This window comes from Natronorubrum bangense (genome assembly GCF_004799645.1).
GTDB classification, from domain to species: domain Archaea; phylum Halobacteriota; class Halobacteria; order Halobacteriales; family Natrialbaceae; genus Natronorubrum; species Natronorubrum bangense.
This window is the reverse complement of the sequence record NZ_CP031307.1, coordinates 57,672-115,342: the sequence shown is the minus strand read 5'-3', so window position 1 is coordinate 115,342 and position 57,671 is coordinate 57,672. Positions and strand designations below refer to the sequence as shown.

Below are 57,671 nucleotides of genomic sequence, written 5' to 3'. Positions count from 1 at the left end.
GTGGTTCCACGGCTCGCTTGGCGGGCCGAACTGCTCGTCTCGTAGCGTCGCCGACAGGAAGTGCTCAAAGTCGGCCGGGACGGTCACGATGTCGACGGCATCCTCGCTCTCGGGTCCGTGGAAGTACTCTTCGCGGGGTCGAACAGCCTCGAAGACGGGCTCCCCCTCGGGCGTTCGAACCGATCGCAGGGCGTCGATGAGTCGAGTTCGAACTTCCTCGTATGCGTCTGGCGGGACGACGCCGTCCGGCTCGCGGCCCTCGAGGTTCATCCGAACGCCGAGTTCGATCCGCGAGCGGACGTACGCGGTCGAATCGGGGAAGTCGACTTGCGTTGCTCCCGCGTTGACCATCCCCGTTGGGGCGTGCGATTCGACGAACTCGTCGAGCCCGAGTCGCTCGAGGGCGGCCCCGATACGCTGGCTCGTCAGCCCGAACCCGGCAGCGGTCGCCATCGCTCGCTCGGCGACGCCGGCCTCGTGTCGTGTCGTGTCGTCACCCTCCTTGAGATTTCCGTCCCGCACTGTCGCCCAGTTTGGCATTCCCCGACCGCCGCTTGCGGTCGTCACGAAGCCTTCTTCACGGAGGTAGTCGTTGACGCGGAACTCCAGTCCGTCGTATGGCCCCATTCCGTGATCGCTCGCGACGATCACGTTTGCCGGCTCCGTTGTCTCGAGGATCTCGGCCAACTGCTGGTCGACCTCGCGGTAGATCGATCGAATCGCCGCGTCGTCGTCCGGCCGCTCGTGAAAGATCGAATCAGTCGCCTGGAACTCGACGAACCCGAACTCGGGCTCGTACTCATCGGCGAGGTAGCGAAACGCCTCTCCTCGCATGCGCACGCAGTCAGTGTACGCCTGCCCGAGGTCGGCTGCGTCCTCGTTGGGGTAGACACGGTACTCACCGATCGCCTCCCGGACGTCCTCGAGCAGCCCAGCGGGATGACAGTCGGGGTCCTCCGGGGCGGTGTAGCCTGGAATCAGCGCGCCATCGAACTCTCGTGGCGGATGCGTGACGGGGACGTTGACGACCGCGCTCGTGATCTCGTGGCGGTCGAGCAGTTCCCACAGTGTTCGCTCGTGGACGTCGGTCGCGTTGACCACGTCCCAGTCGTAGCCATCGAACGAGAGAAAGCCGTAGACCCCATGTTTGCCGGGGTTCATTCCCGTATATAACGAGGGCCACGCGCTCGCCGTCCACGGTGGGATCTGGGACTCGAGCGGTCCACTCGTTCCCTCTCGGTAAATCGACTCGAGGGTCGGTATCTCGTCAGCTTCGAACAGCGGCTCGAGTACCCGGTCACAGGCTGCGTCGATCCCGACGAGCAGCGTGTGAAGGGAAGATTTGTCGCTCATCACCGACACCTCCACGATACTGACCTTTCGTTATGACCTAGATTACCAGCAGCGTCTACGTTTACCGGACATAGCCTGGTGCCACAGCGGACGGACCGAACGCTGACTCCCTCTCAAAAGCAGCGGCGAAATCATGCCCTACCACGTCTCCTCTTTGGCACAGAGAGACAAAACGGGTGCTCCGCTGGATGAGACGCTTCCGATCTCGAATCTCAGTCACTTGACACTGTCGTACAGCGACGCGATCGTTCGCATCCCCCACGAGCCGTACTCGAGGCTGTAGTACGTCTCTAGGTCGGGGTTGAACTTCGCTTTGTATCGATTGATCCGGCGCGTGTCGGCTCCCACGAGATCGTACGTCTCGAGGCCGTTCTCGAGGCCGTCGTTCATAATTCCCCAGTCGAGCAGATCGTTCGTCGGCACGTCGACGTCGGCGTCGGTCCGCACTCCGCCCATCCACCGACCCGTGGTGCCGTCGTACTCAAGCGCCAGGATGCCGCCGACGAACTCGCCGTCCACACGAAGGGTGTACGGCCGCACGTGGCCGTTCTCGGTTCGATCGGCGAGCTCGAGGACGAACTCGACTGGGACGCCAAAGCTGATGTCCTGGGACTCATACCGGTGTTTCACCTGCTCGTGGATCAGGCGAATCTCTTCGGGGCCGCCGACTGTGACCTCGTAGGCGTCGTCGTCGGTGTTCCGGATGTTGCTTCGGGCGTCGCTGCTGAACGACATCAGGAGATCCTCTTTTCCGACGGTGAGGTCGACGGCGTAGGTGTACTCCGGTGTCACGTCGTAGGCGTTCCACTTGAACGGCCGCGAATCCTCGAACGCCGTCGCCGTTCGAATGTGGCCGTACTTCGGATTCAGTTCCGACTCGATCCACTCGAAACAGCCGTCCATGAACCGCTGGCGGCGACGCTCGCGCTTTCGCTGTTTCAGTTTCCCCATGTTCAGAAACGCCGGCCCGAGATACGGCACGCGGAGGTGTGGGGGTGGGGAGAACACCGTCGTGACGAACTGCTTCGCAATCTCGAAGACGGGAAACAGTCCAACCGGCTCCTGCCCTTTGAACCCGATCAGTGGGTGGATCTTCGCGTCTGCGTGTTCGGCCTGGACTCGTAGCGCCTCGAGTTCGTGACACAGCGTCCCCTGTGGCGACTGTGCGACGTAGCCGTTCCATCGCTCCAGGTCGTCGTCTGTCGCGACGCGGACGTCGATACTCATCTGTTCGACCACCCGGAGATGGCTGCTCGAGTGCTGTCGTGGGTCGCTCGGCGTTTCATACGACCGAAATCGCGGTCCGATCACTTTGTAAGCATCCTGTTTCTGTCGTTCTGGCCACTCGAGTTGGGTTCGATGGGGAAGCGAAATCCTGCCACAGAACAGTGAGCTATCGCTGGCTGCTGTGCCCTCGCATCTCCGCCCTCTACACCGAATCCTGCCGGTTCTGGTCGCTGGCTGGTTTGATCGTTTATCGACTGCCAAACTGGTAGCCGGGCTGAATAGTCGGTTATGCGACTAGTAACAATGACGGGAACGATCGATATCCGTATAACTGACGAATAAATGAAAGACATCCTGAACCGAACGTTTCGGCCGTTTGCAGCCGTTGGGCTAGACATCAAACATCTCTTCGCCCGGATCCCGACCGATCTCGTTGGCGTTGCTGGATTCGTCGCTGTTGCAACCATACTGCTGACAGCTGTCGACGTCACATCTCCGGTCGTGCGAGCCGCAGTCGGCTTTCCGCTGTTGTTTCTCGCACCCGGGTATGCCATGGTCTCGGTTCTGTTTCCCCGCACGTCACCGATTGAAACGACCGAGTCAACGCCACTAATCGGACAGACGTGGGATGTGACCGATGTCGAACGCGTCGCACTCGCGTTCGGCCTGAGTTTCGCACTTCTTCCGCTGCTCGGACTTGTCATCGCTTTTTTCTCGTGGGGGTTTACCACCTCGACCGTGGTCGGCATCGTGAGCAGCTTTGTCTTGGCTGGTGTCGCTGTCGCCAGTATCAGACGATTTCGAGTGCCTGTCCGTGACCGATATCAGTTCCGTCTCGGTCGAACACTCGGTGCCCTCCGGACGGCGATATTCGGAACAGGATCGACTGTCCATACCGCTGTCAACGTGGTCCTCGTCGTCAGTATGCTTCTTGCCCTGACGAGTGTCGGCTACGCGCTCGTCTCCCCACAGCAGGGCGAACAGTACACCGACCTCCAGTTGCTCACCGAAGACGATTCGGGTGAACTAGTTGCTGCTGGCTACCCCTCGGATATCGAGCCTGGCGAATCGATGTCGTTTATAACCGCTATCGAGAACCAGGAAGGTCAGGATAAGGACTACACCGTCGTCATCCAAGAACAGTGGATCAACGATGGCGACGTCTCCGAGCGGACGGAGTTACAACGGACCGAGCACAGTGTCAGTGACGGTGTCACTGAAACAGACGAACAGAACGTTACACCGAACGCTGAAAGCGGAAGCGTTCGAATTGCGGTGTTGCTGTACGACGACGAAGTTCCCGAGACACCAACCACCGACAACGCCTATCGTCACGGCTACTTCTGGACCGAGATCGGCGAAGACCTCGACGACGAGTAAGCTCTGTTAGCGGGACTGCCACCGCTTGTGCGAACTTTTTTACGAGTTTGACCTCCCCACGGGTGTTTGAACTGTCTTTCCGAGAGGTCCACCTCGCCGTCTCGTTTGTCGTCGGCGTGGGTATTACATTCCGATTGTGCCTTCGTTGAGGATCGCTTATTTACGGCGCTGTCGGTTGCACCCTCGAGTCGCATACGTTTCCCATGTCAACTACCCCGCCCTGAGCGCCTTCGGCGCTCTGAGGACGGGGCTTGCGTGGCGTCGTTGAAGCAAAAACTTCGAAACCAACGCTGCAAAAGCTGTGATGCGGGTATTGGCTGTGTTACGTATAGAAACCAGTGAATAACAAGGTCTGTTATCAGAAAACGCTGTAGCAGCTTCGAATGTCAACTCACTCAATCGCGGATGACGAAATAATCACAAGACTGATTCTGTCGATCGGATTCCTCGCGCTAGCTGGGAGCGCACTCGTTGCCCACGCCACTCCAGCAATTGGATACGAGCTGTCGATTTACTCGATGACGCCTTCGGCCGTCTGGGTTGGTCTGCTCGTTGCGCTGGCCATCGCGTTGGCCGTTTCGTTCGTTCCTTTCTCGAGCGCTCATCGAGGAAGTCGTTCGATTGCACTCGCCCTCGGCGGACTTGTAATGGTCGTCTTCACTGGTTTGCCACTCATCCGGAACTACCAGTACTATGGACACCACGACGCGTTGACTCATCTTGGATGGGCGACGGCTATCAGCGACGGATCTATTCTTCCGACAGATCTCGCCTATCCTGGCATTCACACGAGTGGGACGTTTATCAGCGCAGCTATCGGAATTCCGATTTCTCGAGCAATGTTGTTCGTCACGTTACTTGCGACGATTATATTTCTCGTGTTCATCCCACTATGTGTAAGAAATATTATACCAACACCAGAAGCAACCACTATTGCGACTTTTTCAGCATTCCTGTTACTTCCGATAACCACGATTGCTACGCATCATCATCCCCACCCAATGACACAGGCAGTGCTGTTTTCGGCGCTTTTCGTGTACGTACTCACGAAGTACCTCCAATCGGATCAGAGTGAGGCGGTGGTGTCTACTGCCGGGGCAACCCTTGCACTCTTATCGGTTGCAGCGGTCGTGTATCACCCCCAACTCGTCGCGCATCTCTTGCCTGTCGCTATCGCGATCTGTCTCGTACAGTTTTTCGCTCGTCGGTCCACGGCCGAGAGCAGTCGATCCACGGTCGCGAGCACGATTCGATCCCACCGGCCGCTGTACGGACAGACGTTGCTTTTACTTGTCGTGTTTCTGGCCTGGACTGCCAGTGTCGGGTTCTACCTCGATACGGTCGAATACATCGCGACTTCGGCCGCTGACTTTATTTTCGGAACCGGAGAGGCAGGAGCAGCCGTCGCGTCTCAGGGGGCGTCGCTGAGCACGATTGGCGCGAGCATGACCGAAATCTTTCTCAAACTCTTCGGAACGAGTCTGGTGATGATATTACTCGTCGCCGGTCTGATTGTTGCCGTGTTCGGGCTCGGTGTCCGAACGCAGTATGAGGCTGTGCCAGCGATGACGGCGTACTTCACCGCCGGTCTTGCCGCGCTCGGTGCGCTGTTCGTCCTCTACTTTATTGCTTCCGGGTCAGAGATATACTTCCGTGTCTTTGGGCTGATGATGGTCTTTGCCATCGTGCTTGGCTCGGTCGCCATCACGATTGGATTCACGTCGCTCTCGCGCCGTCTCTCCCGCCGCAGCGTCCAACCAATCTTCTCGGTCGGGTTCGCCATTCTGCTGGTGGCTTCGTTACTCGTAATTTTCCCCTCGCCGTACATCTACAACGCGTCGCCACACGTCACCGACTCATCGATGAACGGCTACGAGACAGCGTTCGCAAACCAGAGTGACGACATCGAGTTTGTCGGTCTTCGGGGTACTATTGACCGATTCGACGACGCGATTCACGGGAACGAAGAACGTATGCGGTCACACGAGAGCGCCTCCGAATCGGCGGTCGAAGATGGATTGGTGTCGTCCTACGATTCGGATCGCTATCTGATACTCACGAAGGCAGATTACGAGCGCGAGCAACACGCCTACCACGGCCTGCGGTACACAGAGCAGGATCTGCAGTCGGCAACGACCGAGCAGGGGGTCGACCGCATCCAGTCGAACGGTGATTTCGAGTTGTACTACATCAACGCCGGGGCCGAATGAGGCCACGAACACAAACACCGTTACAGTCGTTGATTTCGTCCACCCGAGCGGTCCACGGGGTTCTGTTCTAGAAAGAAATCAATCGATAACAAAGTCATAACGTGTGATCGTCGGTGTTGATGAATCGGAGACACCCGGTACTGTCCGCACTCTTCGGCGTGGAATGGTTCGAGAACAAACACGTCAACCGCTGTACCCACTAAATCATGAAAACCATTGTTTTTGGGTTCGACGCTCTCGACTTCCGGTATCTAGACTTGTTCGACGGGTCACTCCCGAATATCAGCCGTCTCCGCGACCAGGGGACTGAAGCATCGCTCCGATCTACCCACCCGCCGTGGACCGGAAGTGCTTGGCCCTCGATGTACACCGGAACTGACCCCAGTCACCACGGCGTCTACGGATTCTTCACCTACGATGGCTATCCCGACGAGGGGGCGCACGTCTCGCGCAGCAACGTTCAGCAGCCGGCGCTCTGGAACTACCTCTCTAAAGAAGGGGATCGATCGATCGTCATGAACGTCCCCGTCACCCACCCCGCGGAATCCCTCGAGGGCGTGCTCATTCCGGGGTATCTCGCGACGGAAGATGCAGTGGGGTACCCCGAAGGAGTTCGCGACGACGTATCGGACGCCATCGGCGAGGAGTACACCGTCTATTCGAGCGCCGAGATGAGTACCGACCTCGACGCGAAGTTCGACGGCTACCTCGAGTTGATCGATCAGCGGCGCCGCGCCGCGGTAGCGCTGCTCGAGCGCCACGAGTGGGATCTGGCGATCCTGCAAGTCCAGAAGACCGACGCCGTCTTCCATCACTTTGACGAAGAACGTCGCTTCCGAACGGTGTACGAAGCTGCCGATCGCGTCGTCGGGGATGTCCTCGAGGCCGTCGAAGAACCCGTCAATGTCGTTCTTTGCTCGGACCACGGAATCGGACCGGTGAGCGGCTATCAGATCCACATCAATGATATCCTTCGATCGAACGGTTTCGTCGAGACCATCGACGACGGCGGCCGATCGACGCCGTCCGTTGATAAAGGGGCGCTCGCGGAGACCGACCGAGCGGGAGCGACCGACGAAGATGGGGACGGGGACGAAGGTGACACAGCGCCCAGTGGCCTCGAGAAGCCGCTGTTGTTCGGCAGGCGGTTGGCGTCCAGACTCGGCGTCGAACCGGTCGACGTCTACGCTGCCGCAGAACGGGTTGGACTCGGATCGACGCTCGTCGACCTCGCGCCGGACACGCTCAAAGCAACGGCCGTGCAGGAAAGCGTCGATTGGCGTCGATCCAAAGCGTACTGCGCCAAAGGATCACGGATGGGAATCCGCGTCAATCTCGCCGGGCGTGAACCAAACGGTGTCGTCTCGTCGTCGGATTACGAAGCCGTCCGGGACGAACTCATCTCGCTACTGTCGTCGCTCGAGACGCCCGACGGAGAGCCGGCGTTCGAGTTCGTCTGCCGGCGCGAAGCGCTCTACGACGGCCCGTACCTCGAGCGCGCACCCGACGTATGCTTCCTTCCGACCGAAATGAACCACACGGTTTCGCATGCGCTATACGGTCGGAAATTCCTCCCGGTCGAGAAGCACGATCACAAGCCGAACGGCGTCTTCGTCGGGGCTGGGCCCGGGTTCTCGGGCGACCAATCGATCTCTCAGTCCCAGCTCTCGCTGACCGATATCGCGCCGATTACCATGGGACTGCTCGGCCACTCGGTGCCGGAGCGCATGACCGGAACCGTTCCGGACGGACTGCTCGCCGAGCAGCACGACCGAGCCAACTATGGCACCGTCTCATACGACACTGACCACTCCGAACCGCGGGCGAACGATGAAAAGGTGACCGAGAGGCTTGAGGATCTGGGCTATCTCTGATGGTCGATCGAGAGACCGAACTGTCGGCGATCCTTTCGAGTGCGGCTATCGTGTTGGTCGGCGGGATCGTCTCGTCGGTGGCACAGTTAGGCGAGCGGATCGTCATCGGTCGACTGCTTTCGCCGGATGCCTACGGAGAGGTGAGTATTGGTCTCGCGCTATTGACCATCACAGTCACTATCGCGCTCGCCGGCTGTTCCCAGGGTGTATCGCGATTCATTCCGCGGTACGACAACGCCGAAGATCAACGGGGTGTGTGGGTGAGCGGACTGATACTCACCGCCATCTTCTCGCTCGTGATCAGCGCCGTGATGTTCGTCTCCGCCGACGTGATCGCCGCGAACCTGTTCGAAACCGACGAGGCAGTGACGCTCATCCGACTGCTTGCACTCGCGCTGCCGTTCGTCGCCGGATTTCGGATCGCCGTTGCCACGATTCGCGGGTTCGAAAACACGGTGTACCCAATGGCTATCCAGAATTTCTTCTATCCCTTATTCCGGATCGCCTTGATCACCGTGTTGTTGCTCGCCGGCATGGCGATCGCCGTCGTGGGGATCGCCTACCTGCTCGCGGCGATCCTCGCGTTTCTCCTCGCGAACGTGCTGTTACGACGAGTCATGCGACTCCGAGGCGAGTACCAAACCCACACGAAAGAACTGCTCGTGTTCTCCGCCCCGCTGATCGTCTCGACGGTCGTCGGCGTCATGCTGACGACGACGGACACCCTGATGCTTGGCTTCTTCCGCAGCTCCTACGAAGTTGGAATGTACGACGCCGCGTATCCGATCGCCAGCGGACTGACCGTTGTCCTCGGTGCGTTCGGCTTCCTGTATCTGCCCATCGTCTCGAGACTCGACGCCGACGGCGAGCGCGGAGCCATCGACGACATCTACGCGACGACGACGAAATGGGTGTACGTCATCACGTTCCCGGCATTTCTCCTGCTCGTCGTCTTTCCGCACGACGTCATCACGTTTGTCTTCGGCGAATCGTACGCTGAGGCGGCGGCAGTGTTGCCAATCCTCGCCGTCGGCTTTTTTTTGAGCGCCGCCGCCGGACGGGATCGGGAGACGCTGTCCGCGATTGGCGTGACCACCTGGATCGCAATCGGGAATGTGATCGGAATCACGATGAACATCACTATCAATCTGCTCTTGATTCCGCAGTTCGGGTTCATGGGCGCAGGTGTCGCGTCCGTTATGTCACTGATCACACAGCACGGCATTATCTGTGGCGTCCTTGCAATCCGATACGGTATTACGCCGATTTCGCCAGAAGCGCTTCGTTGTTATCTCGCCCTCCCAGCCGTGCTGTTACCGCTCGTGTACTTCCTTTCGCCGTGGATAGCGATCTCGATCGTCACCGTCGTTCCATTTCTCGTCGCGGTCGGTCTCGGTTCGGTGGTCGTCCTCGGTCTCGCCGGCGGCCTCGAGCCAGATGATCTGGCCGTCATCACGCTCTTCGAGGACAAACTCGGCGTCTCGATACCGCTCGTTCGGCGGTGGATACCGGACGAGCGCGGCGAGCCAGCGAGTTCGTTTTCGGCCGACTGATCACCGTTTCAGTTTCTGAACGGCGGGTCGTCAACACGGCTAATCGAACGCAGATGTCGCTGTTTGTCGCCGAGCGCCTCGTCCGAGGCTGTCTCGGCATCATCCTGTGCCTAAAGGGGCGAGGGAGTCGCCTTGAGTGTCCATAACTATTGCTCCCCTGCCGTCAACAGCACACTCATGAGTGTGTTCCCTGTTACAGACGGTTCACCGACTCGAGTGTGCCTCTTCGAACAGTGTGGTCGACTTCCCAAGTTGGAACGTGGAACTGTCCCGTCGCTGACTGTCACGCCGAACCGTTCCCTACACGGCTGTTCCTGGTGAGATTTCAATGACGCGCACACAGACACGTCCGTCTCCGCTCGGCGAACTTGATACCGACGCGATCGAAAATGTCTACCTCTTTATCGCGGACTCGGTGCGATACGACTGCGTTCCGGACCGGGTCGTCGACCGCGGTCGGCTGTTCAAGACGGCTGCAGCAGCCCTCTGTACGCCCCAGTCCGTCCCGAGCATTGTGACCGGTCGTCACGCGCCGCGACACGGCGTGACCTGGTTCAACGATTCGCTCAACGAGTCTCTACCCACCCTCTTCGATCTCGACGCGACGACCGGATACAACGAAGTCGTCTGGGAAGGCCGGGCGGTTAACGACATCCTCAACGAACCCGGCCGAATCGATCTCGAGTCCGTCGAGGAGCCGTTCGTCGCCCTCGAGCACGACAACGGCGGCCACTCCCCGTACGTCGACTCCAAAAACCAGTCGACCGCCGAGATGTTCTCGAATATATCGGATGAGCGAGAGCTGCGGCGCCGCTATCGAGAAACCGTCGCAGCGAGCACTGATCGGTTCGAGGAGCGCTTGGACGTGCTCGAAGACCAGGACTTGCTCGAGAGCACGCTCGTGATCTATCTCGCAGACCACGGTGAATTGCTCGGCGAACACGGTGGATTCGTCGGCCATGGGCTTCCGGCTGCGCCCGAGGTCGCCTACGTGCCGACGGTGTTCATCCACGAGTCTCTCGCCAGTGAAACGGCCGAGACGTTCATCCACCACACCGACCTGTTTCCGACCATCGACCACCTCGTCGACGACGGACGGACGTCGGCCTCGGCCGACGGCGACTCGCTCCTCGAGGTCGTCGACGCCGACCGCCCCGCCTATACACAGGGTGTCATGCGACCACAGGAAAAGTACCGCGGAACGATACTCGACCCGAACTACGATGCGCCGAGTATCTGGACGAAACACGGCGGCTTCGTCTTCAACGACACGAGTAAACTCGTTCTCCCACTCACGGCGACGTTCGACGCACTCTTCTCCGGATACACGGGCGCGTTCAACGACTCCAACTTTCGGCCAGCCGTTCTGGCGAGAGCGTTACGACACTATCTTTCCGGAGAACAGACCTACGGGACCCCTTCGGTCTCGAGGACGGACGCCCGAGCGATGGCCGATCAGCTCTCGAGCATCACAGTCGAAACGGAAAGCCGATCGCTCGACGAAGAGACTAAAGAACACCTCGAGCAACTCGGCTACCGGTAGTTAAACCGCCGCTCGAGTCGATCGAGACGGATCGTCGCTGTTTCTCTCGGCAAGTGCTACGCTTCGGACTCGTCAGTGTACGGTGTTCTGGCGCAGGTTCGTTCGCCATTATCATCTCCTGGTTTCGCTACGTGCCGGCAATCTGTTCGTGATTCAAACCGATCACACTGTTGCTACCGGTCCCACGACGGGTGAAACGATCGCCTACCTGCAGACGTCGTCGTCTCGAGATTGAGACGAACAGGCGATAGTCGGCCGTACGGGCCTCTTCTGACTGTTCTATCGGATTTCTTGATAGTGGTTTGTAACTTGTAGAACGGTCGCTGGAGAAATACTTTCAGCAAAGCCGGTATAAAGATCGTACTGGTTAATGGAATGTTAGACGGAACAGAGAGTCCGACGAGTGTACTGTATGACGAAAGAAATTCAGGATGCAACCAATAATTCGCTGTTAAATCGTCGCAGCTATCTCAAAGGGGCTGGGGCTGCAGCTGCACTGATTGGGCTCGGCGGAGCGGCCGCCGCAAGCGACGAGGACGATTACGACGTCATCGAGGTTTCGTCCGGAGAGACCTGGACGTACAACATGGACAACGGCGAAACGCTCGAGAATCTCCTGATAGATATTACGGCATCGGGTGCGAGCTGGGAGATTCGGATGCACGGCGACGACATGACGCTTCGGAACATCGGGATCCGGGGCAACGTCGACTCGCCCCAGAAAATGAATCACATCTCCGTCGGCGGATCGTCGGGCTCGAGTAACTGCGTCATCGAGAATATCTACTACGAAGGCTATACGCTCAGCGGCTTCAACAACGCTGTCGGGACGGGTGGGACGGCGACGCCGATCTTCGTCTCTCCGAACCACAGTGGCGATCTGCTCGTTCGGAACGTGAATCTCCAGTCGTGTCCCGACAATCTCATCTACGCGAGTGCGCCCGGGAACGGTTCCGAACACCCGGCGCCCGGCGGCGGCGGTACCGTCCGCGTCGAGGATTCGTATCTATTCCGAACGGGTGCCGGCTGTGTCCGTGTTGGGACCGAAGGATCGTATGCTGAGAACTGTATCCTCGACGGCGATCACAGTAACACGGCTGCGCCGAACTCGCGTCCGTTCTGGGGCTACTACGAGCACACTGAGATTCGCAACTGTGATGTGATGAACGGCTCGCCCGGTGCGGTCGTCGCAGGAGCGAGCGCGTGGGACAAGGGGCGCCGTGCTGAAGTGACAGTCGAGGACTCGTACTTCGAGGATACGGGCACGCACGCGAGCGGGGCTCAAATTCACGGCTCGTCCGCCGATCGAGAGCCCCGAACCGAGCCCAGCGAAATTGAGGGGGTGCCGCTGTCGGCAGAGGAAGCCGCATCCGGTTCATCGGGTTCGTCGCCATCGCAGTCGCCGTCCCCGAGCTCGCCGGAGAACGGCGACGACGACGAGGACGACAGCAGTATCGAGGACGTCTGGGAGGACAACGAGTCCAATCACGTCGAACTCCGCGGCGGCACACCCGATCAGATCGCGGAATACGAGATTTTGGGATCCGGCGACGCCGAAGCCGGCGAGAACGCGGATACAAATCCCGACGATCCGTATCGGGATGTCGTGACGACCGACGGCGACGACTTCCTGGTCGAGGGTTTCCTCGGCGGACACGTCGACGACTTCTACATTACCGGTTCTATCACCGATGTCGAAACGACGGCCGACCTGACTGCGACGGTCAACGGCCACGAGTTCGACGTGCAGGAACTGGAAGGGGTCGGCTCCTGGGACGGCGACGACGATGCCGAAACGTCGGACCTTCCCCATGCGATTGTCATCGACGGCGCGGAGGCCGCTGGCACGACCGACTACTCGCTCTCGGTCAGCGAGGAGATTGTCCAGTCCGAATACAGCGGGGCGACGATCGATGACGGCGACAAGGTCGAGGGGACCACTGCCAGTGGCACCGTCGACGACGGCATCGACGCTTACCGGTTCTGCGGCGAGATCACCGACTTCTGGCTCGCTGGCGAAGCCGACGTAACCCTCGAGTACGACGCTGATAACTGATTCCGTCGACCAACACCGTTCATTTCGAAAAGCGTGTGAGGAGAACTGGCGGTTGGCTCGGTGTTCGCCACGGCTCATCGCCGAAAGCAAGGAGTAAGCCGACCATGCCGACAGTCGTGTCGTTACCCGATCAGATGACTCGAAGTCTCCTACAGGGTACGAGTAACGGCTTCGTGACATGTCACTGGCTGACTGTCCAGTAAACCGTAAACTCTCAACTTTCAAGAGTGACCTGCCCACCCAACACCGGGTGGGTGGATGTCACGAGAGTTGCCCGACCGAATCTCTCGCCAGCGCTGCGTCGACCATCGCCTCGAGATCGTCGACGTCGACGATGAGGTCGCTCTCGTTCGTCTCACAGCCGATGTAGCCGTACCAGCCGTCGACCTGCTTTGTGAGCATGTAGTAGATCCCGTTGACGCGGTTGATCGGCATCAGTTCGACAACCGAGACATTGTCTGCGTAGATGAGATCCGTCAACCCGGCTCCGTGTGGCGTCACGATACAGTCGGCCTGGGCGAACAGGGCGATGGTCTCCTTGACCGCCATCGATGAGAGTTCGTACCGTTCGAAGCCAGCGTGCTCGAGTCGCTTGAACGCGTCTCGTTCGTTTCGAACGCGGCGGCTGGTCGCGTCGTTTCGGCTGATATAGACACGGTCAGAGAAGCGGCTGGTGTCGACGGCACGAAGCGCTTGCTCGCGAAGTGACTCCCGGAGCCACTGATGTGAGAATGGGGACGGACTGGGTGGGTTGATTTCGCGTCGCATCGCGGGAACGACAAGCCGATCGACCTGACAGTACGTGGCGTCCCACCGAATCAGATCGTCGCTGTCGTAGCCGAGTAACTCGAGCGTCTCTAGCTGATAACTGTTGAGATCGGGACCGACGATCAGCTTCGGTGTTCGACCCGTTTCGGCGGTGTACTGCTCGACGCCTTCGAGTCGCGTCAGCGTTTCTGCGACCCAGTGGAAGTAGCCGCCGTCCCAGCTATTGTGGAGTAGGACTGCTTCGTCGATATCTTCTCGCCGGCCGTTCCCGGTCGCGATCCGTTTTGGCGACTCCCGGACTGAGTTGATGACATTAAGCGTCTGTACGTTCGGACTCACGGAAGCGTCGGCGACGTACCCAGACTCAGTCACCGCAAGCGGTGGCGAGCCGACGAGATGGGCATCGTGGACGACGCCGACAAACGGTTTGGAGACCGTATACCGTCCTCGCCACCGATCCATGCCCGGAATCTTGCCGGCGTAGCCGTCAGGCTCAGAAACGGTGACCGATTCCGGGTGCCCGTATTCAATGAGTGTATCGTTTTCGACGAACTGATCGTACAGTTCGGCTCTTGTCACCCGGTTTCGGTCTAGCGTCGTGAGCGCGACCGCGCATGCGAACCCTCGACTCTCGACGGTTTTTGTGAGCGTCTCGAGACTCATTATCACTGCCTCCACGTATTGGTATTTGAGTATGTGTGTGTTTACTGATCTTTTTTGTCGAGCTGACAGAATAACAAATCAAGAGCGAGGCCCCTTCTCGAACCGCATTGTCCGCCGATTGTCGGATAGGTGATAGCTGTTCCGTGGAAGAAATCGCATAACAATACGTGGCGGGAAGGAGGTGTCGGACACTGGAGCAATTGATGTCTGCCACGAATCAATACACCAAGACGGACCGCGCGTTCGTGCTTGGAATCGACGGCGTTCCCTGGGATCGCATCCACCGGTGGATCGAAGCAGGAGAGTTACCGAATTTCAAGACACTCGCCGACGAGGGGGTCGGCACGCCGCTACGGAGCACGACACCGCCGACCACGCCCACTGCCTGGCCGTCGATTGCCACTGGCGTTTGGCCTGACAAACACGGTATCTACGGGTTTCAGAAACTGAACAAGGACTACACCCAGCAGATGAACACGAGCGCCGATCGCACGCAGCCGGCACTGTGGGACCTGCTTTCGCCGTCGCTCGTAGGAAACGTCCCGATGACATTTCCCGCAAGCAGCATCGACGGTACGATGGTTTCGGGAATGATCTCCCCGAAAGTCAATCGCCGGGCGACGCATCCACCCGAGTTTGCGTCGGAAATCGATGCTCACATTCCCAACTACGAAATCGGGCTGAACTGGCAGCAGTACTCTGGCGAGGAAACGCGGTTCAGGAACGACCTTACGTCGCTCGTCGACGCTCGCCGGGCGCTGATGAGCCGACTGATGGAGACCGATGACTGGCGACTGTTTTTCTTCGTCTACACTGCACCTGACCGACTCCAGCATCTCATCTGGGACGATGACGTCATGCTTGAACATTACAGACAACTTGACGACATTCTCGGTGAGGTCATCGAGTACACAGATCAGAAGGGGGCGAACTTGTTTGTCGTCTCTGACCACGGGTTTGGACCGATCTCGAAGTTTGTTAATCTCAGTGCAGTTCTGGAAAATGAGGGGTATCTATCGCAGACGGAACGGACGGCAACGCGGGGATCACTCGACAAACTTGGAATTACGAAATCGACAATTCTGGGGACAATACGGAAGCTCGGGATCGACGATGGGCACGTCGTCGACACCCTTCCAAAACCGCTCGTTGATCGCTTTGCGACGCAGGTTCCCGGCGATCACGGTCTGTACGACGTCGATTTCTCGGAGACGGTCGCGTTCGCACACGGACCAAGTCACGTCTACATCAACGACACAGAGCGGTTCGAAGAGGGTATCGTGTCGCCAGCTGAGGTCCCATCGATCAAACGGGAGCTGATGTCGATTTTCTCGGCACTCACCGACCCAGAGACGGGAGAGACAGTACTGACAGTCTCTGACGGCGACGAACTCTTTCCGACAGACACCCACTCCCCTGATATCGTCGCCGTCGGACAGGACGGCTATGAGGAGAAGACGAAGCTTGCCAACGACGTTTTCGAACCCGCTGGCGCGAAAGCAGCCAGTCACCGGAGCGAGGGGGTCTTTTTTGCTCGTGGACCGAGCGTCAAGTCCCGTGAACTCAACTCGATCCCGGACCTGTCTGTCGTGGACGTCGCTCCGACGATACTCCACAGTGTCGGCGAACCTATCCCGGAAACCGTCGACGGCGAGGTCAGCACTGCGTGTCTCGCCGCCAACAACGCGCCAACTATGCGTGCGGTTAGCCAGTCAGTGGTCGACGACGCGGACGCCGAGCAGACCGAGGATTTCGACGACGTTGAGGATCGACTTCGCGGACTCGGCTACATGGAGTAGCCGGCTCGAGGCATTCGAACTGCGCCACGGTACCGTTCGTAAGCGAACGACACGATCGGGTCACAACACCGACCAGCGACGCTTGTTTTTGGCTTGCGGTCGCGGCGTGGACGGAGCGGTATCGATGTCCGGTTTTGATATGCTATATACCATCTGTCAGCTATCGTGTTGAGCATGTTCGAGCGCTACTGTCGCGGTGTTGCTGTGAACGAGCTGGGACCTGAACGCACTGACTCGCCGTCGGTACGTCGTCATCGGAAAAGCAGCAGTAGATGGTCCGTGAGCCGACGGATCTTGGACGACCGAAGCTACCCGTCTCTTACACCGACGACGGCTTTGATGCTGGTTCTTACTTCAGTGACCCTGATACTTTCTGATACACTGACTTCGCGAGTGTCATCTCGAGCCCCGACGACTCGACGACATAGTACGGCCGCAACTCGCCGTTGAACTTCCCTTTGTACTCACAGAGGCGCTCGGTGTTCGCCCCGACGAGATCGTAGCCAGTCACCGACTCGAGGTCGGGATCGGTGACGATGTCCTCCAAAATAGCGCGATGAAGCAGGTTGTTGACGCTGACGTGTTCGTAGGAGGCGGTGACGCCGCCTTGCCAGTAGTAGGCCAGGTCGGGCGAGAACAGCGTGATGATTCCGCTTTTGTACGTCCCATCGGGGGTTCGGGCCGCGTACACGCGCCACCGATCGTCGTCCAGACTCGAGAGCAGGTCACGGAGGAACAGCCGCGACATTGGGGCGGTGTCGTCGTATTCTTCGTACTGATCGACGACGTCGTCGTAGATTCGGAGCGCGGTGTCGATGCCTTCGGTGTCGATCGTCAGATCGAGTTCGTCGTACCGGCGCATCTCGTTTCGAAGGCTCTTGCTGAACCCACTCATCGCGTCCTCGAGGTCGGTGCAGTCCTCGAGGTCGACGACGTAGGTAAACTCGGGCTCTATCGAGAACTCGTTCCAGCCGTACGGCCGGGGGTCGGGATACTCGAGCGGGCAGGTCATCCGAAAGAGCGTCGACCGCTTGTCGACCTCGAGGTCATCGGCGACCGCGTTGGCTAACTCGCTGTTGATTCGTTCCCACTTGCGCTGTTTCGGACTGTTGGGATTGATGATCGGGCCCAGTCGCGGGACGCCGAACGAGAGCGGTGGTGAAAATACCGTTCGGCCGACCGGTCTCTCGTCGACGAACACCGGCAACAGGCCGACGATCTGTTGGCCCTTGGCCGTCCCGTAAAGTCGCAGTTCGGCGTCGACGTGGGCGTCGAGGACAGCGAGTGCGTCCGGGTCGTGAAACAGTTCGTACCCCGACCGCGGTAACGCCTCGCCCCACTCCTCGAGCGTCAGTCGTTCAGTCTCCATGTGGGTCATCGTGCGGTGACTATTCGTTTTGTTATCGCGTTGTTACCGCGCGTAACGGCGGCTGTAACCGCATCCCGATGGCGACCGAATCACTCGCGACCGGCCGTCGGCGCTGCTGGGGCCGGTCACGCCTCGAGTGTCGTCAGAATGCGACGCCAGTCCTCGCCTGCTCGAGCCAGCGAGAACGAGCACCGAACGTCGGTCGCGTTCGCCGCGAGCGCGTCGCGCTCGTCGGGAGCGTCCAGACACCGAGCCATCGCGGCCGCGAACATCGTCGGCTCCCGATCGGTGACGACGAGGCCGTTGTGGCCGTCGACGACGACGTCCGGGATCGACCCGACCGGCGGCACCACGGGTGCGAGTCCGGTCGCCATCGCCTCGAGCATCACCAGCGGCAACGCGTCGCGACTCGAGGTGAGAACGAACGCCGTAGCGCGGTGGTAGTAAGCGAGTGGATCATCAACCCAGCCGACGAGATCGATTCGATCGCCAACTCCCAAGCGATTGATCTCCTCGACGACGTCGTCTTGGAGCGCTCCGTCGCCGACCATCGCTGCCCGGAACTCCCGGCCGGTTGCGTCGAGTTCGGCGACTGCGCGGACGAACCGTACCGGGTCTTTTTCTTCGCTGAAGCGGCCGACCCAGACGAACTCGTAGTCAGGCTCGACGTCATCCGTGGGCGGTCGGTAGGTCTCGATGTCGATCGCGTTGGTCAAGATTTCGATTCGGGTGGGTGCGACACCACAGCCGACGAGGCGCTCGGTGTGATCAGTTCCGGGAACAGAGACCGCGTCGAACCGCCTGAACGCCCACCGGGGGCCAGCACCGTACCACTGCTGTGCGTGATGGTCGAGGTCGATGCCGATGATTCCGAGGTGGGCCGGATAGCCGTAGAGCGCTTTCAGGATCAGCGCGTAGATCCCGTAGGGAACGAGTGAGATCGACGCGACCGCGTCGTACTCGTTGCGATACCCCTCGTAGAGGGCGAGGAAAAACAGGAGGACGACTCGAACGATCCGTGGGCCGACGTCCGGTACCGGAACGGCGGTTGCGCCGTCGATATCGGTGTCAGGATCGAGACAGACGAGCGTCGTTTCGCCGGCGACGTCCGCGAGTGGCCCGTAGTGGCGCTCGTTTTTGTGCGCCAGGCCCGTGATGATGAGGACGCGCATCTCCTCGGGACTGGAGCCGACCGTGGTGTGTGTCCCCTGGTGCTGGTCCCGATCGGCAGTCGCTCGAGTGCGACGCCCTTCGTCGTCAGCCGGCGCTGGCTCGAGGGTATCCGCCTCGTCCGTTGCTGTCGACTCAGTTGCGGGCTGGCTCATGAGTGCAGCGACGCCCGTTTGCGTTCAGTTTCCACGCTCGACTGTGCCCGTTCCTCAGCCGCCAGCAGGAACTCGGACAGCGCATACGACATCCACCCTTGACACCACCGCATCAACGTCACTCGCTTCGTGTGGTGGCGATACTTGCGGTAGTAGAACTGCCCTTCGTTGACCTGCAGATTCGCAAGCACCCACCGGAGAATTCGCTCGGCGAACTCGAGGTCGCCTTCGTTCACAAAGACGAGCATTCCCTGCGTGCTGGCGTGGATATCGCGCGGATAGGCGTTTTCCTCGTCGAAGTTTGGCGCGCCGTCGAGTTCGAACAGGTCGGTTCGGTAGAACTCGAGTGCGTCCTCGAGCGTCTCCGCGTATCGGTCGGCGTCGACGACGTCACGGTACCGCTGGAACGCCTCGATGACGAACCCATTGTGGTGGCTGTCCATCGAGAGGTGTGACGCCGACGCCGGGAGTCGGTACGGCCACCCACCGATGTCGGTCTGGTTGGCTGCGATATGATCGAGGATCTTCGTTGCCCGCTCGCGGAGGTCCTCATCGCCGAAGTGCTCATAGAGGTCGACGAGCATCCCCGCCCCCAGCGCGGCCGCGTTGACGGTGTAGGAGTCCTCTGGATGGTTCATGTGGTAGTTGATCTTTGCGCCCTCATCGACCTCTCGATAGTTCAGATCCTCGACCAGGAACGACGTCGCCGTCCTGGCGATGTCGGCGTACTCGTCACCGAGCCCGCGCTCTGTGGCTCGTAAGAGCGCCTTGACCGCGTACGCAGTCGAGACGATATCCGGATCGCTTGGAACCCCTTTCGTATGGAAGTGCTGAATTTCGTGTCGGTGGCCACCACAGAAGCCGCTGTACCCCGTTATCTGTTCCTCGAGGAGCCACTCGGCAAGTCGGTCGGCTTCAGCGATCGGATCGAACGCGAGCTGGTCTTGCTCGCTCCGGCGACATGCGAGTTCGTAATAGTTGAGATTCGCCATCGCAAACAACGCTGCCCCCTTGTAGTTTCGCCGGTGTTCGACGCGGAGGAGTGGCCTGATGTCGACCGGCGTGCGTTTGACGACTTCCTGAACGACCAGGTTGAGAACTCTGTTCTCGACCGGCAGCGCCTGCAGGAGTTGACTGCTCATTCCGTCTCCGTAATCTGGCCCAGCGTAGTCCCGACGACGGGCGTATGCAAGGGTCGAATCGAGAACCGAGACGTAGTAGTCGTCGTCTCGAGGATACCAGGACGACGCGGCCTGTTCGTCTGGCTTGGAAGAAGTTTGCGACTGCATTGATGGCACTCTCAGAACATATTCACATTATTATACACCCGCTACCGATGTCTCGCTCGAGACAGGGATCGACTGTCCATGATCCGGTTATCCATTACATTCTGTACGAGCTAGATAACAAACCCACCTGCTGGAAAAGGAGTCACTCATGCGAGGGTGCTATTCAGCATGAACTACCTGTTTTTTACAAACACGCCTGCACACGTCCACCTGTACAAACACGCCATCCAGCGGCTGCGCGACCGTGGCCACGAGGTGCTCGTTCTCGCCCGGGATTACACCTGCACGACCGACTTGCTCGAGTGGTACGAGCTTCCGTACGTGGTCTATGGCGCCTGTGGGACGTCGAAAGGCTCGCTCCTGAGTCGGCTACCAGCCCACTACACCCGTGCGATCACGCACGCTCGACGGTTCGATCCGGATCTCGTGTTTGGAATGGGGGGCTATGCAGCCCACACTGGTGCAGTGACGCGAACGCCGACGGTGTTGCTGATCGACTCTGAGCCAGCGTCGTTCGACCACACGATCTCGACACCGTTTGCTCGGTCCATTCTCACACCGAATACGTTCCGGAAAGACCTGGGTGCGAATCACTACGTGTTCTCCGGATTCAAAGAGTGTGCGTACCTTCATCCGGAGACCTACGAGCCCGACCCATCGATTCGGAATCGACTCGACCTCGAGACTGACGAGCCCTACGTCATCCTTCGGCTCAATGCCTTTGGCTCACAACACGACGTCGGAAAACGAGGTATCACGGACGACGACTACCGTCGTCTCGTCGACCGCCTCGGTGATGACGTGACGGTTCTCGTCTCCGACGAAAGCGGTGACGCCGACCTCGAGGGGCTTTCGGCCCGATCGTTCGACCTCCACCCCGCGTTGATGCACGATGCGCTCGCCGAGGCCGAACTGCTCGTTGCCGACACGCAGACGATGGTGACCGAAGCGGCACTGCTCGGAACGCCGGCGATCCGATCGAACTCGTTCGTCGGCGCCGACGATATGGGCAACTTCGTCGAACTCGAGAATCAGGGGCTGATCTACAACGTCGCGTCGGCAGATGCGATCATCGAACGGGCGATGCCACTGCTCGAAGCCACTGATACCGACGAGAAGTGGCAGCGACGGCGCAACGCGCTCCTTGCTGATAAGGTCAATCTCACCGACGTCATCGTTGACGTCGCGACCAACGAAGGCCACGTCGATGACCTCGGGGCGCTCCAACAGTTCGAACAGACACCGGAGCCCGAACCCGCGAAATCCGTTGGTATCGGCGGCGACTGAGACGGGCTGCTGTCTCGATGGGGTGGTGCACCCGAAGAGTGGGTCGCGGGTGCACCAAAACTGTCGTAACAACTGAACCGATTGACACACCTATCGCGCTATCCGCGTTTCTCACTCAGTTCGTTCGCTCACGGGTCGTTCCTCCCCGTTCGCTTTCCGCGTTTCTCACTCAGTTCGTTCGTTCCGAACCGCGCTCCTGTCCGGCGATCAGGTGTGCAGTGATTTTCAGTGGCTACGATACCCGACAGTAGTCCGCGTGAGTGAACACCGACGACTGTGGTCAGCCTGACGCGGGTCTGCGCCGAGTTCGGTGACTGGTTTTTGCCTTGCCTCGATGTCGACGCGAGCGAGATATTCGAGGCGTTCATCTCGTCTCCATCCCGAATACGGCGACAAACTGCTGACAGGGCGTCCTCGCAGTGTCTCCCGATTGCGTCTCAGAGCGACGCTGAGTCGGTCGCCCCGTCTCTCGAGCGAGCGTTCCAGACCGACTTCACAATGAACGAAAAACTGCGTCTCCAGACACGACGCTGCTATAGTACCAACTGAACCGATTTACATACTGATCGCACAGCTGTCGTGCGATCAGATGTGCATTGACTTTCAGTGGCTACTATGGCTTACCGATCGCGGCCCCGAACTGCCCACAGGGCAGCAAGCAGCGCGATCACCGCAGCGGCGATTCCGGCTTCGAAGCCGGGGATCGCCGACTCAGACGCCGGTTGTTGGGTGACAGTTACCCCCTCGAGCGAAGACACCTCAGCAGTGAACTGATATGTCGACCCCGATTCACCAGTTACTGCGGTCTCGGATTCGACCCAGTCTCCATCGTCTGCCTCGTAGAGTGTGATGTCTTCGGGACTGAGTCCCTGCTGCTCGAGGTACTCTGCTTCAACGCTGAACGTGATCGTCGCCGAAGCGTCCTGTGTGGACTCGCCAGTCATCGTCAGATATGATAGCGATTCGACATCATCGGGTGCGTCTGGCAAGCCGTCGGGCTGTCGGTCTTCGAACGTAATCGACCCACTGTCCTCGACGCCGGCCAGTTCGACCGTTTCGAACGTGACGTTAGCATCGGTTCCAGCTGTCGGCTGCAGCGCGATTCGGTCATCGGCCGACGCACCCTGGATGTTCGCGGTCGTTCCGTCGTCAGTTCGGTCGTACGAGACCGATGGTGTGTCACACGTCCCGGTCCGGATCGTTACTGGCTCCTCGAGCGATGGAAGCTCTGTGCGGTCGGGATCGTCAGCATTGCCGGAGAGCACTTCCCAGTCTTCGATCACACCGTCGCCGTGGAACTCGGGATCGTACAGGTCCTCGTTATCGTAGTGCTCTGCCTCCTCGTTGAACGCTGGCTGAATCGTCACCGCGAACTCGTCGTTGAGGCCGCCCTGAATTGCACCGCCATCGGTTCTGGCCTCGCTCCAGATCCAGGACGCGGAGGCCCAGCCGTCGCCGCTATCCCATGTTGCCATGTTCGTTTCACCGTCGTAGAGGTCGTCCTGGACGACCCATTCTGCCTCGGATGGCAGGCCAGCAATATCGAACGTAACGGCGCCGCCCTCGGTATCGCCATCGACCTGATCGTGGACCATGACGAGGCTCAGTCCGTCGGTCCCTTCGTGCAAGAAGAGGAGACTCGTATCGTCTTCCTGGAGGTGTTCGGTCCCGTAGGAGCTGTACATTCGATCCACGTCCTCTGGATGTGTTTCGTGGTTTCGGTAGTCGTAGAACGACTCGACCGTGCCGTTGGTCGACAGCGGTTCAATTGGGTAACAGGATTCGCCCTGCTCGACGACGTAGCTGTCAGTTGGTGTGCTCGCCGTCGCAGCTGTATTTGCGCCAGAAAGCTGCACGAAACCGCCGACACCGCTGAGGACGAGGAGTAACGCGACGGCGACAGCAGCCAGTGAGTTCGTGTTCATTGTTGCCCTCCAACACTTTCCGTGTGAACTGTCTCCGGTGTTCTGTCGATCGAGCGTTCTGTCGTCTGCGCGTGTAGTCCTTGCTCAGCTTCACACTCGAGTTCTTTACAGAACGCACCAGGTGAGCCGACCCATGCACCGAGCTCCTGGGCTCGGTGGACCAGCCAGCGATAGAGTTTGCGGTGGCCGGGGAACTCCTGTTCGTTGAAATAGCGTGGATGCCAGAGAACGGTCATGACGGCGTCGTTTTCCGCGGCTTCCGTCAGCAACTGTTCACAGGTCCGGCGGGCTTCCTCGAAACTCGTTCCTGGATCCGGAAGCGCCTGGTCCATGATCGTCAGTGGGAAGACGAGAAATTCGTCGTCGAACGGTCGGAGTGGGCGGTAGCTGCCGTGGAAGCCACACTCTGTTGTCGAGCCGAGACTCGTGTCGTAGTCGAGACCGATCTCGCGATGGTGGCGCCACGTGTCGGGGACGGTGAGCCGAAGGTGGTGCTGTCGACCACCGGTGACGGGCCTGCCGAGCACGTTCTCGAGGGCATGTTTCTCCTCGCGCAGCCGGTCTGGATCGTCTGGCGAGTGATAGGAGCCGTGGAGCCCGACCTCCCAGCCGCCGGCATCGAGTGCTTTGATGACGCTGGCGATCTCATTGGCAGTGATATCGTATCGACCGAGGTGTTGTACCCAGTTCGACGGCGACAGCCAGTCGCTGGCTGGGCGGTCGGTTAGTAAGTGCTGTTCGTTCAGAAAGTAAAACGCGGAGCGGACGCCCAGTTCTGCCTCGAGTTGCATGATCTCGCCGAACTGCCAGTACGGGTTCGACGAGGAGAGCGCCGTCCGGAGGTGGTACTCGGGTCGTTCCTGGGTTGCGTAGTACAGCGACCGGAGTCCCTTGTACGGCCGATCAACGTCGTGAGTCAGACACAGCCCGAACTCGGCGTCTCCGGGGAGCGCGTCGACGCGTGAGAGCTGTAGATCCGAACTCTCGTCCTCGGATGGCGGCATCACGTTTCGCCCACGGCCGTCGATTACTGGGCTCGAGTCGGGGTGCCAACTCGAGCGGTCCGCCTCGCTGCTCATTCGCTCACCCACCGGTCGGTCCCGGTCGTATCGAATGCGACGCCGCCGACAGCGGGGTCGTTCGACACCACGTCTCGTTGCCGCGACCCCGCGGCCGGTTCCGACGGATTCCGTCGGGCAGCTCTTGAGAGCCGATCGATCCGAATCGTGTCACTCATTACATCTTCAGTATCACTGGAACGAATACGATAGTAAACGACGACATTATGGATTTATTGGATGTCCATAACTGCGGACTGGTGGCTGTTTCAGCTCATCGAACAGTGTGCCTCGAGTCCGTCTCGAACGCTACTCTCGTCGCTCAGAGCGCCGTTCAGACTGATCACGACTCGGGAGCGCCCCGATGATGAGCCGTTTGCCGGCCAGCACACAGTCCCGAAGCACGGGGGCACCGTCTGCAAGCCAGACGAGGGCTGCGACCATCGCGAGACCGAGTTGGAGCCACATATACGTCGATAGCTCGCCCGCCAGCAGGTCCTGCTGGTACCGGCTAAACAGCCGCGTGAACTCGTTGAGAAATCCGTGACTGTGGTCGTTTGTTCCGACCGTTTCGACTGGCCAGAGCATCAACTCGATGTTTATTTGTCCGCCCCGGAGATAGCCATCGAGCACGTCCGATGGGAGGTGAAGCAGGTAGCCGAGACCGAACGCAACCCCTGTTGGTGTCCGACCGACCGACCGAGCCAGAAGCCCGACCACGATCGCAAGCGGGACCGCAAAGAAGATCGAATGCCCGAGCGCATACCCCGTCTGGAACACGCCGAACTCCCAGGCGAGCGGTTTATCGATGAGATCTGGGAGGACCGAGGCGAAGACGGCTGCAAACGCCGCAAGGGCAGTCGGCGGCTCTCGGTAATAGAGCCGACTGAACAGTGAGTAGGCGAGATAGCCGACGATCGCATGCTCCCATGGCCACATCGGGCGAAGAAAGCTGCGTTGACGGGTTAGTTATAGGCGGAGTAACTGCTGCCTTCCTCGAGAGCGGTCAGTCAGCGCAGTCAACCTGTCGTTCGAGCTGACTCACGATCCGAACCGCTGCGTTTCCACTCCCATAGAGGTCGGGTTTTGCCGGCGGATCGGCGGCGGCACGAACGGCGTCGACGATCTGTTCTCTCTCTGCGCCAACGAGTGTGTTCCATCCTGCGTCGATCGTCTCGATCCACTCCGTCGTTTCGCGGAGGGTCACGCAGGGCGTATCCAGATAGAACGCCTCTTTCTGAACGCCACCGGAGTCCGTTGCGACGCAGGCGGCCCCTTCCACGAGTTTGATGAACTGCCCGTAGTTGACGGGGTCGATAATGCGGGTTGCGGCTGTTGCCCGTTCCCAAAGTCCGTACTCGTTCAGTGCGGCAACCGTCCGCGGATGTGCGGGGAAAATGACTGGAACGCTGAGCTGTTCGAACGCGTCGATGATCGCTGCAAGCCGATCTCGGGTGTCCGTATTCTTGGCGCGGTGGACTGTCGCAAGCACGTACTCGTCGGGAACGGTGAACTCGTCGAACTCGCTCTCACAGAGCTCGTCTCGAATCTGCAAGAGCGTATCGTACATAACGTCTCCCGAGATGAACACACCCTCGGTAATCCCTTCCTGCTCGAGGGTGTCCTTTGCGTGGCTACCTGGCGCAAAGAGGAGGTCCGAGCAGTGGTCAGTAATCCGTCGATTGACTTCTTCGGGCATTGACCAATCGTGTGATCGTAACCCTGCTTCGACGTGGGCAAGCGTCGGTGACGACTTTGCTGCCACGAGCGCGCCCGCGAGCGTTGAGTTGGTATCCCCGTAGACGAGCACGACATCTGGCGACTCGTCGTCGACGATCTGTTCTAACTCGGTCATCATTGCCGCGGTCTGTCGGGCGTGGGTGTCAGAGCCGATTCCGAGATGGAAATCAGGCTCTGGAAGGGCGAGTTCGTCGAAAAACACCTCGGAGAGTTCGGCATCGTAGTGCTGGCCGGTATGGACCATGATCTCTTCGTGGTCGTCTTGGAGTTGCTGTGAGACGGCGGCAGCCTTGACGAACTGTGGTCTGGCACCGACGACCGACAGGACGTCCATCAGCTTGCCACCTCATTCGATCGTTCGGCCTCTGTTTCGGTAGTGAGTTTCTCATCTGTCGACGTCCTGTATGGCTTGTTCTCGCGTTCCTTGTTGGATGCCGCCCTCGGGGTAGAGCGGCGTCTTTGCCGGCTGTGTCCGAGCGAACGGGTGTTGTGACTGTGACTTCGATCCATGCGCTATTTGACCGTCTAAGCCCGCTACAGACACGCTATTAGTAAATAATCGTATAACGGAAACTCCGTCTCCGGATAGAGAGTAGCAGACTGATAATTCTGCAACTGATCAAACTGTTGTCCGCGAATGCTGGAACAACGTCTCCCTTCTACGGGCAGCGTAGTCTCCCTGACTTCTCCGTAGTTGGGCTGGCGATCGCCTCTCTGCTCTCTTGGACTCGGTTCTACGGGGATCTGTCTCTGCAAAGCGCGTCGTGGAAGCAGGACGCTCTACTCTCACGGAGCGAACGGCGCAAGCCGTGAGCGAGTAGGGTAGGGTCGCTCACAGAGCACTGCTATAAAAATCAAGACGCAGGCTACTGTTCATGGAGCGCGGAATATCGGGTCGAGATACCGTTTCGGTCTCGAACCGAGTCGACGCGTCTGTCGAGCCCATGTCCTCGCCGTTGATACGTTATCATCACGCTCAATAGACACAGTCGTGGGGGGTTCGGACCGGTCGGAACGTCTGTGCGTGGGTGACGAGGAGACGGTGGAGCCGATAAGCGCAAGGACACCAACCGCTGCGCTTGCGATGCCAAACAGGGTCTTGTATCGTTTCATTGGCCTCATCTCGTGGGTCGTATGCTCGAAAACGCCGTTTTCGTGCATCCGAGATGGGTGAGCACGTTCGGCGGCTCAGCATACGTATGAAAACCGGACATCATCCGGATGTTTAATTATAGGCACAGTTACATCTGGAGGGGACCGATTACCCGTCGGTCGATGCTGTGCCGTCGACGCGCTCGCTGTGTGTCACTGCACACCGCATCGAACCGACGCCGTGCGATAGGTCTCAGTCGTTTCAGCTGCCAGTATCGCAGACGTACAACTTGTCATCGGTGTCCGCCAAACTGTTTCGCTGAAAAAGAGGGTGCGAAGCGGAGTGAGCGAGTAGGGTGAGGATACAGCGTTCACCAACACCGTACTGCCGCCACAGCGATGTACTTCGACGTAATCGGAGTCGTCATCGACGTCCACAGAACGATCGGACACTGTCGCGCTGTTTCAGACCATTTCAGCTGGCCCTTATTCCATGTAGCCGAGTCCCTTCAGTCGGTCCTCGACGTCGGTGAAGTCGTCGTCGACCTCCTCGTCGTGATCCGTCTGCGACACACCGGTTCGTTTGACCTTGGTTCCTGCAGGCGTGCTGTCTTCGTCGAAAGCGTCGAACAGCACCCGCCCGTCGGCGTTTTTCGGAACCGGTTCGCCGATGCCGTGGAGCAGGGTCGGAGCGATGTCGACGACGCGTGCACCCCGAAGCACTGCGTTGGCGTCGATTGATGGCCCACGGCAGAGCACGATTCCCTCCTTGAGGTGGCTTGCAGCGTACGTCCCAGTTTCGCCGGTTGGCTCGCCGGTGAGTGCGTTGCGTGCCTCGTAGACGCCGTGGCCGTTGACGACCAAATCCGGCGACCCATCGTCAGTGGGAAACAGTTCGTCGCCGTCGAAGACGTCGAGCATCGGCTGGCCGTCGTCGTCGGTAACCGATTCGAACAGGTCTGTCAGTTCGTCTTTGATCGCTGGAATCTGGCTTGGATCGACGACACCACTGTCAAACCGTTCTGTATCGTTGATATAACAACAGCCAGCACCGTGGACGAACGCGACGGTACGATCGTAGTCGACGTCGTACAGCGCATGATCGCCCGGAATCTGTTCGGCGACGCTATCGACGAGCGCTCGAGGGAGCGTCGAGACGATCATCTCTTCGGAGATCCCAATTCGATCGAGTGCGTCCGTGATCCGATCCCGCGAGATGCCCAGGCTCGCGAGTGCGCCGCGGGTGCCATCGTCTTCTTCCCTGAACAGATACCCCTCCCGCTCGAGATAGTGGTTGACGTACACTAACTCCTCGATCGGGCCGAATCCATGGTCGGAGACGACGTAGAGGTCGGCATCGTGACGATCCGTATACTCCATCACCTCGCCCAGGATCTTATCGAGTTGCTTGTAGTGGTTGAGGATTCGGTCTTTGTCCCAGATGAGATGCTGGAATCGGTCGGGAGCGGTGTAAACGAAAAAGAACAGCCCCCAGTCGTCGCCTGCTTCGTCCATCTGGAGCTGCATGAGTTTGCGGCGATTCGCGAGCATGTCGTCGACGGCCAGTTCGAACTCGTCGAGACGATCGGCGTAGTCGGGATAATCGAGGCTGATCTCGTAGTTGGGGATTTGTGACTTGATTGCGGACTTGAGTTCGGGGGGATGGGTGTACTCCTTCTCAGTCGACGGTGTCATCATTCCCGTTACCATCGTGCCGTCGATCTCCTGGGCTGGATACGTCATCGGGACGTTGCCGACGTGGGCGGGCGTGACCTGCTCCCAGAGCGTCGGCTGCTTGATATCGTGACTCGTGTACATCTCGTGGGAGTACCCCGACGAGAGGTTCTGGAAGCCATAACAGCCATGCTTATCCGGCCAGACACCCGTCGCGATCGAGGGCCATGCCAGTGGCGTCGTTGCGGGCTGGGTGCTCTCGAGGGTTCCGGATGCGCCCTCGTCGCGCATTCGAGCGAAGTTCGGGAGTTCACCCTCCTCGCTCCATTGTTCGATGAGTCTCCACGGTACGCCGTCGAATCCGAGCACAAACGCTCGCTCGGCTGTCGAAGAGGACCTGCTCATGATTGGTTATTGAGACGTCAGAGACGTCCGCTGTCCTGCAGATGATGAGATGACCGCTTTGTTATGGGGAGATTTCACGACCCTGTGGGCCGGTGAGTCGCCGATTTAGTCGATCTACTGCCGAAATTCACGATATAGTGTACGACGGTCCCTGTCGGTCGTACTGTCGGGCTACAGAGGCCGTTACAGAAGCTATCAGTACAGAAAGGTAACCCATAACAAAACCGTCCCTTGGATAGCATCGATCTATGAGCCACATGCGATGGCTGTCCGCTGGTGGTGGACGCCGTGGGTAGCGTCGTTCTGTCACTCGATGCTGAGCTTGGCTGGGGGTTTCACGACCTCGTGGACCCACCGACTGAGCGGGTTGAATCCGGTCGACGCGGCTGGAACGCGATGCTCGAGTTGCTCGAGGAGTTCGACATTCCGGCGACGTGGGCCGTCGTTGGCCACCTCATGCTCGATTCCTGTGACGGCAGACATGCCGACCATCCAGCCCCTGAGGGCTGGTTCGAACGCGAACGCGGCGAGTGGCAGGACCGCGAAGATCTTCGTTTCGGTCCCGACCTCGTCAGCGATCTCCTCGAATCCGACGTTGACCACGAGTTCGCGAGCCATACGTTCTCTCACGTCCTCTTTGGCCATCCCGAGACGGATCGAGAACTGGCTGTTGCCGAACTCGAGTGCAGCACGGCGATTGCTGAGGAGTGGGGGTGTTCGTTCGAGTCGTTCATTTACCCGCGAAACGAGGTTGGTCACCGGGATGTCCTCGCGGAGTACGGTGTCTCCGCGTACCGGGGCTGGACGCCAAACCGGGAAGGTGTCCGTGCCGTGTTCGACTCGATGGTTCGTGATCGTTCGTTGCTGGTCGAGCCCTATATCGATGAACACGGACTCGTGAACGTGCCAGCGTCGCTGTTTCTCTTTGGCTTCGAGGGCTCAGCCCGGAGCATTGCGGAGTCGATCTGGACGGATCCGATGGTTGCGCTGGCTCGCCGCGGCATCGATGAGGCCGCGACCAGTGACGAGACGTTCCACATGTGGCTGCATCCGAACAACCTGACGACCGAACGGGATGACCAGCGCATGCGGGCGATCCTCTCGTATCTCGACCGTCGTCGATCGGAATCTGACCTGACGGTCGAAACGATGGCTGATGTGGCACAACGGGTTCGGCACTCACGTGGGATCGATGGAACACCGACCCGTGTCGACACGCAGGCGAAAGCGAGCTGGAACTGATTTTCGCCCCTGATACCGTCGGTTTCGGCACACGGGCGTTGCTTGACCGATCGGAGAGTCCAGACGCTGTCTTTCGGTCTGCTGGACCGTATGGGAGCAGGCCACACAGCAAACGTACGAAGGGACGTGCTACACCTGTGGATATGAAAGCGATAACAAAGCCCGCTCCCGGTCCGGTCTGGAGCAGATGCCACCAACACTTCTCGGCCGATGGACCGACTCGAGTGCGCTCTCGATTGGCGTACTCGGTGTCGGAAATATCGGCATGGTACACCTGAAATCGGCAGTTGCGATGCCGGACGTCGACGTCGTCGCGGCTGCTGATGCGCTCCCGGCGAATCGTGACCGGGCCGAACGCGCTGGTGTGGCCCGAACGTACGACGATTACACGACGCTGCTCGATGCAGAGGATCTCGATGCGGCAGTGGTCGCGTTGCCTCCGTTTCTCCACGCTGACGCTGTCGAGCGTGCCGCCGAGGCTGGTGTCGACGTTTTCGTAGAGAAACCGCTTGCCCGCTCGACTGACGAAGCCGACGAGATGCTCGAGACGGCTCGCGAGGCGGGTATCGCCGTCGGCGTCGACCACACGCTTCGCTACCAGCCTGACATGGCGGGCGTCAAGGCTGACTACGATGATGGCACTGTTGGCCACGTCCCCTACGCCTCTATTACGCGGCTCAACGACCATCCACTCGGTCGGCCACCCGCAGACGACGCGCCGCCGGAGTGGCCGCTTGATCCCGATGCTGCTGGCGGCGGCTCGCTGGTCGAACTCGGTGTCCACTGTTTCGACGTCCTCGAGTGGCTCTTTGGCGACCTCGAGGTTCGGGACGCGGCGATGGGTCAGAGTCTGAATATTCCTGCCGAAGACGCTGCGACGGTGTTGCTCCAGGCTCCGGAGACGGGAACGACGATCACGCTCCACTGTGGGACCTACCAGTGGGAACAGCTTCCGGAAGTCAATACGCGATTACGGCTCGAGGGAATTACGGGCACGATCAGCAATCAAGACCATCTGCCCGAGAACTTCTATGCGAGTGCGGCGACGTCCGCGCTTTCGAACGTTGCGAGCCGCTTTACTGGCAGCGAGCCGGACGTCTTCGGCCCGACGTTCTACCTGCAGGCCCATTACGACGCGCTGGCTGACTTCTGTGACGCCGTTCGTGAGGGCGAGACGCCACCGGTCGATGGTGCCGACGGCCGGCGAACGATCGAACTCGCCGAGACCGCCTACGAACTGGCTGCAGCGGCCGAGGGCGACACGCTCGAGGCGCCGGAGGTGACGCTGTGACCGTTCGCGCCGCCACCGTCGACCTCCCCGAGCGACGGGGCGGGTGGACGACCGATATGGACCGACGGCTGGCGACACTCGAGTCGCCGGTTCGATCCGTCCTCGAGCCGTACGCTGACTCGCTTCCGGCCGCCGACCGAATCACGCTCGCCCCCGACGCCCACTATCCGTTCCATCCGTCAACAGGGATCGTTACCGACCCCGCCGTCGTCGGCTCGGCCGCAGCCGTGTTGCAGGCTCAAACCGGGGCCGACATCACCGTCGCCGGGGCGACCGACGACAACATCGCGTTCGATCGCGCTGCCAGCTATCTTGGCTATCCGTCCGTCCTCGAGCGGTTCGGTGTCGAACTCGTCGACCTCGCCGACGAGCCCCGGCGGGACCGCGTCGTCTCGGTTGCAGACCAGCAGCTCTCGGTGTCTGTCCCGGAGCGACTCCTCGAGAGCACTGTGATCGCCGTCCCGACGCTCCGTCCCACCCGTGACGGTTCCGTCGCGGGCGGGATGCGAACGCTTGGGAGACTCGTCACGAGCGTTGCAGATGCCGATCAGACGGCTGTTGGTGCAACACGAGCCATCGAGCCCGCGTTCACCCTGCTTGATGCGACGACCGCCTACGGCGGCGATCCGATCGCGGCTGACACACTGTTTGCGGGACCGACACCCCAGATCGATGCCCTCGCCGCATCGCTGTTCGGTCGCTCGCCCGAGACAGATCCGGTGTGCAGACAGACAGCCGGTGACGACGATTCTTCGATCACCGTCGAAAGCGTGACGGGTGACCCCGCCGATCTCACGTCGCTTCGACGCCGGCTCTCTGATGGCGAGTTGCCACCGCCGGATGACACCCATCCAGCTGTCTCGACTGCCTACCGACTGTACGCGGCGGTGGCCGGTGACGCCGTCCCACCACAGCTGGAGCAACGCCGATGACCGGCCACACTGCAGCCGTCACCGGCGCGACGGGCTTTCTCGGCTCGCGGCTCTGTGAGCGCTTGCTCGAGGACGGGTGGAACGTTCGCGGCCTCAGTCGGCCGACGTCGGATCGTGGCGACCTCGAGGGCGTCGACTGGCACGTCGGCGATCTGTTCGATGACGAGACGCTTCGATCGCTGGTCGACGGTGTCGACGTGGTCTTCCACCTCGCTGGCGTCAGTCTCTGGAACGCCAGCCCCGAGACGGTCGAACGGGTCAACGTCGACGGGACTCGGAACGTCATCGAGGCCTGTCGCGACCGCGGGGCCGGACGGCTCGTCTTTACGAGCACGGCTGGAACACGCCGTCCGCCAGACGATGTGATGGTCGCGGACGAAACGGACGTCGCGACCCCTGTTGGGGCCTACCAGCGTTCGAAAGCACAGGCGGAGCAATTGGTCGACCAGTACGCCGAGGCCGACTGCGACGCCGTCACCGTTCACCCGACGTCGATCTTCGGCCCCGGTGACGAGGCCTTTACCGCCCAACTGCTGTCGATGGGACTCGAGCCAACGATGCCTGCCTATCTCCCTGGTGGACTGAGCATCGTCGGTGTCTCGGACGTCGTCGATGGCCTGCTCGCGGCTGCCGAACACGGCACGAACGGCGAGCACTACATCCTTGGCGGCGAGAACCTCACCTACAATCAGGCCGTCTCACGGATCGCCAACGCCGTCGACGGCTCGCCGGCCCGAATCCGCGTTCCGGCGACGGCGATCCACGCTGCCGGGCCAGTTGCCGAAGCCGCGAGTTCCGTCGCTGGCGTCCGGATGTTTCCTTTCGACCGACAGATGGCCCAGCTTGCGACCCAGCGGCTGTTTTACTCCTCGAGGAAAGCCAGCGAAGAACTTGGGTACGAGTACCAGCCACTCGAGGACCATCTCCCCGAGACGATTGACTGGTATCGGTCAGAACACTAGCTGTTCAGTTTATTTTCATGAATTCGTTGAGAGCTTGATACCCCGCTCTACAGGCGGTTCAAGGCGAGTGCCTCGGGGCTTGACCCCGAGGGTGAAGCCGGCAACGCCTGACCTATCAACTCTAATCCATACCTTTACAACACCGTAGTCCGTCGAAAACAGTATGGAAAAGTCGCTCACGAAGACACTTGTCTTCCAACTCCAATCCGGTGATGAGCGACTTCTTTCCGAAGCGTACCACGAAGCGCGATGGGTGTTCAACCAGACCATCCAATTAGCGAAAGACGGGGCGGACTGGGACGACATCTCACCACGTCTTGAAGACGAAGCTGACCTTGTGAAGAACACGACGCAACGTATCGTCGCCAAAGCACTCGAAGCACTTCAGCAGTCTTACGACCGCGACGACTACAACACACCCAGTCACGAAAAGACCGGGCCATACCCGTTGCGAATGAACTTCACCGAAGGATACAACCTCACCCTCAAAGACGACAGGATACACTACCGAATCAGTGCCAAACCGTACAACCCCGTGAAAGGCACACTTCGTGGCGCACCAGACAACCTCGAACTCCTCGAACAAGCCCTCGAAAGTGACGAATGGCAAGTAGGAACCGCCGAAGCGATGAAGCGCAACGGCAACCACGAACTCCACGTCAACGTTACTCACCTCGAAGCCACTGTTCAGGACGAAACGGACGCTCAGACCGTCGTTGGTGTGGACATCAACGAGGACTGCGTAGCACTCGCCGCACTTCGTGAAGACGACTTCGTTGATTCGGTGGTCATCGACTACCCTGAAATCAAGCAAGAGCGTCATCGGTACTTCACGATGCGGAAGCGGATGCAAAACGCTGGCCAGACAGCGTTCGACCGCGTGTTCGAGGACAAGGAAGAAAGCTACGTTCACGACAAACTCCACCAAGTCTCCCGACGAATCGTGGAGTGGGTTCAAGAATTCGAGTCGCCGCTCGTTGTGTTTGAAGACCTCAAGCATATGCGAGACTCGATTGATTACGGCACTCGGATGAATCGTCGGTTGCACTCACTACCGTTTCACAAGCTCCGTTCGTTCGTCGCGTACAAAGCGGCGTTCGAAGGGATTCCAAGCGATGACATCGACCCGGCTTACACCAGTCAGATGTGTTCTTTTACTGGGTGTGAGCATACGGCTCGGTCGAATCGTCGGAAGAAACGGTTCAAGTGTAACGCGTGTGGTCGGCAAGACCATGCTGACCGGAACGCGGCAGTAAATATTGCGAAGAAAGGATTGGCATCGTTGAATCGAAATGTGCCTGCTCTCAACACGTTGCCGACTGTTCGGAAACTGCGACGGCAGGCATCGGGCTGTGTGAACCAGCCGACCGTGACCCACCCGACCGTTCGAGGTTATCAGGCCGATGGTCGTGTGGGAGTGTCCGAGTAACCCACGGGAAGCCTCGGGGCTCGACCCCGAGGTGGTTCACTGGAAGACACTGGACATACTGGGGTGGGAGTACAGGGTGATTTTGGAGACAGTAGACACACTGGACACGGTGGTGGGGTCTGGTGTGAGGAAGGGAGACGAAAGCGTGTTTTCGTCAGCAACGTTTGAACGGGTGGTGTCTCTCCGCCACCGCGCTCCAACCGAGGGCCGTGACACTGCACGCTGATTCTACGTCAGCGATGTCGCTGCATGACTGCGTCAACAGCAGCCGTCACCCGTTTCGGTCGTCCCGCATCCGCAACCCGTTCGTAGACCTCGAGCAACTGCTCCGTGGTTCGTTCGATACTGACCTCGCGGACAACCTCCCGGCCGTTCGAGCGCTCCTCACGTTGGAGGACGTCGATCAGCCCGTCGATCAGTTCCTCGTCGCTGGTTGCGATTCGCGACGGCTCGACACCGGCCAGCCGCTCGCTGACGTCGCCGACGTCGGTGGCGACCACGGGTAGATTACAGGCGAGCGCTTCTTTCACCGAGTTCGGCGAGCCCTCGCTGTCGGAGGTCAACAGCAGCGCGTCTGCAGCGTTCATGTAGTCCGAGACGGCGTCGTGGTCGACGCCGTGGACCGTCCGGAGCTCGACCGGTCGCTCGAGTAAGTTATCGACCACAGTGACGATCCGCTCGGCTCGTGGGTGATTCTTGACCGTCCGTTCGGGTGGGTACGGAAAGAGCACCTGGAAGGCGTCGCCGACATCGTCCCAGCCGACGGCCTCGCGGGCGCGATCCTGCGGTTTCGGCTGGAATCGCTCGAGGTCGACGCCGTCGGGGATCACCTGGCAGTCCTGTCCCAGCTCCGTTCGCATCCCTTCGGACATGACGATCACCTCGTCACACAGCGGCGCACACGCGGTGCTGATCGGTTTGACGGGGCCGTGAACGTCTGATCCCCACAGCGACAACACGACTGGCGTCTGACGCTGTGCGACTGCCATCGGTGCCGTCAGCCCGTAGTGGGCGTGGATCAGATCGTACCCGTTGCCTGCCTCGCTGATGACCGACGGGACGGTGCGGAGATAATCGGCCGGACTGCGTGCAGTCTCGGCATCGACCTCGCCAGCCACCGACAGCGTCGAAAACGAGACGCCTCGATCCTCGAGAGCGGCCATCTGCTGTGTCATGAATGGAGCGTCGGCGTGCGTCGTGAGTGTGAGGACGTGCATCTCGAACTGCCGGAGAGACGGGACGGAACCGTTTTGTTATCCGTGCTGCACGCCGCTGGCACCGCAGTCAATCCGGGAATACCTGTCACAACAGTCTGTTAGTTCCCGATCGGCTGTGAGTTTTCTTCTCGTACACGCACATGTAGTGCACTCGAGATCGCGGTTTTCAGCCGTCAGAGGCCGTAGCAATACGATTACAAAGCATCGACGGCAGCTATGTTGACGCGATGCGGATCCTCGTCTTTGCGAACACACCTGCGCACGTCCATCTGTATCGACACACCGTCGACCGGCTCGAGGCCGCGGGCCACGACGTGCTCGTCCTGACCCGAGAGTACGCCTGTACGACCGACTTACTCGAGTTTTTCGGGATGCCGTACCGGATATACGGCACCCACGGGACTGAGAGCTACTCGAAACTCCGGTTTGCCCGTGAGATCGGTGGTCAGTTTGCCACCATCGCTCGCGAGGCACGCCGGTTCGATCCGGACGTCATCTTCGGCCGGGGGCCGTACGCCGCCTATGCTGGGACGCTCACCCGGACGCCGGTCGTGCTCGTGCTCGACGACGAGCCGGGTGATTTCAATCACACCGTCTCTCGCCCGTTTGCAGATACGATTCTCTCGCCGGCAGTCACCCGCCGCGATCTCGGTGACGATCATTACACGTTCGATGGATTCAAAGAGTGTGCGTATCTCCACCCTGATGTGTTCGAGCGGGACGAAAACGTCCGCGAGTTCCTCGGCGTCGATCCGGACGAACCCTACGTTATCGTCCGATTCAACGCGCTCGATGCGCTGCACGACGCTGGTCTCGAAGGGTTCAGTCCGCACCAGCGTCGCGATCTGATCCAACGGCTGAGCGACCACGCGACGGTCTTCGTCTCGGATGAGGGCGGCGAGATGGAGCTTCGCGATTTGCCTGCTCGACCGTACAGTCTCCATCCGGCGTTGATCCACGACGCGATGGCCGAGGCGTCGTTGCTGGTCGCGGATACGGGGACGATGGCGACCGAGGCGGCACTACTTGGGACGCCTGCGTTCCGATATCGTGGCACCGACGACCACGAGTATGGTGAGTTTCAGGAACTCGAGCGCGCTGGGCTTGCCGAGCAGTTCGACGAGTACGCCGCGATTCGTGAGCGCGCACTCGAGATCCTTGCCGACGACGGCGCAGCTGCCCGCTGGCAGCGACGACGCCAGGCATACGTCACTGACCTGGCGAATCTGACCGAGTTGCTGGTCGACGTTGCTGAGTCTCGTGGTGTGATCGATCAGCTCAGCTCGTCGACGCGACAGGCGTTACAACACGAGCACCGCAAACAGACCCAACCGTAGCCCTGTTCGCTGGAATCGATTGGCTGTGATCGACTCCAAGAGCCGGCAGCGGCAAGTCCGGGATGTATCCGCCTCTCGACTGAATCTCCAGTCACACGATGTATCAGGACCTGTTACTCGCAACCGACGGGAGCGAAGGTGCAGACCAGGCAACGGAGCATGCGATCGAACTCGCTTCTCAGCTCGATGCAACCCTGCATATCCTCTCGGTTTCCGAAGACGGCCCCCACAGTTCGGACAAACGCGACAAGATGCGCGCTGATCCGGAAGACGAGTCCGCCCAGGCAGTTGATGAGGCCGAGCAGGCCGTCTCCAGATCCGGACTCGAGTCGACGACGATCGTTCGCCACGGTGTTGCCCAGGAAGAGATCGTTGACGTCGCCGAGACGGAGCCGATCGATATGATCGTGATGGGAACCCATGGCCGCACTGGGCTCGATCATCTGATCGTCGGGAGCGTCGCTGAAGAGGTCGTTCGAAACGCGCCGGTTCCAGTCGTTACTGTTCGAGATCGGGCCTGATCTCGTTGCTCGGCTCGAGTGTGGCGCTTCCGAAGCAGGGTTGGCGGACACAGCTGTGGCCGGTGGTCGATGCCTGTGTGTTCGCTAACTCGTCATGAGCCGGTTGAACCCACCGTAATCTAGTGCTACTCGAGGATACGGAATCGATAATTAACCAGTCAGGGCTGAAACGACTCGTCATCGTGGCTGTTCGTCGCTCGAAATCCAACAGTCGAGCAGTGACTGAGTGGGCCCCCCAGCGGCCGCTGCACCTGCTCGAGCGGCCATGCTCCCGACCGTTGCAACTGGAGGTGGCCACCCAGTGAGCGACGGAGCCGCGACCGCCGTCGGCGACGTGCTTCGGGTGCTCGTCGTCGGTGACTCACGATCGATCGACGCAGCGATGGAGGCGCTCTCCTCGCAACTTGCGTCTATCTCACTTGTCAGAGAGCGAACGCTCTCGAATGCTGTCGACCGGCTCGGACAGCTCGAAATCCACTGTGTCGTCTGTCCGCTCGAGCCAACGGAGGCCGATCCGTCGACACTCGAGGCGCTTCAAGATCAGGCTGGTTCGGTGCCGATCGTCGCCGTAGCGGACAGCGAAACAGTCGACGAAGCGCAACTCGAGCGGGCACTCGAGGCGGGTGCGATCGACGTTATCGAGTCTGATACGCCTCGGCCGCTCGTCGCGACACGGGTTCGGAACGCAGCCGAACGGTTCCGACTCGAGAGCGGTTCCGATCAGTACAGCCAGTCGCTTCTCGAGCGATCCGACGCGCTCGTCTGGGTGCTCGATGAGACGGCTGCTATCGAGTATGCGAGTGCAGCTGTCGAGTCCCGGCTTGGATACACACCGGACGAACTCGAGCGAACGCCGCTTTCCCAGCTCGTCCATCCGGACGATCAGGAACTGGTTGACGACTGTCTCGAGCGCGTTTCGGCGGCCGCGTTCGGGGCGACCGAACGCGTTTCGGTGCGCATCGGCCACGCCGACGGGACGTGGCACGCGTACGAACTGACCGTGGCCAACCGATTTGCGGATCCACTCGTCGACGGGCTCGTGCTCACGCTCTCGGCGGTGCCGGTGGCCGACTCGGCTGACGGTGTTCGAACGGCACTCGATCGACTCGAGGAGCCGTTTTTTACGCTTGGTCCACAGTGGGAGCTTCGCTACGCCAACGAAGCTGCGGCCCAGTTGTTCGTCTCGGAGGGGACCCCAGCGCAGGGAACCGTCGTCTGGGATCTCCTCGATGACTCCGTTCGAAGCCAGTTCTACGAACGCGTTCTCGAGGCGAAGACGACGAACACCACCGTCGAGTTCGAGATCGCCCCTCCTCCCCTCGAGACGCAACTCGCGGTGGCTGTCTATCCCAGCGAGGATGGTGTCACCGTGTCCGCACGCGAGTCGCCGGATTCCGAATCCGTCGCCGTCGATCGGGAGCGGTTCGATCTCCTCGAGTCAGTTGTCGATGCGCTCGAGGACGGACTCATCGTTCTCGAGGGGTCGACGATCCGGTTTGCCAACGCGACACTGTTCGATCTGGCTGCGGGAGAGCCGCTTGTCGGCCGTGCGATCGAGACCGTCTTCGACGACGACCTCGCGGCGGCGGTACGCGAGCGAGCACAGTCACCGGTCGTCAGATGGATGGACCCTGTTTCGGGATCGCTCGTCGTCGGCGCTGCCCGTCGCCCGGTCGACGTGTTCGTCACTCCGCTGTCCGGCGACCAGACACTCTGTGTCGTCCGTGACAGTCGTCGGTCGCCAGCCACTGTCCTGTCGACGCTCCAGCAGGCGATTACGACCATGCGCGATGCCGAGGACCGAACTGCCGTGTTCGAGTCGGCCGTCGAGGCTGCTGTCGCCTGTTCGGAGGCTGACCTCGCTGGCTGGTATCTCACCGAGCCGGATGTTCTCAGACCGGCGGCGATCGCCGTTCGAGACGACACCGAACCTGTCGAGCTTCCACCGATCGAGCGCGCTGGGATCGATCTGCTCGAGCGTCTCGAGACGGAGACCGACGGCGAGGGAATCGTCTTCGACCGATCGGAACTCGAACCAGTGCTCTCTCGAGCCGGTATCCGTGCCGATCGGGTGCTCGCCATCCTTGTCGCTGACCATGGCCTGCTCCTTGCGACCAGTACCGACCCGATGGCGTTCGACGCACTCGAGCAGACCCCTGTCGAGATCGTTTCTCGGGCGGCGACAACTGCACTCGAGTCACTCGAGCGAGAGGCGACGGTCCAGCGCCAACACGGTTCCCTCGAGCGCCTCGAGTCTGCTGCCGATCGCTGTCGACAACTGCACGCGTTCGAACGAACGCTTCTCGCCAGCGACTCCCGCGAGGAGCTCGAACAGCAACTCTGTGAGGCGCTCGTCTCTCTCGAGTTCGACGACCCCCTGGGTTCGATCGATCTGGCCTGGGTCGGCGATGTCGCGACCGGATCCGAGCGAATCACGCCGAGCGCCTGGGCCGGCCGAAACGGCGAACTTCTCGAGTCGGTCTCGATTCCGATGGACAGTGACGTTGAGCCTGCCCATCCAACGGTGACCGCAGCCGAGACGCTCGAGCCGGTAGTTGTCGACGATCTCGAGTCCGGACCAATCGATCAGGCGTGGCGACGACGGGCGCTCGAAGATGGGTTCCGGTCCGTTCTGAGCGTTCCACTCGTTACCGAGGAGTTCTGTTATGGAACACTCACCCTGTATGCAGACCAGCCGTCGACGTTTGACGCCGATCTCCAGCAGCTGTGTACGCATCTTGCGGCGGTCGCCAGCGCCACGATCGCTTCGATCGAACGGAAACGCGCGCTGTTGGCCGACCGCGTCACCGAACTCGAGGTCGTGCTCCGAGACGACACCGAGACGTTGTCGACGATCGCACATCGACTGCAGCGGCGACTCGACGTGCAGGCGGTTATCCCCCGCTCGTCGGGTGGATCGACGGTGTTCTGTACGATCCCGGACATACGTGAGGAAGCGATCGACACTGCCGTAGAGTCGGTGGCTGCGGTCGACTCAGTCCGGTTCATTGGCGACCGTGTCGATGACTCGTTGGTCGAACTCGTCCTCGCCGAGTCGTCCGTCGCGGAGACGCTTGCGGACCACGGTGGGGTGTTACAATCGGTAACGCCAGTTGACGATCGAACTCGGCTCGTGATCGCGCTCTCGAGTACTGTCGACGTCCGATCGTTCGTCCAGATGCTCGAACGAACGCATCCGGGAACGGAGCTGCTCGCTCGCCGCGAGCGAGATCGGTCCGATCGGCCAGCCCGTGCGTTCGACGCCGAACTCCGCAGCCGGCTCTCGGAGCGCCAGTTCCGGACCCTCGAGACAGCGTACTACGGTGGCTTCTTCGACTGGCCCCGCGAGAGCACTGGTGAAGAGATCGCCGATTCGCTCGGTGTCTCCCAGCCGACGTTCAGCCGCCATCTCCGGCTTGCCCAGCAGAAGCTGTTCGAGCTGTTGTTCGATGAGCGCACTCCCGAGCGCAGTGAGTGACCAGTTCGAGCCCGGTAGTTACTGCTTACCATCGACATTCACTCCGAAATCAATTGCTAACCCGCTGTTTCTTTCTGTGTAAAACAGCCAGCATAAACGACGGCTGAATAGGTATAGCGGTGTGCACTTTCGCTCGTTTTCTGTATAGCGTCTACCACCATATGGCCACAGTCGAATCAGACGTTCAATGAGCGAGTCCACGGTAACCGGATATTACAGCGGTCATCCATCTGGATGGCGGATCGATCTGTGAGCATCGAGAGTACGGACGCCAGACGAGAGCCGGGAATTCGATCCCAGGCTGAGGGTGGCATCGTTACTCAACTCCGTCTCGACCACTCGTCGCTATTCTTGCGACCGACCTTGCGTCGCGCACCTGAGGTCACCGTCGAACCAGAATACTGGACGACGCTCGAGACGGGCCGGACGCTCGTCTTCTGTAGTGTCTATGGGAGTTCGTTCGAGAGCTTCGAGACAGCCCTCGAAATGGATCCGACGATCGACGACCCGATCCTCGTCGACCGCTACCCTGACCGGCGCGTCTACCGGGTCGCGCTGACCGATCGGGCGGTATCGTTCATCGCGGAGACGGCAACGGCTGGTGGCCGACTGCTCGACCTCTCGAGTTCGCGCGATGGCTGGCTCGTCCAGCTTCAGTTCCCAAACCGGGACGACCTCGTCTCGTTCAATGACTACTGCCGCGGGCGCGACATTTCGGTGACGGTCGACCATCTACGGCTGTCGGATGACGACGACGACGGCGTCGTTGCCCTGACTGAAAAGCAACAGGAACTGCTCGCTGTCGCTCACGAGGAGGGATACTTCGACGTTCCGCGCGGGATCTCACAGGACGAACTGGCGGATCGATTAGGCGTCTCGAAATCAGCCGTCTCCCAGCGGCTTCGCCGCGCAATCGGCGAACTCTGTGCGTCGACGCTGTGTTGAGGTCGGCTCGACACAGCGCTGACTACATCCCGCTGCCTGCGGCAGATACTGTTCCCTCGCGTGCGTTCGACCGACAATCGGCGGGTCAGAGGGTGGTCTGCTGAGCCGTCGCTACCTGACTGGTGCGTGAAAAGCCGAAGTTCCTTCGTACCACTGCGTCGTCCCGGTAACGCGGTGGATGTGACCGCCGACTGCTGACTGACCGTTTACGCGTCGTCTTCGTCTTCGTCGTCTTTCATCGAACCAAGCTGAGAGACGAGTTCGTCGGTCGAGGCGTCGGATTCGAAGGACAGCTGTCCGTCGTGATCGTTTTTGTGGACGTTGACGGCTTCTACGTCTTCGTCGTCGTCGGCCGTCTGCTGCTGTTGTTCGGATTCGTCGTAGCTACCAAAACCCATATGTTACCTTGATTAGTGAGTCCTAAAGGTGTGCCGGTTCAGTCCGTCTCTGTGGATTCGCTGCATGAGACGGACACTCATCCGGGCTGGCACCCAACGCCGTCTCACTTGAGCCGCAGATACTGGCGGTCGTACTCCGGTTCGCCCTGGCGTGGGTGAATCGTGATGAACGACTCCGGCGGCATCTCAGCCAGCCGTCTCGGCAGATCCTCGAGTTCCTCGTGCCAGCCAACATCGCCACGTCGTGGTGAGATTGCGACGATGAGATCATCGTCGCCGGTTTCGGCCTCGAGCGTCGGAAGGAGCTGCCCCCAGTCGCTGAGTTCGTCGAACTCGGCTGTGGCGTCTTCTTCGACGAGTTCGAATAGCTGTTCGAACTGGTGGGCCGATCCTTCGACGACGATGACGTTCAGCTCCGCACCCAGACTGGCAGCGATCCGTTTGACGATGTGGACGGCTTCGTAGAACCCTTCGTGATGGTCGGCACCGATCGGGACGACCACGAAGATCCGTTTGGTCGTATTGATCGGATGGCCAAGTCGGGAGATTAAAACGGGAAGAGGGGTCCGCTTGAGGACCTGGTCGATGATACTCCCGAAGACCCGGTGGCGGAACGTCTCGGCTGCGTCCCATCCCATGATGATCTGATTGGCTTCGACTTCGACCGACCCCTGTACGACCCCGGACGCGACGTTGTGGTTGACACGTGTCTCGGTTTCGATGGGAACCTCTGCAGCGCTTCCGACCGCAGCGAGCTCCTCGAGTTCGTTGTTGACCTCCGCGACCTGTGTTTCGGTCGACTGCTTGCTGTCGGGCTGGACGACCGTCATCAGGTGAACTGGCTCGGAGCCACGATCACCTTTGATGACGAACGCGAGCTCGAGCAGTCGCTGCTGGAGTTCGGCGTTGTGTGACAGCGGCAACAGGATATTGGGGTCTTTTGTACTGTCGTCTCCCTCACCAGTCTCACGCTCGAGTGCGATCTTCGTCGCTGCCCGTTCGGTTAGCCATGGGCTTAGGAGCGCGGTCACGAGCAATAGTAAGACGACAGCGTTGAGGATTTCTGCGCCGAACAGTCCTTCCTCGAACCCGATAAGCGTAATCGCCAGTGCGGCGGCTGCTTGCCCGGTTGAGAGTCCGAAAATGGCGTTTCGCTCACTGGTGGTATACCCCTGTATTTGAGCGACGAGCCACGCGGCGCTGCCTTTCGTCAGGAGCATGACGACGACGATGAGCGCGGTAAGCTGTAGCGTCTCGGGACCGTCGAGGATCACGCTCGGATCGACGAGCATCCCGACGTGTAACAGGAAAAATGGGATGAAGAAGGCGTTTCCGACGAACTCGACGCGGTTCATCAGCGTCCCACCCTGTGGAATGAGCTGATTTAGCGCCAGCCCGGCGACGAACGCTCCGAGGATGGCGGCGAGATCGAGGAGTTCGGCGAGGCTGGCGGCCGCAAAGATCGCGACCATCACGAACAGGAACTCGAAGTAACTCTCCTCGCTGAAGTTCTGAAAGAACCACCGTGAAATCGGCGGCAAAATAAACCAGGCGCTGCCGAACAGGACGATGATTGCGAAGCCGACCTGAGCAAACAGCCAGATGGTGAGTTCCCCTTCGACGGCACCGGTGACGATTGCGAGAACGACCAGCGCAAGTGTATCAGTAAAGAGAATGCCACCGAAGACGGCAGTGATGGCTCGGTTTTTCGTCACGCCAAGTCGGTTGACGATCGGATACGCGAGCAGCGTGTGCGAGGCAAACACCGACGAGAGCAACAGTGCTGCCCAGATATCGAGTCCGAGAATCGTGTACGTCGCGACAGTCCCCCCGAGAAACGGAATAAAGAAACTTGCAAGTCCAAACAGGGCTGCGTTCTCCGGTGCCTCTTTGAACCCCTGAATGTCGAGTTCGAGCCCCACAGTAAACAGCAGGTAGATCAGTCCGACTTCACCGAGCAGTTCGATCGCCGACGAGTGTTCGACGAATTCGAGCGCACCGGGGCCGATGATCGCACCGAAGACGACGATACCGACGATCCCCGGTTGGCCGAGCCGTTTGGCCAGCAGGGGGCCGACAAGAAAGACCGCCATGGCAACTGTAAAGACCAGCACTGGCTGGTCGAGCGGGACCTCGAGTCCGTCGACGACGAGTGGTGTGATCATCGGTGGATCGAGTCACTCTGTTCGTGACAGTCAATATAGCTGCACTGTCGTGCTGACACCGAGAGGGAGAGCGACAGTTCCGGCAATTTAGGCAGCATTCGGTGAGTTTCGTCTCGGAACAGCGTAATCATCGCGGAAAATGAACGGGTGGGTAATAAAATATCTCATTTGGATCCCTGAATTCGGATACGTGTACAATTCGATTTCACTCGACGGATGCCCGCCGTCTCTGTGTTCGAAGGCGACGCTCCGTCGTGTGTCCAGTGTCTTCAGCTGCAGGGATAGTGAGCCCAGTCACGCACAGTTCATTTCCACGAAATATCGAAAATACGACTCATGCTCCTTTGTCACGCTACTGAACAGAATAGGCGTCGCCGCTCTCAGATTCGTGGCTTTACGACTGTTCCGACTGCACCGCTCAGGGTGAGGAGAGCGCCGCTGACAGCAACTGTGATCGACACACCGATGCGGTCCAGATTAGACTCGCTGTTTGGTGGGTGATACTTTTCGTTCCAACAGACATACTCGCTCGTTGTATGGCCGTTCGGTTGACATACTCCGTTTTGAACCCTCCTTTGAACAATCTTTCGGAGAAATTGTTGCAAAGATTGAACGAGTATTTCAAAAATTGATTCGAATGTAGTACTATCCTGTGAACTGATCGCTACGAATCTCGTTTTGTGACGGTCTGTTACCCGCTAACTACCGCCTCCAGTAGTCCGTCTATAGTAATGACTGCAGACGGGAAGGTCTGTAGTATGTCCGTGCACCGTTTGCCATCTCGAACAGTCGCCACGGACGACCAACTACCTATGGAACAACTCCAACAGTCATGGGCGACCGTTCGATCTCCAGTCCGCGCTCGTCCGAGGTCACGTTCAGAAACTGCCACGTCGTTCCGGGATCCTGTCCCTGAACACGCTCACGGTGGGTGAATTACGATGTGTGGAATTATCGGTCGAGTCGGTGACGGGAACGCCCTCGAACCGCTGCTGACCGGTCTCGAAAATCTCGAATATCGCGGGTACGACTCGGCTGGTGTCGCCGTGCAGAACGGCTCCGGTATCGACATCCAGAAACGATCGGGAAAAGTCGACGAACTGAAAAAATCGATCGGTGACACGCCGCTCGACGGTGAAGTCGGCATCGGGCACACTCGCTGGAGTACCCACGGGCCGCCAACTGATGCGAACGCACACCCGCATACGGACGGCACGGAAGACGTTGCTGTCGTCCACAACGGGATCATCGAGAACTACGTCGAACTCAAATCTCGGCTCGCAGACCACGGCCACGAGTTTACCAGCGACACCGACACCGAAGTCATTCCCCATCTCATCCAGCACTATCTCGACGACGGGATGGACAACGAGTCGGCGTTCCGACGTGCGATCGACGAACTCGAGGGGAGTTACGCCGTCACAGCGATGCTGTCGGGCGAACACGTCCTCTACGCCGCTCGACAGGGGTCGCCACTGGTCGTCGGCATGGAAGACGACGAGTACTTCCTGGCGAGTGACGTCCCAGCGTTCCTCGAGTACACTGACAGCGTGGTCTATCTCGAAGACGGCGACGTCGTCATCGTCGACAACGACGGCGTTGAGTTTACCGATCTCGAAGGCAACCCGGTCGTCCGGGAACCTGAAACGATCGAGTGGGACCCCGAGCAGGCCGGGAAAGGCGAGTACGACCACTTCATGTTGAAAGAGATCCACGAGCAGCCGACGGCGCTGACACAGGCTCTCGAGGGACGGATCGACCCCGAAAACGAGCGAATCGCGCTCTCGGATCTCGATCCGGAGACGTTCACTGACGTTGAGAGTGTCCAGCTCATTGCCTGTGGCACGTCCTATCATGCTGCGCTGTACGGCTCGCTTGCGCTGAATCAGGCCGGAATTCAGTCGACTGCCCTACTTGCAAACGAGTACAGCGTCTCGGCGCCGCCGACTGACGACGACACGCTGGTCATTGCGGTCACTCAGAGTGGCGAGACGGCAGATACGCTGAGCGCACTTCGGCAGGCCAATGCCGAGGGCGCAACGACGGTGACGGTCACGAACGTCGTCGGGTCGACCGCCGCTCGAGAGGCTGATGAGGCCGTGTTTATCCGGGCCGGTCCGGAAATCGGCGTCGCCGCCACGAAGACGTTCTCTTCGCAAGCGGTCATGCTCACGCTGCTCGGCCAGTGTATCGCCGCTGAACAACATGGTGAGCCGCCGGCCGACCTCGGCTCGCTCCTGCCAGAACTGGCCACGATGCCAGATATGCTCGACGACCTGCTCGTAGACTCTGGCGCCGACCTCATCGCCGAGCAGTACGCGGACAGCCAGTCGTACTTCTTTATCGGGCGCGGCCTCGGCTTTTCAGTGGCACTCGAGGGTGCCCTGAAGTTCAAAGAGATCACCTACGAACACGCTGAAGGGTTTGCCTCGGGCGAGCTCAAACACGGGCCACTGGCGCTTGTGACGCCTGACACACCGGTCTTCGCTGTCTTTACCGGCGAGGAAGACGAGAAAACACTCAAAAACGCCGAAGAAGCGCAGACCCGTGGTGCACCGGTGGTCGCAGTCTGTCCCGACGGCCACCGGGCGGTCGACGTCGCCGACGCCCACCTCGAGATTCCCGAGACAGAACCCGCACTCGCTGGGCTACTCGCAAACGTTCAGCTCCAGTTGGTTTCGTACTACGCTGCCGACCTCCTGGATCGGCCGATCGACAAACCGCGTAATCTCGCCAAAAGCGTCACCGTCGAGTAGCCGAACCCGCCACGGCGGCGTCGCTGTGGCCTCCTCAGTTTTGTCGAGCGCGAGTCATCGATTCCAGAGGACCCGGACCACCCCCGTAGACACGAGTCCAGACGGTATCGTCGCCCGTCGACCCATGACCCACACTCGAACGAAGCGGTTTCGTCCTGGAGAGAAACGTCCTGTCGGCTGTCTTTCAAACAGTCTCTCTCCACCGAGACACTCACTTTGAGAGCATATAAAGGGCGACCGTGTCAGTGACGGGCGGTGAACGCAACTCACCACTCGTGTGTCGCTGTGGATTCCCACCCACTGCGTACACACCCGCGTACAGCCAATAAAATGACCTGTTACTGTATGTAAATACGGTATTACTGGCGTGTCGTGCGATAACACTGCTGTTTTTCGAACTCTCATTTTTTGCTGAGAGTTGCGATTTATGGCCAGTTGAATTCGTATTTATCTTGATTATGCTGTCTATAGTAAATAGTGTTCTGTGGCTACGGACTGTTGATGTCGACGGAACCTACCGATACGAAGTGGACACCGATGACGTCCGGCCAGCAAACGAATGCCCCTCGCTGTGTCAACTGTGGAAATCAGGTCACTCGGCAGTTCGCTCGTGTCTTCGGGGACAATCGTGACGTCGTTCACGCCTGTCCTGACTGTGCAACGTACCGTGAGATGAAGACGTCCGATTTCATCCCCAAAGAGCGCCGATAGCTGATTCTCGAGTGCGTGTTCCGTTGTCGTGTCTTCAACCACCGCGCTGCCTGTGATGTGCTGTTACAGACTACTGCTCCGTCTTTAGGCGGCGGTCAGCCCGGCGGCTCAGTGGACCAGTCCACGGCGTGTCGTATCCGGCCGGGTTTTTTCATCGTGGTCACATCGTTCCAAGGGGGTGGCGACGGACGTGGCCTGTTCCTCATCTAGTGGTGAGATGAATCACCTGGGGGTCAGTGACCGATCACAGTCCGCCACGGGGATGTCACCGAGTTCGAGTTGGAATCGTAACGGTTTCGACGACCGAAATCCGCTGGTCGGAGCCGTTTACGGGGTAGAGAACGCCACTCGCCCACAGCCGTGGGCTTGGTCGCATCCCGCTTGTGATCGGGTTAGCGGCTCCCTATATTTCTGAACTGTCTGTATCGTATATATGCGCCACCAGCGTTGGATTCTCCTGATAATGGCTTCAGCATCGTGTCGTCGTCGACGAACCGAGTTGATCGAAACCGTGACTGAGAGACGCCCCCTGGCGACGGAGCTCATCCACACGCTCACACACCGTCCCGTGCGAACCGACGTCACTCGCTGGCGGGGTAACCGATGAGTGCAACCGAACCCGACACCGAAGTCGACGAACCGGACTCGAGTCCGTCACTGACCGATTTGCCGCCGAGTTCGAAACTCGTCTACAAAGTCCTCGAGTACGAGGGTCCGATGACCCAGGAGGAGATCGCCGCGGAGTCACGGCTCTGCTCTCGGACGGTCAGATACGGGCTCGGTAAACTCGAAAACGAGGAACTGGTCACCAGCCGCGTCTCTCTCGAGGATGCCCGGCAGTCGAAGTACCGAATCGTTGACTAATATTTCGGCTACCGGAGTTTCCGATATCGATCGACCAGGAGGTCGAGGCCGAACGAGCCCGACGTGATCTCGTAATGGGTTTCCAAACGTGGGTTGAATTTCGCCTTGTATCGGTTGATGCTCGGGACACCGGCACCGACGAGATCGTACGTCTCGATCCCACTGTGGAGCCCGTCACGCATGACGTGCCAGTCGAGGAGATCGTTGATCGGGAGATCGATCTCGGTATCGGGTTTGACACCGCCTTGCCATCGGTAGCGGGTTGTTTCGGATTCGGCGACCAAGATGCCGCCGACAAACTCGCCGTCCACACGACAGACGTAGGGTCGAATCGCGCCGTCAGGCAACGCTTCGTGGACTGATCGTGCAAACGTCGGACTCAACTGGAACGCCTGCCCCTGATTCTCGTAGCGTTTTGCGACCTGTTCGACGATCCGTTCGACGTCGTCGTTGGTTCCCTCCTCGATGACGTAGGCATCTTCGTCGGCATTCCGAACGTTGTTCCGGGCATCGCTGCTGAACCGTTTCAACAGCGCCTCTTCGTCGCCCTCGAGATCGACGACATAGGTGTAGCCGGGTTCGACGTTGTATCCCGCCCAGGTGAACGGTCGCATGTCGTCGAACTCTGCGGCGACGAACTTCGTATACTGTGGCGAAATCTCCGCTTCGATCCACTCGAGGCTTCCCTCGAGAAACTGTTTCGTTCGTCGATCGGCTTTTCGCTGCTTGAGTTTGTCGACGTTTAACAGCGATGGCCCGAGGTAACACGACCACGAGAACGGTGCCGGTGAGAACGCGCCGGTGATCGGCCCCTTTGTGTATTCGAAGACGGGAAAGAGACCAACGGCTTCCTGTCCTTTGAAGCCGGCCAGTAAGTGAAGCGTCGAATCGGTGTCCTCTGCCTGCAGTCGCAGTGCTTCCGCTCGATGGAACGGATTGGTGCCGTCTGATCGCTCGACGTAGCGGTTCCACTCGTCAGCATCGGCCTGTGGATCGAGTACGGTTACCTCGACACCCATTGTTAGAGATACCCCAGATCTGAGAGTCTGTCTTCAACCGCTGCATCGTCGGTTGCACGGATTTGATCGCCTTCGTACGCTGGATACGCAGCTTCCGTCTCTCCATCGATAACCGGCAGGGTCGTCCCGTCCATCTCGGTGTCAACTGGCACGTCGAACAGCGTACAGATCGTTGGGGCGACGTCGAACAGCGTTGCGCCCTCGATGGTGGCCGTCTCGTCGAACGCATTCCCTGCGGCCGCGACGACACCGGTCTGCTTGTGATTCCACGACTCCATCGGTTCGCCGAACTGTTCGACGCCGACATCGGCAACGATCGCATTATCAAACGCGGCAGGGACTGTCAGAATGTCGGGTCCGTTGTCGATCTGTGCGCCGTCGAAGTACGCTTCTCGCGGTTCGACGGCTTCGAACATGGGCTCACCGCCAGGCGTTCGGACGGCTGACAGCTGCTCGATGAGCTCCGATCGGACCGTCTCGTACTCGGATTCGGGAACTTGGCCGTTTGGCTCCCGTCCCTCGAGGTTGATCCGGACGCCCAGTTCGCTTTTCGAACGGATGTACGCCTTCGATTCCGGAAAGTCGACTTGCTCGCTGGCTGCCCGAATCATGTCGTTTGGCACGCGACTCCCGATCGGCTCTTTCAGGCCAACCGTCTCGAGAGCGCTTGCAACCCGCTGGGTCGTGACTCCGAACGTCGCGGCCACGTTCATCACCCGCTCGAGGACGCTTTCGTCGTGTTTGCCGGCGTCTTCGCCCTCGAGGAGATCGTTTTCCCACGATTTCGACCAGGTCGGCATCCCCTCGCCACCGCTTTTGGTCTCGAGGTAGCCCCGTTCTCGGAGGAACTCGTTGACCCGAAACTCCGTTCCGGTCACTTTCCCCATCCCGTGATCGCTGACGATCAGAATGTTGTCTGGATCGGTCGCCTCGATGGTTTCCGCCAACTGCCGGTCAACCGAACGGTAGACGGCTTCAATTGCCTCCTTGTCCCCTGGCCGTTCGTGGAACACGGTGTCGGTTTGCTGGAACTGCAGAAAGCCAAAGCCGGGATCGACTCGTCGACACAGGTACCGGAACGCCTCCCCGCGGCGGTCGATCGTCTGTTCGTAGCCCTCGATCGATCGATCAGGTGCGTCGGTGCTCTGTGGGTAGACGTGATACTCCCCACGGGCCATCTTGACGTCCTCGAGGATCCCGTCGGGGTGACAGGCTGGATCTTCCGGCGCGGTCATGCCGGGAATCAGGGCGCCATCGAACTCCCGCGGTGGATGGGTGACAGGGACGTTGACAACGACACTCGAGATTCCGTGTTCGCTCAACAACTCCCAGACTGGCCGTTCTCGAACGTGGGTCGAGTTGACGACATCCCAGTCGTAGCCGTCGAACGAGAGGAAATCAAAGACGCCGTGTTTTCCCGGGTTCTTTCCGGTGTACATCGACGGCCAGGCGCTTGCCGTCCACGGCGGGATCTGTGACTCGAGGCCGCCGCTCGTTCCGGTCTCGAACAGCCGCTGGAGCGTTGGAATCTCGTCCGCCTCGAACAGTGGCTCGAGAATCGAACGGCAGCCAGCATCGAGCCCGACAACGAGGAGGCGAAGGTCAGTTTCGTCGGTCGAATCTCTCATACTGAACTCCCACACCCTACCTTGATTTTGTTATCCGACTGTTTTCTCTTGTAGGCGAAGGCTGCAGTCATGACATCAAATCGTGTCAGTAACCGAATCTGGTGTGTAAGCAATCCCTGTTCGTAATCGCGACGTTAGTATCGTCTCAATCACTATAGGTCGTGTTCGTCTATGTCCGGCTATGGTGGGTTTTCCGACAGGTGCAACCAGTTCTGCAGGGGACCGTCAGTCAAAACGAACACTCGATCGACAGCGGTGCCGGCTCCTGATCGAGGATATACTGACGGTCAGCCACTCGCAACAACACAGATGATTAGCGAACATCCATCGCTTTCTATCCGGTCGCTATCCGGGCCACAGCCGTCTAATATCAGGTCGGTTCTCGAGCGTTTTTCGACCGATATTTCGCTGTATGGCTCCGGAAAGACCGCGTTGTATGATGGTCTTTCCGGGCTTGTTGACGCCGGTGAGAACGTGCTTGTTCCCGCCTACCTCCCAGATGCAGTCGCCGAGCCGTTTTTTGATCTCGGGCTTGCAGTCCGATACTATCGTCTCGAAGCGAACCTCGCGCCGAATCTGGCTGACATCGAACGACGGCTCGATGACGACACGGCCGCGATTATGTCGGTCAACTACTTCGGGTTTCCACAGCCCGGTCTTGGGGAATTTATGTCCCTTGTCGACGAATACGACTGCTACCATATCGACGACAACGCTCACGCGCCGATCAGTGTCGACAACGGAACACTGCTTGGAACTCGAGGCCATCTTGGAGTGACCAGTCTCTGGAAACTGTTGCCGATTCCCGATGGTGCGGTCCTCTACTGCAACGATGCTGTCGTTGCCGAGCACCTCGCCCCGTCATCGTTCGCTGGTGTTCGCGAGCAGTTTGGCGCTGATGACTGTCGATTCCTCCTCAAATCGGCCGTTGCTGGACTGTTGAACATGAGCCTCACTGTCAGTCGGTCAGTTGACACGCTCATTGACGATCGAGGGATGTCGCCTTCCGTTCCGGATCCGAGTGTCCGGTACGAGGAGGGGAAAGCCCCGATGTCGAAACTCTCGGCGTACGTCATCAACGGTGCAGATCCCGTCGCGATCCGAAACGCTCGTCGCGAGAACTACCGTGCGTGGCAACGCATCTTCGACTCCCATGACGACGTCGATGTCCTCTATGACTCGCTTCCTGCGGGAATCTGTCCACAGGTCTTCCCGCTCCGAACGAGTATTCCACAACGGGTACTCGAGGACCTCGAATGCTGTGGTGTCGATGGTGCTCACACCTGGCCGCGACTCTCGAGTACCGTCTTCGAGAACCCCGAGTACGACCGTGCGACGACGTTGTCTCGAGAAATTCTCGTTCTTCCAGTCCACCAGCATATCGATCCCTCGATGATCGAGGCCGTCGGCGATCGCTTGCCCCGGTGACAGCCTACTCAGTGCTCACCATCGTCTCCAGTTTCGACCGAACGTCGTCATCGAGCGTGTACGTCCGCTCGGCAGGTCGATCAAGGATGCCTTCGGTCCGTAACTCCGACAGAAGCCCCTGGACCGCAACCGTCGACCGAGCGACCTCCTCGGCGATGGCCGCAGACTCGAGGGCGCCGTCTCGAGCCAGCACGGCGAGTGCGTTCCGTGCCGTCGCCACCGTACACTGTGACTGTTCGGCCGCGCGCTCGAGTCGGTCGTCGATCCACTCGCCTTCGAACCACTCCTCGTGAACTGTCGAAGTCGTGATCGGTGATCGGTCCTCGGTGTCCATCTCTGACGTTTCACTGGCCGACATGTAACCGAAATCGAGTCCGTCACCGCCGGCCTGAATAATCGCCGACTCCGATTCCGTCGCCGACTCCGATGCTGCTTCAGTCGCTGCCTCTTGGGCCGTCTCGAAATTCGCCACCCGTTCCCGGAGCTGCTCGTTTTCCTCGCGCAGCCGCTCCATCGCGTCCGTTCGCGACGCGAGTTTCGCTTCCAGCGTCTCGATCCGCTCGTCTCTGTCTGCGAGCTCGGCCTCGAGTTCGTCTCGCTCGGCTTCCAACTCGAGAATTTCGTCGTGAAGCCGACGCTGCTCGTCTTCTGGCAGCTGTGTCTGGACGGTGTTCGGCCCCATGAGTGCGTCCGCCATCTGCTTGGCTGCACTCGAGACGTCACGTGCCGACTCGAGGTCGGCTTCGAGCGTTTCGATGCGTTTTTCCTTTTTTTCGAGTTCGTTCTCGAGTTCGAGGATGCGATCTTCTTCGCGCTGCTTTCGCTCTGAGATGTCTTGGAGATCGCCAACGAGCGTGTCGGAGACGGACTTCAGTTCGGGCCGCTCGAAGTCATCGAGCCCGGGTGTCGCACCCGCGTCGAACGTCCGCTTGCGACGGAACTGGACCTTGCGAACGTCGACTTCGGTCCAGTCGGTCTGGACGAACGCCTGTCCGTCGTTGAGCTCCGAGACGAGTTCTGCGTACTCGGTGTCGATGATTCGACCGACGACTTTGGTGTCGTTGTCCCAGGTTAGCCGATGCCAGACAAGCCAGTTCGCCTGCGTGATGAAATCCTTCTTGACGTCGGCTGGTCGCTGGCTGATGCCGAGGATACCGAGGCCGTGTTTGCGCCCGCGCTTGCTAATCTTGATCAGCAGGTTCCCCGTCTCGCCGACGCCACCACCTTCCGGAATGTACTCGTGGACCTCCTCGACGACCAGCAGGAAGGGCTTTTTCAGCTTCTTTTCTTTGATGAATAGCTGACGGGCGATTTTTCGCAGGAGTTCGTCCGCAACGTCCGAGTCGAGATAGCCCGAGACGTCGAGGATCACTGGAACGTTCTCCTCGAGTGCCAGCGACGCCATCTGTTCGGCGTGTTCCGGTCCGATCTGGATGTCACACTCCTCATCGGCTCCGGCGTGTAACATTTCGTACTCTTCTTTGAGCCCGTAGTATTCGCCGTCGGTGTCGACGATCAACAGCGGGAAGCCGGCCTCGAGTAACTCCTCGGCGATGACTGACGCCGTGTTCGACTTTCCGGAACCCGATTTTCCGGTGACGAATCCACGGCCGGTTAGCAGTTCCACGACCGGCAGATGCAACTCCTCTCTGTCAGCCGTCTCGCCAACAAGAATCTCACGTTGGTCGCTCACCGCCACATCACCGCCGACACCTGCGACGCGTTCATATATCTTATACTCCGAACACTGACCCTTGAATATTGGCCTCGCGAGGTTGTTCCATGCGTGTAATCTATGAGGGATGTTCGCTCGGCTGTTCCTCACCAAACAGTCTACACTTTGTACACGGTGTAAGATGCCGACACTGTCTGGACATCACTAACTGTTCGTCGTTGCCTATCCGACTGCCACGCTACACTGTGTAGACATTTTAGACTGTGTACACTGTCTTACAAACACTTACAGTCGGCTACGACGACACTTGGTCTCGAGTTGGGACCGATCGTGACTGGATTCCAGACTACGAACTGTCCGAACGCTCTCTACAGTTTGCACGGCCTACACTTTGTAAACAGTCTACAATTTGTACACCGTGTGAGATTTCCACACCTCCTCGATCGAACTGTTCAACACAGAACTGCGTTGTATGTACTCAGAGACGGCTTAGACACTATTCCCCAAAACAAAGTTTACACGGTGTAGTTCAATCCCATAAGCCCACGGTGTGGACTGTGTAAAATGTGTAGACGGTCTTCCGCTACTGTTAAGTCCGATTACTTGAATGATAGGCGTGTTACCCGCCACAGCAGACTGAGCCGCTTTCAACCGAACATCGTACAATGTTTCCACCGTATACACGCTGTTCGCCGCTTGCACATCGGAGCCGGTCTGAACAGTTAGGTGATTGCTCGAGATCGCTGCTGTCCGAACGGTTTACGCGCTCCAGACTGTCCACACATTCCACACGGTGTACACCGTGCAGACGGCTCTTCCGTCCGATACCGTTCGGTCCATACCTGTCTCGGCGGTATTCAGTCGAACAGTGTACACGGTCTACACTGTGTCGACCGTCTCGAGTCCAGGCACGGTGTTCAATCTCCGGACGGGCGTCACCGTCAAAGCGGTTGCTGTGGCGACTGCGGTGTTCTTACAAATGACAACACAGACCCCACGCGCCGTCAGCGTCGCCCTGCAGAAAGGCGGCGTCGGCAAAACGACCCTCGCGATCAATCTCGCGGAACGACTCGCCAACCGAGACAACGACGTCCTGCTCGTCGACTTAGATCAGCAGGGCAACGCCACCGAAGGTGTCGGTCTGAGTGAGGCCTACACGAGCGACGTCCACCTCGGCGACGTCTTGGAAGACGGCTCGGAGACGACCCTCGAGGACGTGATCCGCTCGACCGACGCCTTCGACGTGTTGCCGGCCCACGAGGACTTAGATAGCGTCGAGAACAGCATTCGGAGTGCGACATTCGGTGAGCTGTGGATCAGAAACGAAATCGTCGACCCAGTGTTGGGCGACGAGTACGACTACGTCGTCGTCGACTCGCCACCGAACCTCGGCCCGCTCGCTGATGCCTCTCTGATTTCGACCCAGAACGTCATCGTCCCGTTGCGGATGAGCGAACCCAGTGTCAGCGGCTTCGAGCGTATGTACACCCAGCAGATCGGCCCAATTCGCAAGGAGATCGATCTTGACATTCTCGCGATCGTACCGAACTCGCTCGCTGGCGACAACGAAGAAAAGCGCATCATCGGCGACCTGGAAGACTCCCAGTTCGGTGAGTTCCTCCCGTCGTTTGCGCAGTCGGACCACTTCGATGATCCTGATTCGCCCGGCCCCGGCCTCCGCGAGCGGATCGCGTTCAAACGGGCGTGGCGCGAGGGCGTGCCGCTCGCGGCGTACGACCCGGACAACGACATGCTTGAGCGACTCGACGAACTGGCAGCGATCGTCGAGCGTGGAGGTGTCGCCGATGCCTGAGGATAATCGGTTTGCTGGGCTCAGTGAGGCTGTCGATGAGGACGACTCAGACGATTCCGCTGACGAATCGACAAGCGACGCCGAATCGGCCGATGGCGACTCGAGTGCAACGACGGTCGAATACGATTCAACCGCCGACGAGACGGTGACCGACACCGAGTCGTCCGACGACGGCTCCGACGTCGAGTCGGCCGACGCCGACGACCCCACCGCGTTTCCGTTCGACGCGACGGAGAAGAAGACGGTGTACGTCCGTCCCGAGACGATCGA

At 59.6% G+C, this 57,671-nt stretch carries 41 protein-coding genes (2 of these 41 cut by a window edge); 23 read left to right on the top strand and 18 right to left on the bottom strand.

What is annotated here, in order from left to right:
- Together DV706_RS19820 and DV706_RS19815 are read right to left on the bottom strand one after the other, a co-directional pair.
- Positions 1-1,353, bottom strand: partial view of an alkaline phosphatase family protein gene (locus DV706_RS19820; RefSeq protein WP_006067268.1) — the 5' portion only. The gene continues 261 nt to the left of window position 1, outside the view; 1,353 of the gene's 1,614 nt are visible here — the first part of the coding sequence; the start codon lies at positions 1,351-1,353; its stop codon lies off the left edge, out of view.
- 216 nt (positions 1,354-1,569) lie between these two features.
- Positions 1,570-2,580 carry a GNAT family N-acetyltransferase gene (locus DV706_RS19815; RefSeq protein WP_049889935.1) on the bottom strand — a complete coding sequence of 337 codons (1,011 nt, stop codon included), beginning with the start codon at positions 2,578-2,580 and terminating at the stop codon, positions 1,570-1,572.
- 342 nt (positions 2,581-2,922) lie between these two features.
- Here DV706_RS19815 and DV706_RS19810 point away from each other — a divergent pair, with 342 nt between their 5' ends.
- From DV706_RS19810 to DV706_RS19785, 6 genes are all read left to right on the top strand, one after another.
- Positions 2,923-3,960, top strand: a complete 1,038-nt coding sequence (locus DV706_RS19810; protein ID WP_006067270.1) for a DUF1616 domain-containing protein — start codon at positions 2,923-2,925, stop codon at positions 3,958-3,960.
- Positions 3,961-4,961: 1,001 nt separating this feature from the next.
- Positions 4,962-6,170, top strand: a complete 1,209-nt coding sequence (locus tag DV706_RS19805; RefSeq protein WP_006067271.1) for a hypothetical protein — start codon at positions 4,962-4,964, stop codon at positions 6,168-6,170.
- Between the two features lie 206 nt (positions 6,171-6,376).
- Complete coding sequence (locus tag DV706_RS19800; RefSeq protein WP_006067272.1) at positions 6,377-8,044, top strand: alkaline phosphatase family protein; 1,668 nt, start codon at positions 6,377-6,379, stop codon at positions 8,042-8,044.
- Positions 8,044-9,597: an oligosaccharide flippase family protein gene (locus DV706_RS19795; RefSeq protein ID WP_136351002.1), complete on the top strand. Its 1,554-nt coding sequence runs from the start codon at positions 8,044-8,046 to the stop codon at positions 9,595-9,597. Before DV706_RS19800 ends, DV706_RS19795 begins: the two co-directional genes overlap by 1 nt.
- 328 nt (positions 9,598-9,925) lie before the next feature.
- The gene (locus DV706_RS19790) at positions 9,926-11,140 is read left to right on the top strand and encodes a sulfatase-like hydrolase/transferase (protein WP_006067274.1); all 1,215 of its coding nucleotides are present in this window, start codon (positions 9,926-9,928) and stop codon (positions 11,138-11,140) included.
- 412 nt (positions 11,141-11,552) lie between these two features.
- Positions 11,553-13,196 (top strand): hypothetical protein, encoded by a 1,644-nt coding sequence (locus DV706_RS19785; RefSeq protein ID WP_006067275.1) that lies wholly within the window; start codon positions 11,553-11,555, stop codon positions 13,194-13,196.
- Between the two features lie 261 nt (positions 13,197-13,457).
- On the opposite strand, the gene DV706_RS19780 is transcribed toward DV706_RS19785, so the two are convergent.
- Entirely contained in the window at positions 13,458-14,627 is a 1,170-nt protein-coding gene (locus DV706_RS19780) for a glycosyltransferase family 61 protein (RefSeq protein ID WP_006067276.1), read from the bottom strand.
- 203 nt (positions 14,628-14,830) lie between these two features.
- Here DV706_RS19780 and DV706_RS19775 point away from each other — a divergent pair, with 203 nt between their 5' ends.
- Positions 14,831-16,426, top strand: coding sequence for an alkaline phosphatase family protein (locus DV706_RS19775; RefSeq protein ID WP_006067277.1), 1,596 nt, complete (start codon positions 14,831-14,833; stop codon positions 16,424-16,426).
- Between the two features lie 349 nt (positions 16,427-16,775).
- Here DV706_RS19775 and DV706_RS19770 read toward each other — a convergent pair whose 3' ends face one another.
- The 3 genes from DV706_RS19770 to DV706_RS19760 all read right to left on the bottom strand — a co-directional run bounded on the left by DV706_RS19770 (position 16,776) and on the right by DV706_RS19760 (position 20,409).
- Positions 16,776-17,795: a GNAT family N-acetyltransferase gene (locus DV706_RS19770; RefSeq protein WP_049889932.1), complete on the bottom strand. Its 1,020-nt coding sequence runs from the start codon at positions 17,793-17,795 to the stop codon at positions 16,776-16,778.
- Between the two features lie 125 nt (positions 17,796-17,920).
- A complete protein-coding gene (locus DV706_RS19765) occupies positions 17,921-19,120 on the bottom strand; it encodes a glycosyltransferase (protein ID WP_006067279.1) in 1,200 nt (399 codons plus the stop codon).
- The gene (locus DV706_RS19760) at positions 19,117-20,409 is read right to left on the bottom strand and encodes a prenyltransferase/squalene oxidase repeat-containing protein (RefSeq protein WP_006067280.1); all 1,293 of its coding nucleotides are present in this window, start codon (positions 20,407-20,409) and stop codon (positions 19,117-19,119) included. The genes DV706_RS19765 and DV706_RS19760 overlap by 4 nt, the downstream gene beginning before the upstream one ends.
- 168 nt (positions 20,410-20,577) lie before the next feature.
- Between DV706_RS19760 and DV706_RS19755 the strand changes: the two genes are divergently transcribed.
- Positions 20,578-21,696, top strand: coding sequence for a DUF354 domain-containing protein (locus DV706_RS19755; RefSeq protein ID WP_006067281.1), 1,119 nt, complete (start codon positions 20,578-20,580; stop codon positions 21,694-21,696).
- 620 nt (positions 21,697-22,316) lie between these two features.
- Here DV706_RS19755 and DV706_RS19750 read toward each other — a convergent pair.
- From DV706_RS19750 to DV706_RS19730, 6 genes are all read right to left on the bottom strand, one after another.
- Positions 22,317-23,621 carry a PGF-pre-PGF domain-containing protein gene (locus DV706_RS19750; protein ID WP_006067283.1) on the bottom strand — a complete coding sequence of 435 codons (1,305 nt, stop codon included), beginning with the start codon at positions 23,619-23,621 and terminating at the stop codon, positions 22,317-22,319.
- Positions 23,618-24,625: a polysaccharide deacetylase family protein gene (locus tag DV706_RS19745; RefSeq protein WP_049889936.1), complete on the bottom strand. Its 1,008-nt coding sequence runs from the start codon at positions 24,623-24,625 to the stop codon at positions 23,618-23,620. Before DV706_RS19745 ends, DV706_RS19750 begins: the two co-directional genes overlap by 4 nt.
- A 71-nt stretch (positions 24,626-24,696) precedes the next feature.
- The gene (locus DV706_RS21575; RefSeq protein WP_161569823.1) at positions 24,697-24,858 is read right to left on the bottom strand and encodes a hypothetical protein; all 162 of its coding nucleotides are present in this window, start codon (positions 24,856-24,858) and stop codon (positions 24,697-24,699) included.
- Positions 24,859-24,988: 130 nt separating this feature from the next.
- On the bottom strand, positions 24,989-25,618 hold the full coding sequence (locus DV706_RS19740) for a metal-dependent hydrolase (protein ID WP_006067285.1): 630 nt from the start codon (positions 25,616-25,618) through the stop codon (positions 24,989-24,991).
- 67 nt (positions 25,619-25,685) lie between these two features.
- Entirely contained in the window at positions 25,686-26,753 is a 1,068-nt protein-coding gene (gene wecB / locus DV706_RS19735) for a non-hydrolyzing UDP-N-acetylglucosamine 2-epimerase (protein WP_006067286.1), read from the bottom strand.
- A 1,244-nt stretch (positions 26,754-27,997) separates the two neighbouring features.
- Positions 27,998-29,590 carry an alkaline phosphatase family protein gene (locus DV706_RS19730; RefSeq protein ID WP_049889933.1) on the bottom strand — a complete coding sequence of 531 codons (1,593 nt, stop codon included), beginning with the start codon at positions 29,588-29,590 and terminating at the stop codon, positions 27,998-28,000.
- 288 nt (positions 29,591-29,878) lie between these two features.
- Between DV706_RS19730 and DV706_RS19725 the strand changes: the two genes are divergently transcribed.
- From DV706_RS19725 to DV706_RS19705, 5 genes are all read left to right on the top strand, one after another.
- Positions 29,879-30,832, top strand: a complete 954-nt coding sequence (locus DV706_RS19725; protein ID WP_049889937.1) for a polysaccharide deacetylase family protein — start codon at positions 29,879-29,881, stop codon at positions 30,830-30,832.
- Positions 30,833-31,019: 187 nt separating this feature from the next.
- Positions 31,020-32,123, top strand: a complete 1,104-nt coding sequence (locus tag DV706_RS19720) for a Gfo/Idh/MocA family protein (protein ID WP_006067289.1) — start codon at positions 31,020-31,022, stop codon at positions 32,121-32,123.
- Entirely contained in the window at positions 32,120-33,055 is a 936-nt protein-coding gene (locus DV706_RS19715) for a DUF362 domain-containing protein (protein WP_136351001.1), read from the top strand. The genes DV706_RS19720 and DV706_RS19715 overlap by 4 nt, the downstream gene beginning before the upstream one ends.
- On the top strand, positions 33,052-34,017 hold the full coding sequence (locus DV706_RS19710; RefSeq protein WP_006067292.1) for an NAD-dependent epimerase/dehydratase family protein: 966 nt from the start codon (positions 33,052-33,054) through the stop codon (positions 34,015-34,017). Before DV706_RS19715 ends, DV706_RS19710 begins: the two co-directional genes overlap by 4 nt.
- A 163-nt stretch (positions 34,018-34,180) precedes the next feature.
- A complete protein-coding gene (locus DV706_RS19705; RefSeq protein ID WP_006067293.1) occupies positions 34,181-35,446 on the top strand; it encodes an RNA-guided endonuclease InsQ/TnpB family protein in 1,266 nt (421 codons plus the stop codon).
- A gap of 233 nt (positions 35,447-35,679) precedes the next feature.
- Here the strand turns inward: DV706_RS19705 and DV706_RS19700 are convergent, their stop codons facing one another.
- A complete protein-coding gene (locus tag DV706_RS19700; protein WP_006067295.1) occupies positions 35,680-36,663 on the bottom strand; it encodes a glycosyltransferase in 984 nt (327 codons plus the stop codon).
- Positions 36,664-36,890: 227 nt separating this feature from the next.
- On the opposite strand from DV706_RS19700, the gene DV706_RS19695 reads away from it, so the two are divergent.
- From DV706_RS19695 to DV706_RS19680, 4 genes are all read left to right on the top strand, one after another.
- Entirely contained in the window at positions 36,891-38,000 is a 1,110-nt protein-coding gene (locus DV706_RS19695) for a DUF354 domain-containing protein (RefSeq protein WP_006067296.1), read from the top strand.
- 98 nt (positions 38,001-38,098) lie between these two features.
- Positions 38,099-38,521, top strand: a complete 423-nt coding sequence (locus DV706_RS19690; protein WP_006067297.1) for a universal stress protein — start codon at positions 38,099-38,101, stop codon at positions 38,519-38,521.
- 265 nt (positions 38,522-38,786) lie between these two features.
- Positions 38,787-41,999: a bacterio-opsin activator domain-containing protein gene (locus DV706_RS19685; RefSeq protein ID WP_006067298.1), complete on the top strand. Its 3,213-nt coding sequence runs from the start codon at positions 38,787-38,789 to the stop codon at positions 41,997-41,999.
- A 234-nt stretch (positions 42,000-42,233) separates the two neighbouring features.
- Positions 42,234-42,944, top strand: coding sequence for a helix-turn-helix domain-containing protein (locus tag DV706_RS19680; protein ID WP_006067299.1), 711 nt, complete (start codon positions 42,234-42,236; stop codon positions 42,942-42,944).
- Positions 42,945-43,150: 206 nt separating this feature from the next.
- Here DV706_RS19680 and DV706_RS19675 read toward each other — a convergent pair whose 3' ends face one another.
- Both DV706_RS19675 and DV706_RS19670 read right to left on the bottom strand, forming a co-directional pair.
- Positions 43,151-43,342, bottom strand: coding sequence for a DUF5786 family protein (locus DV706_RS19675; RefSeq protein ID WP_006067300.1), 192 nt, complete (start codon positions 43,340-43,342; stop codon positions 43,151-43,153).
- Between the two features lie 104 nt (positions 43,343-43,446).
- Positions 43,447-45,507, bottom strand: a complete 2,061-nt coding sequence (locus DV706_RS19670; RefSeq protein ID WP_006067301.1) for a cation:proton antiporter — start codon at positions 45,505-45,507, stop codon at positions 43,447-43,449.
- Between the two features lie 941 nt (positions 45,508-46,448).
- On the opposite strand from DV706_RS19670, the gene glmS reads away from it, so the two are divergent.
- The 3 genes from glmS (at position 46,449) to DV706_RS19655 (ending at position 49,838) form a co-directional block, all read left to right on the top strand.
- A complete protein-coding gene (gene glmS / locus DV706_RS19665) occupies positions 46,449-48,263 on the top strand; it encodes a glutamine--fructose-6-phosphate transaminase (isomerizing) (RefSeq protein ID WP_006067302.1) in 1,815 nt (604 codons plus the stop codon).
- A 501-nt stretch (positions 48,264-48,764) separates the two neighbouring features.
- Positions 48,765-48,974, top strand: a complete 210-nt coding sequence (locus tag DV706_RS22165) for a DUF7563 family protein (protein WP_049889953.1) — start codon at positions 48,765-48,767, stop codon at positions 48,972-48,974.
- Positions 48,975-49,577: 603 nt separating this feature from the next.
- Entirely contained in the window at positions 49,578-49,838 is a 261-nt protein-coding gene (locus DV706_RS19655; protein WP_006067304.1) for a MarR family transcriptional regulator, read from the top strand.
- An 8-nt stretch (positions 49,839-49,846) separates the two neighbouring features.
- Here the strand turns inward: DV706_RS19655 and DV706_RS19650 are convergent, their stop codons facing one another.
- Positions 49,847-50,857: a lipid II:glycine glycyltransferase FemX gene (locus DV706_RS19650; RefSeq protein WP_136351000.1), complete on the bottom strand. Its 1,011-nt coding sequence runs from the start codon at positions 50,855-50,857 to the stop codon at positions 49,847-49,849.
- Between the two features lie 2 nt (positions 50,858-50,859).
- Positions 50,860-52,485, bottom strand: a complete 1,626-nt coding sequence (locus tag DV706_RS19645; RefSeq protein WP_006067306.1) for an alkaline phosphatase family protein — start codon at positions 52,483-52,485, stop codon at positions 50,860-50,862.
- A gap of 309 nt (positions 52,486-52,794) precedes the next feature.
- Between DV706_RS19645 and DV706_RS19640 the strand changes: the two genes are divergently transcribed.
- The gene (locus tag DV706_RS19640; RefSeq protein WP_049889938.1) at positions 52,795-53,913 is read left to right on the top strand and encodes a DegT/DnrJ/EryC1/StrS family aminotransferase; all 1,119 of its coding nucleotides are present in this window, start codon (positions 52,795-52,797) and stop codon (positions 53,911-53,913) included.
- A gap of 4 nt (positions 53,914-53,917) precedes the next feature.
- Here the strand turns inward: DV706_RS19640 and DV706_RS19635 are convergent, their stop codons facing one another.
- Positions 53,918-55,606 carry an ATP-binding protein gene (locus tag DV706_RS19635; RefSeq protein WP_049889940.1) on the bottom strand — a complete coding sequence of 563 codons (1,689 nt, stop codon included), beginning with the start codon at positions 55,604-55,606 and terminating at the stop codon, positions 53,918-53,920.
- A gap of 961 nt (positions 55,607-56,567) precedes the next feature.
- Between DV706_RS19635 and DV706_RS19630 the strand changes: the two genes are divergently transcribed.
- Both DV706_RS19630 and DV706_RS19625 read left to right on the top strand, forming a co-directional pair.
- A complete protein-coding gene (locus DV706_RS19630) occupies positions 56,568-57,401 on the top strand; it encodes a ParA family protein (RefSeq protein ID WP_049889954.1) in 834 nt (277 codons plus the stop codon).
- On the top strand, positions 57,394-57,671 hold the 5' portion of the coding sequence (locus DV706_RS19625; RefSeq protein ID WP_006067310.1) for a hypothetical protein. 160 nt of this gene lie beyond the right edge of the window; 278 of the gene's 438 nt are visible here — the first part of the coding sequence; its start codon is at positions 57,394-57,396; the stop codon falls past the right edge of the window. The genes DV706_RS19630 and DV706_RS19625 overlap by 8 nt, the downstream gene beginning before the upstream one ends.

What these genes read in the sequence shown, in the direction of transcription:
- DV706_RS19815 (WP_049889935.1), bottom strand. Translation starts at nt 2,580, where the DNA reads ATGAGTATCGACGTCCGCGTCGCGACAGACGACGACCTGGAGCGATGG.
- DV706_RS19810 (WP_006067270.1), top strand. Translation starts at nt 2,923, where the DNA reads ATGAAAGACATCCTGAACCGAACGTTTCGGCCGTTTGCAGCCGTTGGG.
- DV706_RS19805 (WP_006067271.1), top strand. Translation starts at nt 4,962, where the DNA reads ATGACACAGGCAGTGCTGTTTTCGGCGCTTTTCGTGTACGTACTCACG.
- DV706_RS19800 (WP_006067272.1), top strand. Translation starts at nt 6,377, where the DNA reads ATGAAAACCATTGTTTTTGGGTTCGACGCTCTCGACTTCCGGTATCTA.
- DV706_RS19795 (WP_136351002.1), top strand. Translation starts at nt 8,044, where the DNA reads ATGGTCGATCGAGAGACCGAACTGTCGGCGATCCTTTCGAGTGCGGCT.
- DV706_RS19790 (WP_006067274.1), top strand. Translation starts at nt 9,926, where the DNA reads ATGACGCGCACACAGACACGTCCGTCTCCGCTCGGCGAACTTGATACC.
- DV706_RS19785 (WP_006067275.1), top strand. Translation starts at nt 11,553, where the DNA reads ATGACGAAAGAAATTCAGGATGCAACCAATAATTCGCTGTTAAATCGT.
- DV706_RS19780 (WP_006067276.1), bottom strand. Translation starts at nt 14,627, where the DNA reads ATGAGTCTCGAGACGCTCACAAAAACCGTCGAGAGTCGAGGGTTCGCA.
- DV706_RS19775 (WP_006067277.1), top strand. Translation starts at nt 14,831, where the DNA reads ATGTCTGCCACGAATCAATACACCAAGACGGACCGCGCGTTCGTGCTT.
- DV706_RS19770 (WP_049889932.1), bottom strand. Translation starts at nt 17,795, where the DNA reads ATGGAGACTGAACGACTGACGCTCGAGGAGTGGGGCGAGGCGTTACCG.
- DV706_RS19765 (WP_006067279.1), bottom strand. Translation starts at nt 19,120, where the DNA reads ATGAGCCAGCCCGCAACTGAGTCGACAGCAACGGACGAGGCGGATACC.
- DV706_RS19760 (WP_006067280.1), bottom strand. Translation starts at nt 20,409, where the DNA reads ATGCAGTCGCAAACTTCTTCCAAGCCAGACGAACAGGCCGCGTCGTCC.
- DV706_RS19755 (WP_006067281.1), top strand. Translation starts at nt 20,578, where the DNA reads ATGAACTACCTGTTTTTTACAAACACGCCTGCACACGTCCACCTGTAC.
- DV706_RS19750 (WP_006067283.1), bottom strand. Translation starts at nt 23,621, where the DNA reads ATGAACACGAACTCACTGGCTGCTGTCGCCGTCGCGTTACTCCTCGTC.
- DV706_RS19745 (WP_049889936.1), bottom strand. Translation starts at nt 24,625, where the DNA reads ATGCCGCCATCCGAGGACGAGAGTTCGGATCTACAGCTCTCACGCGTC.
- DV706_RS21575 (WP_161569823.1), bottom strand. Translation starts at nt 24,858, where the DNA reads ATGAGTGACACGATTCGGATCGATCGGCTCTCAAGAGCTGCCCGACGG.
- DV706_RS19740 (WP_006067285.1), bottom strand. Translation starts at nt 25,618, where the DNA reads ATGTGGCCATGGGAGCATGCGATCGTCGGCTATCTCGCCTACTCACTG.
- wecB (WP_006067286.1), bottom strand. Translation starts at nt 26,753, where the DNA reads ATGGACGTCCTGTCGGTCGTCGGTGCCAGACCACAGTTCGTCAAGGCT.
- DV706_RS19730 (WP_049889933.1), bottom strand. Translation starts at nt 29,590, where the DNA reads ATGAGCAGGTCCTCTTCGACAGCCGAGCGAGCGTTTGTGCTCGGATTC.
- DV706_RS19720 (WP_006067289.1), top strand. Translation starts at nt 31,020, where the DNA reads ATGCCACCAACACTTCTCGGCCGATGGACCGACTCGAGTGCGCTCTCG.
- DV706_RS19710 (WP_006067292.1), top strand. Translation starts at nt 33,052, where the DNA reads ATGACCGGCCACACTGCAGCCGTCACCGGCGCGACGGGCTTTCTCGGC.
- DV706_RS19705 (WP_006067293.1), top strand. Translation starts at nt 34,181, where the DNA reads ATGGAAAAGTCGCTCACGAAGACACTTGTCTTCCAACTCCAATCCGGT.
- DV706_RS19700 (WP_006067295.1), bottom strand. Translation starts at nt 36,663, where the DNA reads ATGCACGTCCTCACACTCACGACGCACGCCGACGCTCCATTCATGACA.
- DV706_RS19695 (WP_006067296.1), top strand. Translation starts at nt 36,891, where the DNA reads ATGCGGATCCTCGTCTTTGCGAACACACCTGCGCACGTCCATCTGTAT.
- DV706_RS19690 (WP_006067297.1), top strand. Translation starts at nt 38,099, where the DNA reads ATGTATCAGGACCTGTTACTCGCAACCGACGGGAGCGAAGGTGCAGAC.
- DV706_RS19685 (WP_006067298.1), top strand. Translation starts at nt 38,787, where the DNA reads ATGCTCCCGACCGTTGCAACTGGAGGTGGCCACCCAGTGAGCGACGGA.
- DV706_RS19680 (WP_006067299.1), top strand. Translation starts at nt 42,234, where the DNA reads ATGGCGGATCGATCTGTGAGCATCGAGAGTACGGACGCCAGACGAGAG.
- DV706_RS19675 (WP_006067300.1), bottom strand. Translation starts at nt 43,342, where the DNA reads ATGGGTTTTGGTAGCTACGACGAATCCGAACAACAGCAGCAGACGGCC.
- DV706_RS19670 (WP_006067301.1), bottom strand. Translation starts at nt 45,507, where the DNA reads ATGATCACACCACTCGTCGTCGACGGACTCGAGGTCCCGCTCGACCAG.
- glmS (WP_006067302.1), top strand. Translation starts at nt 46,449, where the DNA reads ATGTGTGGAATTATCGGTCGAGTCGGTGACGGGAACGCCCTCGAACCG.
- DV706_RS22165 (WP_049889953.1), top strand. Translation starts at nt 48,765, where the DNA reads ATGTCGACGGAACCTACCGATACGAAGTGGACACCGATGACGTCCGGC.
- DV706_RS19655 (WP_006067304.1), top strand. Translation starts at nt 49,578, where the DNA reads ATGAGTGCAACCGAACCCGACACCGAAGTCGACGAACCGGACTCGAGT.
- DV706_RS19650 (WP_136351000.1), bottom strand. Translation starts at nt 50,857, where the DNA reads ATGGGTGTCGAGGTAACCGTACTCGATCCACAGGCCGATGCTGACGAG.
- DV706_RS19645 (WP_006067306.1), bottom strand. Translation starts at nt 52,485, where the DNA reads ATGAGAGATTCGACCGACGAAACTGACCTTCGCCTCCTCGTTGTCGGG.
- DV706_RS19640 (WP_049889938.1), top strand. Translation starts at nt 52,795, where the DNA reads ATGATTAGCGAACATCCATCGCTTTCTATCCGGTCGCTATCCGGGCCA.
- DV706_RS19630 (WP_049889954.1), top strand. Translation starts at nt 56,568, where the DNA reads ATGACAACACAGACCCCACGCGCCGTCAGCGTCGCCCTGCAGAAAGGC.